Annotated in this window: 45 protein-coding genes and 2 other RNA genes (2 of these 47 cut by a window edge); 33 read left to right on the forward strand and 14 right to left on the reverse strand. The window is 38.9% G+C overall.

Annotated features, from left to right (window positions below; all coding sequences use genetic code 11):
- Nucleotides 1-346, reverse strand: partial view of a helix-turn-helix domain-containing protein gene (locus ACFILO_RS04670; protein WP_375611979.1) — the 5' portion only. It extends 194 nt beyond the left edge of the window; 346 of the gene's 540 nt are visible here — the first part of the coding sequence; the start codon lies at nucleotides 344-346; its stop codon lies off the left edge, out of view.
- A gap of 359 nt (nucleotides 347-705) precedes the next feature.
- Here ACFILO_RS04670 and ACFILO_RS04675 point away from each other — a divergent pair, with 359 nt between their 5' ends.
- On the forward strand, nucleotides 706-1758 hold the full coding sequence (locus tag ACFILO_RS04675; protein ID WP_375613357.1) for a DUF475 domain-containing protein: 1053 nt from the start codon (nucleotides 706-708) through the stop codon (nucleotides 1756-1758).
- 453 nt (nucleotides 1759-2211) lie between these two features.
- On the opposite strand, the gene pncA is transcribed toward ACFILO_RS04675, so the two are convergent.
- Together pncA and ACFILO_RS04685 are read right to left on the reverse strand one after the other, a co-directional pair.
- Nucleotides 2212-2820 (reverse strand): bifunctional nicotinamidase/pyrazinamidase, encoded by a 609-nt coding sequence (pncA, locus tag ACFILO_RS04680; protein WP_273790795.1) that lies wholly within the window; start codon nucleotides 2818-2820, stop codon nucleotides 2212-2214.
- A gap of 46 nt (nucleotides 2821-2866) precedes the next feature.
- Nucleotides 2867-3403 carry a hypothetical protein gene (locus tag ACFILO_RS04685; RefSeq protein ID WP_375613358.1) on the reverse strand — a complete coding sequence of 179 codons (537 nt, stop codon included), beginning with the start codon at nucleotides 3401-3403 and terminating at the stop codon, nucleotides 2867-2869.
- 160 nt (nucleotides 3404-3563) lie between these two features.
- Between ACFILO_RS04685 and ettA the strand changes: the two genes are divergently transcribed.
- The 24 genes from ettA (at nucleotide 3564) to ligA (ending at nucleotide 36568) form a co-directional block, all read left to right on the forward strand.
- Nucleotides 3564-5213: an energy-dependent translational throttle protein EttA gene (gene ettA / locus ACFILO_RS04690; protein ID WP_375613359.1), complete on the forward strand. Its 1650-nt coding sequence runs from the start codon at nucleotides 3564-3566 to the stop codon at nucleotides 5211-5213.
- 666 nt (nucleotides 5214-5879) lie between these two features.
- Complete coding sequence (locus ACFILO_RS04695) at nucleotides 5880-6818, forward strand: ArsR/SmtB family transcription factor (RefSeq protein ID WP_375677919.1); 939 nt, start codon at nucleotides 5880-5882, stop codon at nucleotides 6816-6818.
- 2161 nt (nucleotides 6819-8979) lie between these two features.
- Entirely contained in the window at nucleotides 8980-9357 is a 378-nt protein-coding gene (locus ACFILO_RS04700) for a hypothetical protein (protein WP_375613361.1), read from the forward strand.
- Nucleotides 9358-10719: 1362 nt separating this feature from the next.
- Nucleotides 10720-11229, forward strand: a complete 510-nt coding sequence (locus ACFILO_RS04705) for a lytic transglycosylase domain-containing protein (RefSeq protein WP_375613362.1) — start codon at nucleotides 10720-10722, stop codon at nucleotides 11227-11229.
- Between the two features lie 83 nt (nucleotides 11230-11312).
- An RNA gene (rnpB, locus tag ACFILO_RS04710) (RNase P RNA component class A) lies at nucleotides 11313-11703 on the forward strand.
- 264 nt (nucleotides 11704-11967) lie between these two features.
- Nucleotides 11968-12966 carry a 16S rRNA (cytosine(1402)-N(4))-methyltransferase RsmH gene (rsmH, locus tag ACFILO_RS04715; RefSeq protein WP_375632326.1) on the forward strand — a complete coding sequence of 333 codons (999 nt, stop codon included), beginning with the start codon at nucleotides 11968-11970 and terminating at the stop codon, nucleotides 12964-12966.
- On the forward strand, nucleotides 12963-13367 hold the full coding sequence (locus ACFILO_RS04720) for a hypothetical protein (RefSeq protein ID WP_375611988.1): 405 nt from the start codon (nucleotides 12963-12965) through the stop codon (nucleotides 13365-13367). Before rsmH ends, ACFILO_RS04720 begins: the two co-directional genes overlap by 4 nt.
- Entirely contained in the window at nucleotides 13367-15109 is a 1743-nt protein-coding gene (locus ACFILO_RS04725) for a peptidoglycan D,D-transpeptidase FtsI family protein (protein WP_375652709.1), read from the forward strand. The genes ACFILO_RS04720 and ACFILO_RS04725 overlap by 1 nt, the downstream gene beginning before the upstream one ends.
- Nucleotides 15110-15132: 23 nt before the next feature.
- Nucleotides 15133-16584 (forward strand): UDP-N-acetylmuramoyl-L-alanyl-D-glutamate--2,6-diaminopimelate ligase, encoded by a 1452-nt coding sequence (locus ACFILO_RS04730; RefSeq protein WP_375611990.1) that lies wholly within the window; start codon nucleotides 15133-15135, stop codon nucleotides 16582-16584.
- Nucleotides 16581-18002, forward strand: coding sequence for a UDP-N-acetylmuramoyl-tripeptide--D-alanyl-D-alanine ligase (murF, locus tag ACFILO_RS04735; RefSeq protein WP_375677920.1), 1422 nt, complete (start codon nucleotides 16581-16583; stop codon nucleotides 18000-18002). The genes ACFILO_RS04730 and murF overlap by 4 nt, the downstream gene beginning before the upstream one ends.
- A gap of 22 nt (nucleotides 18003-18024) precedes the next feature.
- Nucleotides 18025-19095, forward strand: a complete 1071-nt coding sequence (gene mraY / locus ACFILO_RS04740) for a phospho-N-acetylmuramoyl-pentapeptide-transferase (RefSeq protein WP_375611992.1) — start codon at nucleotides 18025-18027, stop codon at nucleotides 19093-19095.
- Between the two features lie 4 nt (nucleotides 19096-19099).
- A complete protein-coding gene (gene murD / locus ACFILO_RS04745) occupies nucleotides 19100-20494 on the forward strand; it encodes a UDP-N-acetylmuramoyl-L-alanine--D-glutamate ligase (RefSeq protein ID WP_375652718.1) in 1395 nt (464 codons plus the stop codon).
- 143 nt (nucleotides 20495-20637) lie between these two features.
- Nucleotides 20638-21792 carry an FtsW/RodA/SpoVE family cell cycle protein gene (locus ACFILO_RS04750; protein WP_375621370.1) on the forward strand — a complete coding sequence of 385 codons (1155 nt, stop codon included), beginning with the start codon at nucleotides 20638-20640 and terminating at the stop codon, nucleotides 21790-21792.
- On the forward strand, nucleotides 21785-22921 hold the full coding sequence (gene murG, locus ACFILO_RS04755) for an undecaprenyldiphospho-muramoylpentapeptide beta-N-acetylglucosaminyltransferase (protein ID WP_375632330.1): 1137 nt from the start codon (nucleotides 21785-21787) through the stop codon (nucleotides 22919-22921). The genes ACFILO_RS04750 and murG overlap by 8 nt, the downstream gene beginning before the upstream one ends.
- Nucleotides 22905-24332: a UDP-N-acetylmuramate--L-alanine ligase gene (murC, locus tag ACFILO_RS04760; RefSeq protein ID WP_375632331.1), complete on the forward strand. Its 1428-nt coding sequence runs from the start codon at nucleotides 22905-22907 to the stop codon at nucleotides 24330-24332. The genes murG and murC overlap by 17 nt, the downstream gene beginning before the upstream one ends.
- Nucleotides 24310-25287: a UDP-N-acetylmuramate dehydrogenase gene (gene murB / locus ACFILO_RS04765; RefSeq protein ID WP_375621367.1), complete on the forward strand. Its 978-nt coding sequence runs from the start codon at nucleotides 24310-24312 to the stop codon at nucleotides 25285-25287. Before murC ends, murB begins: the two co-directional genes overlap by 23 nt.
- 237 nt (nucleotides 25288-25524) lie before the next feature.
- Nucleotides 25525-26445 carry a D-alanine--D-alanine ligase gene (locus ACFILO_RS04770; protein ID WP_375611998.1) on the forward strand — a complete coding sequence of 307 codons (921 nt, stop codon included), beginning with the start codon at nucleotides 25525-25527 and terminating at the stop codon, nucleotides 26443-26445.
- Nucleotides 26433-27344, forward strand: coding sequence for a cell division protein FtsQ/DivIB (locus ACFILO_RS04775; RefSeq protein ID WP_375613371.1), 912 nt, complete (start codon nucleotides 26433-26435; stop codon nucleotides 27342-27344). The genes ACFILO_RS04770 and ACFILO_RS04775 overlap by 13 nt, the downstream gene beginning before the upstream one ends.
- Nucleotides 27341-28642 carry a cell division protein FtsA gene (gene ftsA, locus ACFILO_RS04780; RefSeq protein ID WP_375613372.1) on the forward strand — a complete coding sequence of 434 codons (1302 nt, stop codon included), beginning with the start codon at nucleotides 27341-27343 and terminating at the stop codon, nucleotides 28640-28642. The genes ACFILO_RS04775 and ftsA overlap by 4 nt, the downstream gene beginning before the upstream one ends.
- Before the next feature lie 63 nt (nucleotides 28643-28705).
- Nucleotides 28706-30478: a cell division protein FtsZ gene (ftsZ, locus tag ACFILO_RS04785; RefSeq protein WP_375612001.1), complete on the forward strand. Its 1773-nt coding sequence runs from the start codon at nucleotides 28706-28708 to the stop codon at nucleotides 30476-30478.
- 214 nt (nucleotides 30479-30692) lie between these two features.
- Nucleotides 30693-31577, forward strand: coding sequence for a UDP-3-O-acyl-N-acetylglucosamine deacetylase (gene lpxC, locus ACFILO_RS04790; RefSeq protein ID WP_375613373.1), 885 nt, complete (start codon nucleotides 30693-30695; stop codon nucleotides 31575-31577).
- A gap of 158 nt (nucleotides 31578-31735) precedes the next feature.
- Nucleotides 31736-32629 carry an outer membrane protein assembly factor BamD gene (locus ACFILO_RS04795; protein ID WP_375652734.1) on the forward strand — a complete coding sequence of 298 codons (894 nt, stop codon included), beginning with the start codon at nucleotides 31736-31738 and terminating at the stop codon, nucleotides 32627-32629.
- Between the two features lie 6 nt (nucleotides 32630-32635).
- The gene (gene recN, locus ACFILO_RS04800) at nucleotides 32636-34297 is read left to right on the forward strand and encodes a DNA repair protein RecN (RefSeq protein WP_375652737.1); all 1662 of its coding nucleotides are present in this window, start codon (nucleotides 32636-32638) and stop codon (nucleotides 34295-34297) included.
- 111 nt (nucleotides 34298-34408) lie between these two features.
- Complete coding sequence (gene ligA, locus ACFILO_RS04805) at nucleotides 34409-36568, forward strand: NAD-dependent DNA ligase LigA (RefSeq protein ID WP_375652741.1); 2160 nt, start codon at nucleotides 34409-34411, stop codon at nucleotides 36566-36568.
- 603 nt (nucleotides 36569-37171) lie between these two features.
- On the opposite strand, the gene ACFILO_RS04810 is transcribed toward ligA, so the two are convergent.
- From ACFILO_RS04810 to ACFILO_RS04820, 3 genes are read right to left on the reverse strand one after another with little or no spacing between them, the layout of a single operon-like run.
- Nucleotides 37172-38998: an aminopeptidase P family protein gene (locus ACFILO_RS04810; protein WP_375652745.1), complete on the reverse strand. Its 1827-nt coding sequence runs from the start codon at nucleotides 38996-38998 to the stop codon at nucleotides 37172-37174.
- A 22-nt stretch (nucleotides 38999-39020) separates the two neighbouring features.
- Nucleotides 39021-39890, reverse strand: coding sequence for a 50S ribosomal protein L11 methyltransferase (locus ACFILO_RS04815; protein WP_375632340.1), 870 nt, complete (start codon nucleotides 39888-39890; stop codon nucleotides 39021-39023).
- Between the two features lie 27 nt (nucleotides 39891-39917).
- On the reverse strand, nucleotides 39918-40499 hold the full coding sequence (locus ACFILO_RS04820; RefSeq protein ID WP_375628847.1) for an SCO family protein: 582 nt from the start codon (nucleotides 40497-40499) through the stop codon (nucleotides 39918-39920).
- Nucleotides 40500-40635: 136 nt separating this feature from the next.
- Here ACFILO_RS04820 and ACFILO_RS04825 point away from each other — a divergent pair, with 136 nt between their 5' ends.
- Nucleotides 40636-41265: a DapH/DapD/GlmU-related protein gene (locus ACFILO_RS04825; protein WP_375652750.1), complete on the forward strand. Its 630-nt coding sequence runs from the start codon at nucleotides 40636-40638 to the stop codon at nucleotides 41263-41265.
- A gap of 56 nt (nucleotides 41266-41321) precedes the next feature.
- Here the strand turns inward: ACFILO_RS04825 and ACFILO_RS04830 are convergent, their stop codons facing one another.
- The 5 genes from ACFILO_RS04830 to ssrA form a co-directional block, all read right to left on the reverse strand.
- Nucleotides 41322-43661, reverse strand: a complete 2340-nt coding sequence (locus ACFILO_RS04830; protein ID WP_375652753.1) for an ATP-dependent helicase — start codon at nucleotides 43659-43661, stop codon at nucleotides 41322-41324.
- 120 nt (nucleotides 43662-43781) lie between these two features.
- Nucleotides 43782-44033 (reverse strand): ribbon-helix-helix domain-containing protein, encoded by a 252-nt coding sequence (locus ACFILO_RS04835; protein WP_375612010.1) that lies wholly within the window; start codon nucleotides 44031-44033, stop codon nucleotides 43782-43784.
- Nucleotides 44034-44043: 10 nt separating this feature from the next.
- On the reverse strand, nucleotides 44044-44226 hold the full coding sequence (locus ACFILO_RS04840; RefSeq protein ID WP_375612011.1) for a DUF4169 family protein: 183 nt from the start codon (nucleotides 44224-44226) through the stop codon (nucleotides 44044-44046).
- An 8-nt stretch (nucleotides 44227-44234) separates the two neighbouring features.
- On the reverse strand, nucleotides 44235-44786 hold the full coding sequence (locus ACFILO_RS04845) for an SspB family protein (RefSeq protein ID WP_375612012.1): 552 nt from the start codon (nucleotides 44784-44786) through the stop codon (nucleotides 44235-44237).
- 179 nt (nucleotides 44787-44965) lie between these two features.
- Nucleotides 44966-45322, reverse strand: a transfer-messenger RNA (tmRNA) gene (gene ssrA / locus ACFILO_RS04850).
- A gap of 96 nt (nucleotides 45323-45418) precedes the next feature.
- Between ssrA and ACFILO_RS04855 the strand changes: the two genes are divergently transcribed.
- Nucleotides 45419-45724, forward strand: a complete 306-nt coding sequence (locus tag ACFILO_RS04855) for a DUF2853 family protein (RefSeq protein WP_375677921.1) — start codon at nucleotides 45419-45421, stop codon at nucleotides 45722-45724.
- A 68-nt stretch (nucleotides 45725-45792) separates the two neighbouring features.
- Here the strand turns inward: ACFILO_RS04855 and ACFILO_RS04860 are convergent, their stop codons facing one another.
- The 3 genes from ACFILO_RS04860 to ACFILO_RS04870 form a co-directional block, all read right to left on the reverse strand.
- Nucleotides 45793-47100 carry an MFS transporter gene (locus ACFILO_RS04860; protein ID WP_375612014.1) on the reverse strand — a complete coding sequence of 436 codons (1308 nt, stop codon included), beginning with the start codon at nucleotides 47098-47100 and terminating at the stop codon, nucleotides 45793-45795.
- Nucleotides 47101-47751: 651 nt separating this feature from the next.
- Nucleotides 47752-49062 carry an MFS family transporter gene (locus ACFILO_RS04865; RefSeq protein ID WP_375629940.1) on the reverse strand — a complete coding sequence of 437 codons (1311 nt, stop codon included), beginning with the start codon at nucleotides 49060-49062 and terminating at the stop codon, nucleotides 47752-47754.
- A 954-nt stretch (nucleotides 49063-50016) separates the two neighbouring features.
- Complete coding sequence (locus tag ACFILO_RS04870) at nucleotides 50017-51324, reverse strand: MFS family transporter (RefSeq protein ID WP_375612016.1); 1308 nt, start codon at nucleotides 51322-51324, stop codon at nucleotides 50017-50019.
- Nucleotides 51325-51537: 213 nt separating this feature from the next.
- Here ACFILO_RS04870 and ACFILO_RS04875 point away from each other — a divergent pair, with 213 nt between their 5' ends.
- The 6 genes from ACFILO_RS04875 to miaA form a co-directional block, all read left to right on the forward strand.
- A complete protein-coding gene (locus ACFILO_RS04875) occupies nucleotides 51538-52332 on the forward strand; it encodes a thymidylate synthase (RefSeq protein ID WP_273722957.1) in 795 nt (264 codons plus the stop codon).
- Nucleotides 52329-52838 carry a dihydrofolate reductase gene (locus ACFILO_RS04880; protein WP_375629938.1) on the forward strand — a complete coding sequence of 170 codons (510 nt, stop codon included), beginning with the start codon at nucleotides 52329-52331 and terminating at the stop codon, nucleotides 52836-52838. The genes ACFILO_RS04875 and ACFILO_RS04880 overlap by 4 nt, the downstream gene beginning before the upstream one ends.
- A gap of 119 nt (nucleotides 52839-52957) precedes the next feature.
- A complete protein-coding gene (gene hflK, locus ACFILO_RS04885) occupies nucleotides 52958-54097 on the forward strand; it encodes an FtsH protease activity modulator HflK (RefSeq protein ID WP_375612019.1) in 1140 nt (379 codons plus the stop codon).
- Between the two features lie 2 nt (nucleotides 54098-54099).
- Complete coding sequence (gene hflC / locus ACFILO_RS04890) at nucleotides 54100-55038, forward strand: protease modulator HflC (protein WP_375606990.1); 939 nt, start codon at nucleotides 54100-54102, stop codon at nucleotides 55036-55038.
- Between the two features lie 151 nt (nucleotides 55039-55189).
- Complete coding sequence (locus ACFILO_RS04895) at nucleotides 55190-56713, forward strand: Do family serine endopeptidase (RefSeq protein WP_375629936.1); 1524 nt, start codon at nucleotides 55190-55192, stop codon at nucleotides 56711-56713.
- A gap of 705 nt (nucleotides 56714-57418) precedes the next feature.
- Nucleotides 57419-57671, forward strand: partial view of a tRNA (adenosine(37)-N6)-dimethylallyltransferase MiaA gene (miaA, locus tag ACFILO_RS04900; protein WP_375677922.1) — the start only. Its footprint extends 620 nt past the window's final position; the window shows 253 of its 873 coding nt (coding positions 1-253); its start codon is at nucleotides 57419-57421; the stop codon falls past the right edge of the window.

Here is a 57671-nt window from a genome sequence, read left to right on the forward strand (position 1 = left end):
CTTGATTTAGTTTTTCGTTACGATCACTATCGGCAAGTGTTTCTTCCAGTCCCTCGATTTTTTTAATAAAATAATTCCAGTCAAAATCACCTTTTGTATATTCGGTGTCAAACATTTTTCCTTGTCCAGTTAAAAGCCAATTAATATTGACACCATATAACGTGCGGTATGTTTGTAAGACACTAAGATTGGGTTCTCTCTCTCCACGCTCATAAAAAGCAATGGAATTTTTTGTCATGCTAAAACTTTTAGCTAAGGTTTCACGTGATGGATCGCCTAAAGCAAGACGTACATAACGTAAACGTTTTCCAAATATGGTTTTTGATTCAGTTTCAGGACGTGCCACGAATTATCTCCCTCGGTAAATCATCATGGTATAAATCATTAAATAATAAAAGCACACTATGTATTAATATTCTATGATATAATGTCAATATTATAGCTTTAATTTCTTGTTATTTTTTTTATTTATGTAGATAGAAAGCAATCTTGCACTTATTGTATTGACAATTGATATTCACTTCAAAACAAAATTCCTTGTTGCTACATTTGTCTCTTGCTTTTTTTGAGAGAATTTTCATGTAACTTTACCATATATATTCTATACACCTCTGCATTAATAGATGCAACTTTAAAGAGATGCAAACTTTGGATTGGTACTGGGTGTGCTTAGATGAAGTAGAAAATAAACTTTGAGGAATGATCATGGCCCTATTACGCTATTTTGGGTTTGCTTTTTTTTTCACGATTATTGGTGTCTTTTTAGGAGGGGTTATTGGTTGGTTTGAAACGGAAAGTATTACTGGTTTTCTTAAATATTTTTTTATTTGCTTTGTTTTAGGAATTTTGGAAATTTCTTTATCTTTTGATAATTCTATTATCAATGCGCGTGTTCTTAGTAGAATGAGTCCATTGTGGCGTCGTCGTTTTCTTATATGGGGCATTTTGATAGCTGTATTTGGGATGAGAATTGTTTTTCCATTATTGGTGGTTGTCGTTGCTGTTGGGATTAATCCAATTGCGGCAGTCAAATTAGCGATATGGGAACCACATCGATATGCTGAAGTTTTAACCGATGCGCATATGGGGATTGCTGCTTTTGGAGGAACTTTCCTTATGATGGTTGGCTTAAAATATTTTTTTGATTCTGAAAAAGAAGTACATTGGCTTAATGTTATAGAGAGACCTGCTCAAAAGTTTGGGGCACTTGTTGGAATTGATATTGCAATTGTTTTGATTTTGATCTTATTTGTTTCAGCTCAGATTGATGCAGAAAATAAAATAACTTTTTTATTGGCAGCACTTTATGGACTTTTGACCTTTATCGGTGTTGAAGTTGTCGGTCATCTCTTGGATACTCCTCAAAAGACTTTAACAACAGTAGCTCACGGGGGAGTAGGGGCGTTTCTTTATTTAGAAGTTCTTGATGCTAGTTTTTCTTTCGATGGCGTGGTTGGTGCTTTTGCCTTTTCACACAACCTTTTTATTATTGCGATAGGTCTTGGTATCGGAGCATTTTACGTTCGTTCTATGACAATTATGTTGGTTGAATCAGGAACATTATTGCATTATCGTTATTTAGAGCATGGTGCTTTTTATGCAATTCTAGTTCTTGCAGTGATTATGTATCTGCAAACGATTATATCGGTTCCTGAAGTTTTAACAGGACTTGTGGGAGTCTGTATTATTGGAATGGCATTATATTCTTCGATTCGTTTTAAGCATCGTCAATTAGATAAACATGTTGTATCTAAGTAATGGAGATTTCTTCCTTTTTCACACTTTTGTTTATCGCATATCTTTGAATAGAAAGAGGTCTTTTATGCAAAATAAAATACTATTTTATTGCTTATTTGCGTTTTTTTAAAGTTGAGTTCATTGCATGATACTACCCATGAAGCCAATAATGTACAATCTCTAGGATACTTTTTGACCTAAATATAAGATAGAAAGCTGATGTTATACTTTTTACCAGCTTTCAATACTATGACAAACTTTTGCATTAATGGTTCATAAGAGGCCTTTTTGCATGTTTTTTTGAACGATTTCTATTCATACATTGGATTCTCTTTGTAACGTGTAAGAGAATGGTTTTGAAACAGGTTTGAAATGAGAGAATTTACGATATTCTGGACTCTTACTTAAATATGTGCAAAATGATTTATCCTTTATAAATCAGTGTATTATAATGGTAGATTAGAGAAGGATATTTTAAGAGACCATTAAAAGTTCTATACCGGCTTCGTTCATTGTTTTAAGCATAGTGTTTAGTGATCCGTTTACATCAATACCAGCACAGGCATTTAATGAAACACTGACTTTAAAACCGCATTGCATAGCGTGAAGAGCAGAAAATCCGACACAAAAATCAGTTGCTAAGCCACACATAATGAGCTTAGTAAAACCATGTTCTTTGAGATAAACTTGTAAACCTGTTGGTGTTTTTTGATCATTTTCAAGAAAAGCAGAATAGCTATCCATTTTTTGATTATAGCCTTTTCTAAGGATAAGTTGTGCCTTTTCTACTCTAAGAGATGGATGGAATTCTGCTCCTTGTGTTCCTCGTATGCAATGATCAGGCCAAAGTATTTGAGGACCATAGTCAAGAATGACTGTATCATAGGGCTTTTTTTCAGGATAGCAGGAAGCAAAGCTGCAATGGTTTTTGGGATGCCAGTCTTGGGTTAAGATAACGTGGTCAAAATGATTTATGAGATTATTGACGGCGGGTAAAATAGCATCACCTTGAGGTACGGCAAGTGCTCCACCTAGTAAGAAGTCATTTTGAACATCAATGACGATTAAGGCTTTTTTTTCCATAAATATATTCCTATACGAGATGAGCTTTTATCGTATTTTTAAAAAGCTATATGTCGTCTTGAAGTTTTGAAATGATGTGCTGGATATTGATATTATTTTTATAATTATCAAGCCAAAAGAGGGGGATGGATAAGTTTTTACAATTGGCTTTATAGTTTTTTACGAATTGTAACCACGTACCAATGGGAAGGGCACTGTATTCATTTGTTGCTACGTGTTGATGCAAAGCTTTCATGATCATTGGGCTTGGGACGTCAGATCCCATAAGGCGGCGGTCGTTTTGTAAACGTAATTTAAGCCATATCAAGGCAAGGGGTGAAGTCCATTGCTTTCCGTAGCAAAAAATCGATGAAAAAAGAGAAGGATTTTTTACTGCGTAATATAAAGCCCATAAAGCGAGAAAAGAAGGCGCATAGAGAATTGCTTTTCTTTGTGGTACCATATTACATTGATAAGTCGGTTTAATACGATAAAAATACAATGTTATATCTGGTATGGAAAAGAGAGGCAATGTTTGATAACAGGTTTCAGGTACAGCTAAAAAGATTTGCTTTTTGCTCTTTAGGGGGATGTTTTTTTGCATTCAGGACCATACTGGGGCTTGTGAGATTAGAAAAAATGTACCAATATAAAGCGAAAGCTTTTGATACGACGTAAGTGCTATTTACTGTACAGTTTCAAAAAGCAAAAGCAGTTTTTTCAAAATCCTAATCTTTAATATCGCATAATATAAAGAGAAATTTATGGCACGTCAATTTATCTATCATATGGCTGGGCTTAACAAGTCTTACGGCAATAAAAAAGTTCTAGAAAATATTCATTTGTCTTTTTATCCAGATGCGAAGATCGGTATTTTAGGGCCGAATGGTGCAGGGAAGTCAACTATTTTACGTATTATGGCTGGGCTAGATAAGGAATATACGGGAGAAGCATGGATTTCTGAAGGAGCACGCTGTGGTTATCTACCACAAGAACCTTTGCTTGATGCGAGCAAAGATGTGCGTGGTAATGTGATGGAAGGTGTTGCAGATAAACAGGAAATTCTTGAGCGTTATAACGAATTGATGATGAATTATAGCGAGGAAACGGCTGATGAAAGCGCACAGCTTCAGGACATTATTGACAGTCAGAATCTTTGGGATTTAGAAAGTCAAGTGGAAATGGCTATGGCTGCTCTTGGCTGTCCGCCAGCCGATGGGGATGTAACAAAACTTTCGGGTGGTGAGAAGCGGCGTGTTGCACTTTGTAAATTGCTTTTGTCAAAACCTGATTTATTACTTTTGGATGAACCGACAAACCATTTAGATGCTGAAACGACGGCTTGGCTTGAGAGGCATCTACGTGAATATCCTGGGGCTGTGCTTTTGATAACCCATGATCGTTATTTTCTCGACAATGTAACGGGTTGGATTTTAGAATTAGATCGCGGTAGAGGTATTCCTTATGAGGGGAACTATTCTGCTTATTTGGGGGCTAAAGCCAAGCGTTTGGCTCAGGAAGGCCGTGAAGAGGCAGCGCGTCAACGTGCTTTATCACGTGAGCAAGAATGGATCGCTTCTAGTCCAAAAGGGCGACAAGCAAAGTCAAAAGCTCGGATTAAGGCTTATGATGAGTTGGTTCAAGCAGCACGTGAGCGCCGTCCTGGAGAGGCGCAAATCATTATTCCTATTGGAGAAAGGTTAGGACAAGTTGTTATTGAGGTTGATAATCTCTCTAAAGCTTATGGTGAACGTGTATTGATTGATTCTCTTTCTTTTAAACTTCCTGCTGGTGGCATTGTCGGCGTTATTGGGGCCAATGGTATGGGAAAGTCGACCTTGTTTAAAATGTTGACGGGACAGGAAAAGCCCGATTCAGGTCAGATACGTATCGGTGAAACAGTTCACATGAGTTATGTGGATCAGAGTCGCGATTCCTTGGTGGGGGATAAAACTGTTTGGGAGGAAATTTCTGGTGGAAATGACATTATTAAATTAGGCAAATATGAGATGAATAGCCGCGCTTATTGCGGGGCTTTTAATTTCAAGGGGGCAGATCAGCAGCAGAAGGTGGCAAATTTATCAGGAGGGCAGCGCAATCGCGTACATTTGGCGAAACTTCTAAAAGAGGGGGGAAATGTGCTTCTTCTTGATGAACCGACAAATGATCTTGATACTGAAACATTGGGTGCATTGGAAGATGCATTGGAAAATTTCGCTGGTTGTGCAGTTATCATATCGCATGATCGTATGTTTCTTGATCGATTGGCAACACATATTTTAGCCTTTGAAGGTGATGGTCATGTAGAATGGTTTGAAGGTAATTTTGCTGAATATGAGGCTGATAAAGTTCGTCGTCTTGGGGCGGAATCTCTTAATCCTAAGCATGCAAATTATAAACCTCTTACACGCTAGAATTTTTTATCTTATCGCAACTTTGTTAGAATAATAGTGTATTTTATTGCGTTTGTTATTTCATAAATAAAGTGTGTGTGTACTCTGTGGGAGTTTTTATTCATTGAAAAGAGTAAGAGACACTTTATGAAATTATGACCTAAATAGGGTTATTTTACTCATGATATATAACCGGTTATTTTTTGTAAAACTGCAATGAAAAGGAGGGGATGGAGCGTATAGTATTACTTCTACAAATGCCTTGGTCATTGAGCATTATCATCTTTACTTAATAAAAATGCAAGCTGGCATTATCATGTTATTTTTTCTCAATAGTATGCAGTTCTTGTTTTTAGGTGGGCATAAAAGGTATTTTTATCCATCTGTCCCCTCCGTTTATGAGCTGTAAGAGAATGATTTGGATTGATTTATCATGAATAGATTTGAAATGAGAAAAATCTACGGTATTCCGGTTTTTTATTCAAGTTAAAAATGAATTATTATTATAAATCAATGTATTCTCATTATAACGAGAAGCAGGGAGATAAGATCTGTTCGTTTTTTACATTAGCCTATTTTTTTCATAGTATGATAAAATAGAGAGAGCAAAATAGATGAGAATATGCGTTGTATGCTTGACTTTTTTTCCTATAAACAAATGTTTATAGGAATGTTTAGGGGATAATTATGAAAAAAAGTGCAAGTTTAGATGCAATGATTGTGCTGCTGAAAGCGGTCGCAGAAGTAAGCCATTTACGTGTTCTTAGGCTCTTACATCATGAAGATTTAACAATTCCTGATTTTATTTTTATTCTTGATCAGTCGCAAGCGTGTATATCACGATATTTACGTTTATTGTACGAAGCACGATTGATTGAGCGTTATCAGAAGGGGGATAACCTTTATTTTAAGCTTTGTCATGATTTTTGGGGTAAAGACATTGTGATAGGTATTCTTTCGGCTTTGCCAAAGGATGATGTGTTGTTAGCGCATGATTTAGAACGTTTGAAGGATGTTAAAAAGCAGCGTCAAAAAACGAGGAAGAAGCATTTCTTACAAAATGCGTTGCAACGGGATGTATTACGGTCATCCTATATGGCAGATCATGGTGTAGAAAACTCGTTACTTGAAATCATTGGCGATAAACCATTTCAGACGATGTTGAATATTGGAAGAGGTGGAGACTCTATCTTAAAATTGTTTTCTAATCTTTATACGCATGCGGTTCAAGTTGTGCTTGATAGCAATGTTTTTCACTTGTCTGTTGGAGATACAACTTTTGATTTAGTTATTCTTCATTGGGTTTTACATTTTCTTGAAAATCCTGAAATATTCCTTCATGAGATATCAAGTGTTTTGCGTCCTCATGGCCGTTTATTGATTGTGGATTTTGGTTATCATGAAATTGAGTCTTCATATTCTGATCAAGTGCATATGCGTTTTGGATTTTCGGCTTTACAAATAGAACAATGGCTTAAAAATGCGGGACTTGTTCTAGAACAAACGGTTTGTCTTACTCCTATACAAAATGAAAACAGTGAGGAGGGGATTGCTACGCTTTGGCTTGCTCGTGATCCGCGTTTATTGGTTGACGATATCAAAGATAAACAAGTAGATTTTGCATAAATCGCGTTTGTTAACGTGCTTTATACTCTGATTTTTCTCAAGGAATAGCGTAGAGATAAAACTTTATTCAATCATTGATAAGCTATTGTTTTTTACATTTGTATTATGTTTTTATATGGGAGTATTGGTGTTTTATAGCGGCGTGTAGGCTGTATAATGAAGCACCTTCTATAGAGTTAAGCCTATGAGGATCATTATTTAAGGTGTTCTTGATATCATATTTATGTTATTAGCCAATATATTGATTTTAAAAGATCATTGATTTTTTTAGACTCAATAAGAGGTTTAAATACAGGAATGTTGTTTCATTTCAAATTTCCTGTTTCAGAATCCGAAAGAGTCTGTTTGTCTGCTACAAAAGAAGGTATTTATCTTAATGATACCGTTTGTAAAAGAAAATACATCTTCTAAATGTGAGAACGGCTGCAATATGATATAATGCCGCACAATATAATCATAGTGAAGGCTCATACCTTCATAAATGTCAAAGATGGTGGTGCCCAATAGATCTTAAAATATCTCTTTAAAACAGGTTTTTAGATAAGGAGTACGTTGGAACTTTTAGTGAGGGGTGCAAAAAGATGCTCTAAAAAGACGAAAAAGTAAAAGGGTAAGACAATGCATTATATTCATAAAAATAAGATCGGCGATGATCTAGGGATAGTCTGTGGCTGAAAGTAGGAAAGAAAAGTGTGATATTACACTAAAGTTTCGTATCTCTTTATCATGAGAAGTTATGAAGGTTATTAAATAAGTCCATTGTTTTTGCCAAAAGTATTTTCTTTCTTTTTATGTTTGCCGCTCATCTTATGACGCAGTCCGTGGGTATAGCGTAAAATTGATAGGGCATCATCGTCTTTAGTTTAAGTAAAAGTTGTAAGCCGGCATCATCGTTTTATGTTTTTTATCCATATGCTTCTTCTTGTTTGTGATGTGCTATAGTATGGCTATTCATTAATTCAATAGACGAAGATTTAAAATAAGGGAACCTTACGTTCTTGAGATCTCTCATGTAAATTGTAAAATGATGAGTTATGATTGTAAATCAATGAATTGTTTACGTTAGAAGAACAGATTATAAAAATTTTTGAGCATAGAAACTACTGTGTGTATTATTTTACGGGATCATTTAAATGATAGAGATTAAGAGAAAATGTCTGCATTGATTTCGGTTTATTATGTTAAAATGCGTTAGAGACTGTTGGTTATTGTAAAATGGTTTATCGTTATTTGGAATGACGATGGGGCGTGATTCGAAACAAATACCTTCAGAGCTCTCATTTTTTCATAAGATTAAGCTGTTTAAGTTCCTCATTGATTGTTACATGAGGGATGTAACAATATTTTAATGATCATTTACAGAAATTTTTTATAAAGATAGATAAGATTTTATTTTCTCTAATTTATTGTTTTATTTAAATAATTCATAGCTTTCTTGCAAGAAGATGTTTTCCATTTTTTACGGTTATTTGTGTAAGATTTTAAAAATCTACGTTTTTCTTTTTGTGGTGATTGCTGTTGGAAAAGTGATTCTACTTTTACGTAGTTTGATTTTTATAGGGTGGATACGTAGAAATTACTGTTTTTTTATATGATCATCAGAGTTATGAAAGAAACTATTTAAAAGTTATAATGATCGTAGATTCTAATTGATGCTTCTTGAAATAAAATTGCTTCAAATTGGGTCATTTTGAACTTTTTTTGCCTAAATTTAAACATTTTTAAACAATTTATAATTCTTTTATGTTTTTTTGCGTAGAAGATGATAAGAATTTCTTGTTGTTTAAAGAATTTTATTCCATAGCAAGAATATTGCATCGGCTATCTTAGTGGTTGATGTAAGAGGACAATCGGGGAACCTCCTCCCCCCCCCCCCGCGTGGATCCCCTAGATTGTCTGGCCTGACTGAGGATTTCCTCAGTCAGGCTTTTTGTAATTATTTTAGGAAATGTAAGGTGTTATTAGGGGGGGAGTGTAAGATCTGTTATTGTTTCGCCTATAGTACCTAAATACATAGAGGGGCGAGTCTTATTGGGCGGATAGTGTTAGCGTATTCATTTTTAATAATTTGATTTTTCTTTATTGAGGCATTGTTGCATGTTATAAGGAGAATCATAAAAGGAAGCTATGTTTGTATTCTGTGATCTTTAGGTAAGAGATAATGGGATCTTTTTCACATCGTATTATTTTTATTTTATTTGTATTTTTTATTTCTGGCGCTGTCTTTTTTGCTTCTCAAAGTAGTGCTGTTTATCAGTTTTTTTCCGGTCGCTCTTCTTTTTCTTCTCAGCAGCTTGATGTAACAGAGGAGGAGTTATTAGAGAGATTATCCGTATCTTTTCCAGATATTATCAAGCATCTTTCTAAAATGACCCCTCAACAGCAAGAGTTGTTTATTGCGCAGCTGCGTCGTGATGTAATTGCGCTTGCTTCTAAAAGTGGTCAGAGTCGTGAGCAGGCTCAAAAATCTGGTGAAACTGTTGCTATGGCTCTCTCGAAAGCGATTTCTCGTCCTTCCGTTGCTAATGCTTATTTTTAGCTATTTTTTTAATCGCGCTTTTGGGTTTTATTTTAAGGAGAAAGAGCTTTTCGTGAAATTTTGAAAAGTGCGAGGAGATAATCAATTTGTAAGGTATTAACAAAATTTATCTCTCAAAAGGTAAGCAATTGGAGTATAAGGGTAATGTTGCAATCATTACAGGAGTGATAGAAAGTCTATCAAGGGTATTGGTCCAAGTTAATTGCATTATCAATCGCTACAATGACAAAAGCAGTATTGATTATAATAAAACACGTTAACTGCATTTTATATGCCGGTTATTTTTTTATTTGATATGAGAAAATAAAATTTTTTAAAGGATTTAAGCTTTTTTGTTCTACGGATTTTAGGATATTTATCCACTTGTATGATTTCTGAAAATGAGGTGCAAGACTGATAAGATGATAGTCTGTGACAAAGAAAAAATATTTGAATGAAGATGAGAGGTCTATTTTTATTTAAAAAGGCTTTGGGGGTATTGAGTTTTCTAACATTTTTCAAAAAAAATAGACACAAGTAATTGTTAAGCTTTGTTGTAGGGATAAAAACGGATATAACTTTTTTAGTATATTGTTTTATAATGATAATTTATCATTTTATATTGAATGAGAATCTTAAGAATTGTAAAATCCTCTCATTTTAAATTTATCCATGGTGAAAAAATTAAAATCAGTTTCTTGTATACCACAAGTAGAGGCTTGTGTGGATAAAAACTCTTTTAAAAAGGAATTAAAAAGCTTCTTTGAGACATCTTGAGAGCTAAAAGTCTGTTCCAATATTTTGAATTGGTAAAGAGTATGATGGTTTTAGTATATTTATGAATTTTTTATGCGCAATGATGGGGGGATTTGTTTTGTGATTTTTTGAGGTTTTATCGGACATAAAGAGTGCAGTGGGTGTTTATTAATCAGAGAGAAGCGTTGATAACGGTTTATATTTTTTGTGAACCTTTTTTGATATCGAGCATCTTCGGTAAAAAGATGCTCTTGTCTCTCTTTCTTTGAGGGATTGATCTCAATAAAAAAATTAATAATCTTATGTAAAAAATATTACATCTAGTTCAGATGCTATTTTTTTAATATAAAAATTGATTGATACAACAGAGATAGCCGCAAGTTATAGATTATATCATTTTATTTGATACGCTATAAGATTAATTATAGTCTTTTTATTTTTTTATTTTATGATATAGAGAAATCTGAGACTTGTGCATAAAGATATATTCTTTTATTTCATAATTTTAGCTTGAAATTGTCTTACTATTTCCTTTTTAAAGACGTTCTTTTGCTTTCTTTTTTGTATAATACATTTGCAAATTACTTGCGGCTAGAATTTGAGAATGTTTGAGTGAAGAGAAAGAAAATGCAATTTTTGAAAATCTTGTTAAATACAGCATGTGCTGTATTTTTTGTATTTGATATAAGTTGGACTCATAGTGTCTTAAATGTTGCGGAATCAGGAGAAACCTCAGTGATTGTTGCTTCTAAGATTTCTGCTCGTCCTTATGAGTTTCTTATTCAGAAACTTGCGAATAAATATAATGTTCCCGTTAATTTAGCACATGCTGTTGTAAAAGTTGAAAGTAATTATAAGGCAGGTATAAAGGGGGCTGCTGGCGAAATAGGTTTGATGCAAATTAAACCCTCTACGGCACGAGGGTTGGGCTTTAGTGGTTCTGTACAGGATTTGTACGATCCTGCGACCAATCTTGAATATGGTATGCGTTATTTGGCAAGGGCCTATAAACTCAGTGGTGGAAGTACGTGTGGTACAATCCTTAAATATAACGCAGGTCATGCTGCAAAAAAAATGAATTCTATTTCAGCGAAATATTGCGCAAAAGTAAAGACTTATCTGGCTTCATTAAAATAAAAACATCTGTTGAGAGAGGTTTGTCATAAAATATTTTAAGATGCTATTTTCACGGAGCAGAAAATGTTTTATAAATCAGTATGTCAGTCGGCTGGGCAGCCGCGCTTGTCTGATACTGAAATACGGCAGGTGAGGAAAGTCCGGGCTCCATGGAAAGACGGTGCCGGGTAACACCCGGCAGGGGTGACCCTAGGGAAAGTGCCACAGAAAGTAAACCGCCTATTTTTATAGGTAAGGGTGAAAGGGTGGAGTAAGAGCCCACCGCGCATTCAGTAATGAATGTGGCAAGGTAAACCCCACCGGGAGCAAGACCAAATAGAAATGACGTGCAAAATTTAATTTGCAGCCGATTTCCGGGCGAGTCATTCGGGTAGGTTGCACGAGGCGGATGGTAACATCCGTCCCAGATGAATGGTTGCCATGTAAAGTGTAAGCTTTACTCTACAGAACCCGGCTTATAGGCCGACTGATATTTCATGATGATACGCGATATTTTATAAGATCAATTATATATGGTCTTTTATGGAGTCTATGTGTTTGAAATGGACACTTGAGCAAAGAGTGTTTTAAAAAATTATAACATTTCTTTAAGTATAATGCGTTAGGATCTGTTTTGGGATAACTTTAGTTTTTTCGTTCATTGTGATTAATGTGAAAGTTGAAGGCTAGGTTATTCTAAGATCAGTTGCCATGAGAGAGCTGTTGATTTAAGACAGCATAACTTCAAGACGGATTATTTTGATAAAGCAGGATCAAAGAGCTGAACGCCATATTCCAGTGTTGTTACAGCCAGTTTTGGCTGGGCTTATGCCATTGGTTGGAGCAAAAGTGATTGATGGCACCTTTGGTGCTGGTGGTTATACGCGCGCTTTGTTAAAGGCAGGGGCACAGGTGATTGCTCTTGATCGTGATCCTCATGCTATCAGTGCAGGACAATCGCTTGTTGAAGAATTTTTTCCACGCCTTCGTTTGGTCCATATGGCGTTTTCACAGCTCGATCGTGTCGTTGAAGAGAAGGTGGATGCAGTTATTTTGGATATTGGTGTTTCTTCAATGCAGCTTGATGAAGCAGAAAGAGGTTTTTCTTTTCAAAAAGATGGTCCATTGGATATGCGAATGGCTCAGACTGGTTTTACAGCCAGCGATGTTGTCAATCATTTAAAAGCAAGGGATTTGGCACGTATTTTTAAGATATTAGGGGAAGAGCGTTATGCGGGGCGAATTGCACGTATGATTGAAAAGCGTCGTGTTGTGCAGCCTTTTTTGCGTACAGGTGATTTGGCGTATGCTATCGAAACGTTGATAGGACGTAAGCCGGGAGATCGTATTCATCCGGCAACACGTGTATTTCAGGCTCTTCGTATCTATGTTAATGATGAAATTGGTGAATTGGCATGTGGTTTATTTGCTGCTGAACGCGTTTTAAAAGCTGGAGGTCGTTTGGGGGTTGTCAGTTTTCATTCTCTTGAAGATCGTATGGTCAAAAGATTTTTTTCGGCTCGTTCTGGAGAGTGTATGAGATCACGCTATCTGCCTGAAATGAAGGCTGCTCCAGCAACATTTTTTCCTTTGTTTCGAGGTGGGATCACGGCAACTAAAGAGGAGTTACAGAAAAATCCTCGTTCACGTTCTGCGAGGTTGCGTATTGGTGTACGGACTGAAGCAGAGGCTCTTGCAGCAGATATGAAATTATTTGGTTTAGCAGAGATTGCCAGTTTTGAAGGCAGCAAAAAATGACAGTTTTTCGTACATTTGATATGATTTTAGTGTTGATTATGATTTGTATGGCAGGACTTACTTATAAGGTAAAATATGATGTTCAAAAGCGAATGAACGAAGTTCTTCATCTTGAGCATGAAATTGCTGCAGCAAAAAATACGGTAAGTTTGCTTCATGCTGAGTGGGCTGTGATGATAAGGCCTTCACGCATGCAAAAACTTGCGAAACGTTATCAGAAAGAACTTGGGTTAGAGGTTATACAGCCGCGTCAAATCGTGGAGTTTAAAGACATTCCGGTACGGGTACATGATCAAATTGAAGAAGTGATTAAACAAAATATCTTGGAAGATAATCAAGATATTTTGACAAATAATCGGGCTTCTCAGATCAATAGTGTTGTCCAAAAAGGCGCGCAGTAATGAAATCGACTTTTTTATTCTCACAGAAGAAAAAGCGCTTAAAGAATTCGTTGAATAATTATAATGTTTCTGTTCGTCGTCCCTATTCTAGTCGTCCACGTTTGCTTTTTTCGTTGTTCTGCTTTTTAATTTTATATGGCATCATGGGGGCTTGCCTTATTTCTTATGGGTTGGAAGGTGGACAGATTGAAGAAGCAAAAGGGCCTGGAGTTCTTCAATTGATGGCACGGCCTGATATCGTTGATCGTAATGGTCGTTTATTGGCAACAGATATTAAAACTTATTCACTTTTTGCTGAGCCACGACGTATTATTGATGTGGATGAAACAATTGAATTGCTCTCAACAGTTTTGCCTGATCTTAATTGGCAGGAAACCTATAAGCGCTTAAAAAGAAAATCTAGTTTTTCTTGGATACAGCGGGGGTTAACACCAATGCAGAAGACGCAAATTATGGCTCTTGGTATACCAGGAATTGGTTTTCGGACTGAAATTCGTCGTTTTTATCCTGATGGACCTGTAACTTCCCATATTCTCGGTATGGTGAATGTTGATAATCAGGGCATTGCAGGTATGGAAAAATATATTGATGATGCGGGGTTGAGTGCTTTGCGTGCCGCTGGTCTTGCCATGGAAGAATCGTTAAAACAAGTTCAGCTTTCGATTGATGTGCGTGTTCAGGCAATTGTTCATGATGAACTTATTCAGGCTATGAAGCGTTATAAGGCAATTGCTGCAGGAGCTGTTATTTTAAATATACATACGGGGGAAGTTTTGGCTTTGGCATCACTACCAGATTTTGATCCTGGAAATCCTATCGAAGCTTTAAAAAGTGATCGTCTCAATCGGATGACGGCAGGAGCTTTTGAAATGGGATCAATTATTAAAAGTTTTACGACCGCCATGGCACTTGATTCCAATATTTTTCATTTAAACAGTATTATTGATGCTTCAAAGCCAATAAAAGCAAGTAGTGGGTATACTATTCATGATTTTCATGGAAAAAATCGACCCTTAACGTTATGGGAGGTTTTTATTTATTCTTCTAATATTGGTTCTGCTAAAGAGGCATTGGCGATAGGGATTGATAAACATCGTGGTTTTTTACAAAAACTTGGATTACTGGATCGTCTCACAACAGAGTTGCCTGAAGTTGCCCACCCTATTGTGCCACATCATTGGAAGGATATACATTCTATGACGATTTCTTTTGGGCATGGTATGGCAACAACACCCTTGCAAACAGCTGTCGGGGCTGCTGCTTTAATGAATGGTGGTTGGTTAATTGCTCCGACATTTTTAAAACGGACAAAAGAACAAACTCTGCACCATGCAAAACGGGTTTTGCAGGCTAAAACAAGTCAAAATATGCGTTACCTTTATCAATTAAATAGTGATATTGGTTCTGGACGTAATGCAAAAGTAGAAGGCTATCGTGTAGGTGGTAAGACAGGAACAGCTGAAAAAGTTGAAAATGGAAAATATTCTAAAACAAAAAATTTCAATAGTTTTCTTGCTGCTTTTCCTATTGAAGATCCTGCTTATGTTGTTTTAACAATTATCGATGAACCAAAGCCAGAGGAGGGACAGCGTTCAGCAACAGCGGGAATGAATGCTGGACCAATGCTTGCTAATATTGTTCGTCGCACAGCTAGTTTTCTTGGTGTAAAACCCGATTTTAAAAAAGAATATGAGCCTCTTTTAAGTAAAAAGAGCAATTCAAGTTTCGTTAAACAACGGTAAAATGAATATAAAGGTGCGTTATTATGTTGTTGGGAACAGTTTTTACAGAATGTGTTGAAGATGAAAGTCTTTCTTCAATAGAAATAACAGGAATAAGTGTGGATTCTCGGCAAGTTTTGCCAGGCTATGTTTTTGTCGCTGTTCAAGGAAAAAAAAGTGATGGAAGGCACTATATAGATGATGCGATAAAGCGTGGCGCACGAGCAATCGTTACAGATTATCATGCTGTTCTTGAGGATTTATCTGTTCCCATTTTACGTGTTTCTAATGTTCGTCATAGTTTAGCGTTGGCAGCTGCACGTTTTTACGGTTCTCAGCCTGAAACGGTTGTTGCTGTGACTGGTACAAGTGGTAAAACATCTGTTGTCTCTTTTCTTCGGCAAATTTGGACTTATGCTGGATTTTGTGCTGCGAGTATAGGAACGGTTGGTGTTGTTTCTCCTAAACGGAATGTTTATGGTTCTCTCACAACACCTGATCCGGTCGTCTTGCACCGTCTTCTTTATGAAATTTCTCATGAAGGTGTGACTCATGCAGCTCTTGAAGCTTCTTCGCATGGGCTTGACCAAGGACGACTTGATGGAGTCCGTTTAACGGCTGGTGCCTTTACCAATTTAGGGCGAGATCACATGGATTATCACACGGGGGTAGAGGATTATTTGCGGGCTAAAATGAGGTTGTTTGATACACTTTTGCCTGTATCTGCTCCTGCTTTGATTTTTGCTGATGATGTTTATTCACAAAAGGTTATTGATGTTGTTACACAAGCGCGCCGCCGTGTCTTGACAATTGGTCGTAAGGGGCAATTTATCACGATTAATCGTGTCGAACATCAACGCTCAAAACAGTGTATTGAGTGTCGTGTGGAAAACAATATTTATACATTTGATTTGCCTTTAGCTGGAGATTTTCAGGTCGCCAATGCGCTTATGGCAGCGGGGTTAGCAATTGCAACGGGCGTTTCACCTCGTAAGGTTTTTTCTGCGCTTGAAACTTTGCAGGGGGCACCTGGGCGGTTAGAGTTTGTGGGAAAGACAGAAAATAATGCGCTTGTTTACATTGATTATGCCCATAAACCAGAAGCTTTGGAGCAGGTTTTGCTTTCTGTTCGTCCCTTTACGCAAGGGCGCTTGATCGTTGTTTTTGGTTGTGGAGGAGATCGTGATCAAGGGAAAAGACCTTTGATGGGAAAAATTGCGGCGGATAAAGCGGACATTGTTATTGTAACGGATGATAATCCTCGCACAGAAATGCCAGAAAAAATACGCAAGGATATTTTACAGGCGGTGCCAACAGCAATAGAGATAGCAGATCGTGGAGAGGCTATTTCTTACGCGGTGGAGCTTTTGAAAGTTGGTGATACATTAATCATTGCTGGAAAAGGTCATGAGGATGGCCAAATTATAGGGCAGACAACTTATCCTTTTTCAGATCGTCTGAAAGCGATAGAAGCTTTAGAGGACCGAAAGAAATGACAGCTTTATGGGATAAGCAAGCACTTGTTGCTGCAGTTAATGGTGTTGTAATGGGAAGCCTGCCAGAAACTTTTTCTGGGGTTTCCATTGATAGCCGTACTCTTGCGGAAGGGGATGTTTTTTTCTGCATTAAAGGGCATCATCTTGATGGTCATGATTTTGCTGCGCAAGCTTATGAACGAGGTGCAGGCGTTCTTATCGTTGCGGAACACCGTTTGAGGGATATGAAAAAGATATCGTCTCCACTCATTGTCGTTCCTGATGTTTTGAAAGCCTTAGAACAACTTGCACAAGCTGCACGCAAACGTTCAAGAGCTAAGATTATCGCGATAACAGGATCGGTGGGAAAAACAACGACAAAAGAAGCTTTGAAACAAGCACTTGCAACGGCTGGGAATGTTCATGCGAATCTCGCTTCTTTAAACAATTGCTGGGGGGTTCCGCTCACTTTAGCGCGGATGCCTGTGGAGAGTGATTATGGTATCTTTGAAATTGGCATGAATCACAGAGATGAAATTCGCCCTCTGGTCAAACTGGTTTGTCCGCATGTTGCTCTCATTACGCATATTTGTGCAGGACATATGGGTTTTTTCAAGGATCTTGAAGAAATAGCAAAGGCAAAAGCTGAAATTTTTGAAGGATTGGATGAGGAAGGCATTGCCATTTTAAATGCGGATAGTGATTTTTTTTCTTATCTCGTTCAAAAAGCAAAGAAATGCGGTGTAAAAAAGATCTTAAGCTTTGGTGAGACTAAAGATGCTGATTATCAAGCGCATGATATACGTCTTCTAACCGATAGTTCTTCTATGATTGTGCGTATGGGGGGGCGGGATAGGGAGGTCCAAATTGGTGCTCCTGGGCGCCATATTGTGCAAAATAGTTTAGGGGTTATTGCTGCTTGTGATGCTATGGGGGTTGAGCTAGAGCCTGTTTTTCTTTCTTTTCGCCATTTTTCTTCTCAAAAGGGGCGAGGTGTTCGTTATCGACTGTCTTTATCAAATGGGGGTGAATTTTATCTCATTGATGAAAGCTATAATGCAAATCCTGCTTCTATGCGTGCTGCACTTGAGCTTCTTGCTACAGGACCTGTAGGGAAAGGGGGGCGGCGAATTGCTATTTTAGGAGATATGCTAGAGTTAGGGGAGTATAGTGAAAAGCTTCATCGTGATTTAATAAAACCAATACGTCTTTCTGGTGCTAATCCGGTTTTTCTATTTGGTGAGGCGATGAAATCTTTAGTCAGTGATTTGTCTGCTGGTGTTAAGGTTCATTATGCTGAAAATATTGAGAAAATTTTATCGCTTCTTTTAGCAGAAATTTCTTCTGGGGATCTGCTTATGGTTAAATCATCCAATAGCCTTTGTTCATCAAATATTGTGACTGCATTGCTTGATCGCTATAAAGCGGTTTCTTCATAGTTTTAAGAGGTTTTTTTGTTCCATGATGCTATTTTTTTCTTCGTTTAGTGATTGGCTTCCAGGTGTGAATGTATTTCGTTATATTACTTTTCGCACGATAGCGGCTATGCTTACTTCGGGGCTTATCGTCTTTTTGTTTGGACCTAGCATCATTGCTTCTCTTAAATTGCGGCAGGGTAAGGGGCAACCGATTCGTGCTGATGGTCCTCAAACACATTTTAAAAAGGCTGGAACACCTACAATGGGTGGATTGATGATTTTAATCGGCATTGTGGTATCGGCATTTTTATGGGGTAATTTATCGAATATTTACTTTTGGGTATCGCTATTGGTTATGCTTTCTTTTGGGGGAATTGGATTTTATGACGATTATCTTAAGGTCACAAAACAAACAGACAAAGGATTTTCTGGGAAAGCACGATTAAGCTTGGAGTTTTTTGTTGCGGCAATTGCGGCTTTTGCCATCTTGAAAATTGGCTCATCTGGATTAGCTTTGCCTTTTTTAAAAGATTATCTTATCAATTTGGGCTGGTTTTTTATTCCTTTTTCTGCTTTCGTCATTGTTGCGACGGGTAATGCGGTTAATTTAACGGATGGACTCGATGGCCTTGCTATTGTTCCTGTGATGGTTGCAGCTTTATCTTTTGCTCTGATTGCTTATCTTTCTGGTAATATGAATTTTGCTGATTATCTCCAAATCCATTATGTATCGGGAACAGGTGAATTGGCTGTTTTATTGGGAGCTGTTGTTGGGGCAGGGCTTGGTTTTTTATGGTTTAATGCACCACCTGCAGCTATTTTTATGGGAGATACTGGTTCATTGGCTCTTGGAGGACTCTTAGGGACTGTTGCGGTTGCTACGAAACACGAAATTGTTTTGGTTCTTATTGGTGGGCTTTTTGTTGTGGAAGCTTTTTCGGTCGTTATTCAGGTTGGTTATTTCAAATTAACAAGAAAACGCGTGTTTCTTATGGCACCGATACATCATCATTTTGAGAAAAAAGGCTGGACTGAAAGCCAAGTGGTGATACGCTTTTGGATTATTTCGATTGTTCTCGCTCTCATAGGTCTTTCAACACTTAAATTGCGGTGAGATTTTGATTTCTGTTGCGTGTTATAAAGGTCAAAAAGTTGCTCTCTTTGGATTAGGGACGTCGGGATTGGCGGCGGCACAAGCATTGATGTGCGGTGGCGCAGAAGTGGTGGCGTGGGATGATAGTCCTTCAAGCGTGCAAATGGCTTTTCGGCACAATATTCCAACACGAGATCTCCGTTATGAAGATTGGTCAGAATTTGTTGCATTGATTGTAGCTCCTGGAGTTCCTGTAAATTATCCTCAACCCCATTGGGTTGTTGAAAAAGCACGAAAAAAAAATATAGAAATTATCGGTGATATTGAATTATTTGTTCGTGCGCGCCATGATTTTTTACAGCTTTATGGTTTTTGTGACCAAGATGTTCCTTTCATTGCGATTACGGGGACGAATGGGAAGTCAACCACAACGTCTTTACTTGCGCATTTGTTGGAAAAAATGGGCTATGATGTGCAGATGGGGGGAAATATCGGAAAGGCAATATTGACCCTTAAACCGTTTGTAAAAAAACGTATTTATGTGATTGAGTGTTCATCATTTCAAATTGATCTTACTCCCTCTCTTCAGCCGACCATTGGACTTTTATTGAATTTAACACCTGATCATATTGATCGACATGGGAGTTTTGCCTGTTATGTGCAAACCAAAAGGCATCTGATTGCTCAGGCTTCTCAGGCTTTCATTTCAGTTGATGATGCAGCTTGTCGGGTTTTATATCAACAGTTACTTCATGAGGGGAAGCAAATTGAGGCAGTTTCCAAGGATCATTTTGTTGAAAATGGTTTTTATGCAGATGGGACCAAGCTCTTTTCTGTTCGTCAAGGACAGCGCCATATGCTTGCAGATCTTGCTCCTATGGCGGTGTTACGTGGGAGTCATAATGCGCAAAATGCCCTTATGGCATTAGCAACATTGCAGGCTTTAAAAATAACTGATCTTTCTGTGAACAAGCATTTGGCAAGTTATAAAGGGTTGGATCATCGTATGCAGCAGGTGCGTAAAATGGGGGCGGTTTTGTTTATCAATGACAGCAAGGCTACTAATGCAGATGCAACAGCTCCTGCGCTTTCCACCTTTAATGATATTTTTTGGATTGTTGGGGGACAGGCAAAAAAGGGAGGAATAGAGTCTCTTAGAGAATTTTTTCCTAAAATTCGTAAAGCCTATTTGATTGGGAGCGCGGCGGAAGAATTTGCTCGCACTATTGGATCTGCTTTTCCCTTTTCTATGAGCTTAACTTTGAAAAATGCGGTGCGTGAAGCAGCTGTTGACGCAATGGGTTTTCAGGCAAAAGAGGTGACGGTTCTTTTGTCACCTGCTTGTGCAAGTTATGACCAATTTAAAAATTATGAAATGCGAGGCGAAGCATTTGTCTCTTTTGTGATGCAGTTACAATAAAAAAGCATCAGTTATAAAAAAATATTTTTGCGTTAAGACTCCAGAATCTTTTTTTGTGTAATTTAGTTTTTAAAGTGTTTGTTAAACAGGCTGGGGAACCATATCACTTTGAGATAATTTATAAAATGGATAAGGTGGATATCATGGTGACGCGTGCAGATAGAGATCCAATTGCTAATTGGTGGTGGACGATTGATCGCTCTATCTTTGCAGCTTGTTTAATTTTAATGGGAATTGGCATTATGCTGTCTTTTGCTGCCAGCCCTATTATTGCAAAAAAAATCGGAATTGCTGATAGTTTTTATTTTGTTCGGTGGCATATCATTTTTAGCATTTCAGCATTTTTTACGATGGTTACCATTTCCTTTTTTTCGCTTTCTAATATTCGTCGTTTATGTGCTCTTTTGCTCATTGTAACGCTTGCTCTTATGGTTGCAACCTTATTTTGGGGTCCAGAATTAAAGGGAGCACGGAGGTGGATTCTACTATTTGGTTTTTCTGTACAGGCTTCAGAGTTTATGAAGCCAGCTTTTGTGGTTATGTCCGCTTGGCTTTTTTCGGAACAGATACGCAAGAGGGGCATTCTGGGTTATACGTTAGCGATTCTACTTTATGCCATTTGTTGTGTGCTTCTGGTTTTGCAGCCTGATATTGGACAAACAGTTTTAATAAGTGCAACATGGGGGGGGCTGTTTTTTATTGCTGGTGTCCCTCTTACTATTATTTTTCTCTTTCTCATTTTAGGCGTTGTAGGAATTATTTTAGCTTATTTTTTTCTGCATCATGTGCGCGAGCGGATCAATGGTTTTTTGACAGGTGAAGGAGATACTTTTCAAGTGGATGTGGGACGTGAGGCTATTTTGAATGGTGGTTGGTTTGGGCAAGGTCCTGGGGAGGGCACAGTAAAACGTATCATTCCTGATAGCCATACAGATTTTGTATTTTCCGTTGCTGCTGAAGAATATGGTATTATTCTTTGTTTATTAATTATGATGCTGTTTGGCTTTATCGTTATGCGTTCATTGTATATAGCCATGAATACACGTGATTCCTTTATACGTCTTGGTATTACTGGCATAGCAATGATGATTGGCTTTCAATCAGCTATTAATATGGCCGTTAATCTTCACTTAATTCCTCCAAAAGGTATGACATTGCCTTTTATTTCTTATGGTGGTTCTTCGATGGTGGCGATTGCGTTTTCAATGGGCATTTTGCTTAGTTTAACACGTCGTTGGCCAGAAGCGCGCCTTTCAGCTTTTTCTTCCTCTTCTGTCTTGGATACCCCTTATGAATGATAAAAAAGTTATTATTTTGGTGGCTGGTGGTACAGGTGGACATCTTTTTCCTGCTGAAGCCCTTTCTGTTGAATTAAGGCAGCGTGGATATGATGTTCATTTAATAACAGATGAAAGAGCACGCCCTTTTGTTCGGTGTTTTGATGAAGAGCATATTCATATCGTTTCATCGGCAACATTTACACGACGCCATCCTTTTGCTCTGATAAAGACGTTTTGGTCTTTGCTAAGGGGTATGGGGCAATCGTTGGCGTTGTTTTATAAATTACGTCCTGTTCTTGTTGGAGGATTTGGGGGGTATCCGAGCTTTCCTCCTCTTTTTATTGCGGCTTTAACGAGGCGTGTGACATTTATTCATGAACAAAATGCTGTTATGGGGCGTGCCAATCGGATGTTGGCAATTTTTGTGCGTGCAATCGCTGGTGGTTTGTTGTCACCAAATGGCGCTTATGCTCATAAAATACTTTTGACGGGGAATCCTGTCCGTGAGGCTGTGTTGAAGGCGGCCAAAATTCCTTATCATTCTTCAGAGGGAGAAAAGCCATTTAATTTTTTGATTTTTGGAGGTAGCCAAGGGGCTTCTGCTTTTTCACATATTGTTCCAGAAGCTATTGCTTTATTTGATGATAAGAACCGTAAACGTTTACGAATTGTACAGCAAGTCCGCGGTGAAGCAGGAAGGTTGATCAAAATCTATCGTGATATGGGGGTACAAGCAGAAGTTGCTCCTTTCTTTGATGATATGGCTGAACGTATGGCACATGCTCATTTTATTTTGTCGCGTGCTGGGGCTTCGTCCGTTTGTGAGATAGCGGTGATTGGTAGACCTGCTCTGCTTGTTCCCTATCCCCATGCTTTAGATCATGATCAGGCTGCCAATGCAGCTTTGCTTGCTCGTGTGGGGGGAGCGCAAATTATATCAGAAAAAGATTTAAATGCACAAAAGCTTTCTTCTCTTTTAATGCACGCTTGTTGTGCGCCCCATTTATTGGAAAAACAAGCGCTTGCTGCAAAAAAAGTTGGACAACCTCATGCAACCCGTCGCCTTGCTGATATGGCTGATTCCTTAATTGCAGGGCGATTGTTGTCAGATATAAAAGAGGAGCTTTTTAATGAAAATGCCACTTGATATAGGCGTTATCCATTTTATCGGAATCGGGGGGATCGGTATGAGTGGAATTGCGGAGGTTTTTTATAATCTTGGCTATAAAGTTCAAGGGTCAGATCAAGTTGAAAGTGCAAATGTTGAACGTTTGCGGAAAAAAGGAATTAACGTTCATATAGGTCATTGTGCTGAAAACTTAGGGAATGCAGAGGTTGTTGTTTTTTCTACTGCCGTTAAAAAAACAAATCCTGAGTATATTGCTGCAAAGGAAAGACATTTGCCGCTTGTCAGACGTGCAGAAATGCTGGCGGAGCTGATGCGATTTCGGCGTGCAATTGCAGTGGGTGGTACACATGGTAAAACAACAACCACATCAATGGTCGCAGCCCTTCTTGATGCTGGTCATTTTGATCCAGTGGTGATTAATGGCGGTATTATTAATGCTTATGGTACGAATTCTCGTACAGGAGATGGCGATTGGATGATTGTTGAAGCTGATGAAAGTGATGGTACATTTTTAAAGCTGCCTGCTGATATTGCTGTTATTACTAATATTGACGCTGAGCATTTGGATCATTATGGAAGTTTTGATGCTGTGCGTGAGGCTTTTCGGCAATTCGTAGAAAATGTTCCTTTTTATGGTTTTGCTGTTTTGTGCCTTGATCATCCAGAGGTTCAGTCATTGGCGGGCCGTATTGATGATCGTTGGGTGATCACTTATGGTGCAAATCCACAAGCGGATGTTCGTTTTCTTAATCTTTCGATGGATGGTCAAAAAACGCATTTTGATGTTCTTGTTCGCTCACGCAAAACAGGAAGAAAGATTGAGTTGAAAAATTTGCTTTTGCCCATGGCAGGGCAGCATAATGTTGCCAATGCAACGGCGGCGATTGCTATTGCGCATGAACTTGGCATTTCAAATGAAGCTATAAAAAGGGGCTTAGCAGAATTTGGCGGAGTAAAACGGCGTTTTACGCGAACAGGAAGTTGGCGTGGCATTGAAATATTTGATGATTATGGACATCATCCTGTTGAAATAAAGGCTGTTTTGCGTGCTGCACGTGAGAGTGCAAAAGGGCGTGTTATTGCGATTGCACAACCCCATCGGTATTCGCGTTTGTATCATTTATTTGATGATTTTGCTGCTTGTTTTAATGATGCAGATACAGTGTTGATTACGCCCGTTTATGCGGCTGGTGAAGAGCCTATTGTAGGATTTGGTTCTCAAGAATTGGTAGAGCATATTAAAATGGCGGGTCATCGTGATGTGCGCTTGATACATGGTTTGGAAGATGTTGTGTCTCTTGTCTCAAAATTTGCTCAGGCAGAGGATTATGTTGTTTTTCTTGGTGCTGGCAATATCACACAATGGGCTTGTGCTTTGCCTCATCAGTTAGCGGTATTGGATGGTCATGATAAATTTTCAGCACATTGATGGTGAGGCGCTATTGGCGCAATTGCAACCACTGTTGGGTGGCGTGAGAGGAAAGCTTACACCTAATGTTGAGATGCGTAAGGTAACGTGGTTTCGCACGGGCGGGTTGGCAGAGCTTTTTTATCAGCCTGTTGATGAAGAAGATTTGGCTCTCTTTCTTCAAAATTTGCCTGAATTTGTTCCTGTAACAATTGTCGGTATTGGTTCTAATCTTCTGGTGCGTGATGGGGGGGTTCCTGGTGTTGTGATTCGTCTTTCGCCAAAAAAATTTGGGCAAGTGAAACAAGTTTCTCCAAAAGGCTTTTTAGTTGGTGCTGGTACGGCGGATAAACATTTAGCTGCTGCCGCTTTAGAAGCTGAGATTGCAGGTTTTCATTTTTATCATGGTATTCCTGGAGGTCTTGGGGGAGCTCTCAAAATGAATGCGGGTGCGAATGGTGTTGAAACCGCAGCGCGTGTTGTCGAGGTCTATGCGCTGGATCGTAAAGGGCAACGTCATATCTTGAGTGTGAAAGATATGCATTATTCCTATCGCCATTGTGATATTCCTAAAGATTTTATTTTTACGGCTGCTTTATTAGAAGGAAAACTCGGCAATAAAGATGATATTCGTGCTGCTATGGATGAAGTTGCCCTCCACAGAGAAACAGTGCAACCTATTCGCGAAAAAACAGGGGGATCAACTTTCAAAAATCCTGAGAATATATCCGCGTGGCGCGTGATTGATGAAGCAGGGTGTCGTGGTTTACAGATTGGTGGCGCTCAAATGAGTGAAATGCACTGTAATTTTATGATTAATACAGGGCAAGCAACAGGATATGATCTTGAAGCATTGGGAGAAACAGTGCGTGCGCGTGTTTTTGCAAATTCAGCCCACCTTTTACAATGGGAAATAGAGCGTATTGGTCAATTTGAGCGTGGTCGAAGTGTTTCTCCTTTTGATCCATTTCATTGATTTATTGTTCACTAAAAAGTGAAAATAAAAAATTGAGTCATTTCAAAGAGATAATAAAAAATTTCTATTAAGAATCAATAAATTAACAAAGAATCTCTTGCATCAGGCTTTTGAGTCTGATTCATTATGCAAAATGCTAGGTTATTGATTCGCAAGGATAAACTTTGTTTTTCCTGTATGTAGTGCTGATGTATTCTATATAGGCTACATATAGTATGCGAAAGAGGGTGATTTATTATGAAAGATAAACATATAGCTGTGTTAATGGGAGGTTTTTCTTCTGAACGGTCTATAAGTTTATCTTCAGGGGCGGCGTGTGCTGATGTTTTAGAGGTGCAGGGGTATCGCGTGAGCCGCGTGGATGTTGATGCTCATATTGCTTCTGTTCTTGAACAGTTGCAGCCCGATATTGCCTTCAATGCATTGCATGGTCCATTTGGTGAAGATGGTCGGATTCAGGGGATTCTTGAATATTTAAAAATTCCTTATACTCATTCTGGCGTGATGGCATCTGCTTTGGCAATGGATAAGGGACGTGCAAAAATTATCGTTGCAAATGTTGGGGTTTGTGTTGCTCCTTCTCGTATCATGAGCCGCTTTGCTTTGGGCCGAACGCATCCCATGGAGCCTCCTTATGTAATTAAACCTGTGTGTGAAGGATCAAGTTTTGGTGTTGTCATTGTTCAAGGAAATGAAGCTGCACCGCCGCATAATATTGGGGGAGCTGAGTGGGGGTATGCCGATGAGGTGATGATTGAAAAATATATTCCTGGTCGTGAATTGACTTGTGCTGTTTTGGGGAACGAAGTGCTGGATGTGTGTGAAATTCTTCCCGATAAACACTTTCCATTCTACGATTATGACTCAAAATATAAAACGGGTGGTTCTCTTCACATTTGTCCTGCACAACTTTCACTAAATATTTACCAAAGTGTGCAAAGAATGTCTTTAGCAGCCCATCAGGCGATAGGGTGTCGAGGTGTTAGCCGTTCTGATTTTCGTTTTGATGAAAAAACAGGAGAATTGGTTTGGCTTGAAATTAATACGCAACCAGGTATGACCTCGACGTCTCTTCTTCCTGATATTGCAAAAGCGAGCGGCCGTACTTACGGCGATATTGTTCAATGGATGGTGGAGGACGCATCATGTATGCGTTGAATGTTAATAAAACAAATGTTCCGATGGAGGTGCTTTCAGTGCCGGCTTTGCCACGTCTTTATCGTCGTTTTCTTCGGTTTATGTTTGAGTTTGTTTTTGTCAATATTCATATTCCACGCCATTTCGGCTCTTTTGCTGTTGTGTGGTTTTTCTTTGTTACGGCTTTTTATGGACTTTCATCAAGTGGTCAGATGGCTGTGGTCGTAAATACGATCATATTGGATAGTAGTTTTGTGGTCACTCATGTCGATATAAGCGGTAATAAGCGCTTGGCAAAGCAGGATATTTTTAAAATTTTAAAACTTGATGTTGCGCCTTCTATATTCACTTTTGATGTTGAAAGAGCGCGTTCTCTGTTGGAAAAACAGGCTTGGGTGCAATCGGCTAATGTTCAGAAAATTTATCCCAATAGAATGCGCATTTCCATCGTGGAGCGTGAACCCTATGCCATTTGGCAACATGATGGCATAATGGATATTGTTGATAATACAGGTCGTGTCATTGTGCCTTTTAAAGGAGAAATTGTTCGGGATTTACCTCTTGTGGTTGGGCAGGGTGCACAAAATGCTGCTAAAGTGTTTATTCAAGCGCTGTCAGTCTATCCGGAAGTATATGATCGTATTCGTGCTTTTGTGCGGGTAGGTGATCGACGTTGGGATCTTGTTTTGAATAATGGAATGCGCGTTATGTTGCCTGAAAATGGTGCTCTTGAAAGGCTTTCTTCTCTTTTTTCGTCCGGTACAATGCAAGATCTTTTATCTCGCGATATTCTCAGTGTTGATTTACGTCTTGCTGATCGAATTACTGTTTCTTTATCAGATGAAACGTTGGAGCGTTATCATACTACTGTAGCAGAAGAAGAACGTATTTTAAAAGCGCGAAAGGCAGGAAGCCTATGATGCTACTCAGATCACATCATTTGAAGGGGCGTAAAACACGTTTTTTAACGGTACTTGATGTCGGTTCAAGTAAGATTGTTTGTCTTATTGCTTGTTTGCGTCCTTTGAAGCATGCACACTATTTACATGGTCGTACACATTCTACGGAAATTCTAGGCTTTGGAGTGCAGCGTTCACGTGGTATTAAATCCGGTGTTGTCATGGATATGTTTGCAGCAGAACAATCAATAAGATTGGCTGTTGATGCGGCAGAAAAAATGGCGGGTTTGGTGGTGGATTCAGTGATTGTGAATTTTTCCTCAAGTCGATTACAAAGTGCTTTGATTAATGGAAAGGTTCATTTGAATGGTCGTGAAGTCACTAAGCGTGATATGCGTATGGCCTTTTCAGATGTTTCGCGTAAAGCCTTTGATGCTGAACGTCATGTTATGCACTCAGTTCCAGTTTCTTATGTATTGGATGGAGATAAAGGAATTTTTGATCCTATTGGCATGGCAGGGGAAACATTTGGTGTCGACGTGCATGTGGTAACAGCAGAAACAGCCTCTTTGCGTAATTTGGAAACTTGTATTAATCGTGCACATTTGAGTGTTGAAGCAATGGTTGCTACTCCCTTTGCAAGTGGTCTTGCTGTCTTGATGAATGATGAGGCGCGTTTAGGGGCTGCATGTATTGATTTTGGTGGTGGAACAACAACATTTTCAGTGTTTTTTGAGGGGAAATTTATTCATGCAGATGCTCTTGCTGTTGGGGGGCATCATGTCACTCTTGATGTTGCGCGCGGATTTTCTATGTCTTTAACAGAGGCGGAACGTTTAAAAGTTGTTTATGGTTCAGCACTTTTAACAAGTGCTGATGAGCGGCAAATGATTAATGTAGCAGAAATTGGGAGTGAACAGCGTGAAACTCAATATCCTCGCGCGGTTCTTGGGCGTATCATTCGTGCGCGTGTTGAAGAAATTTTAGAAATGGTCCGTGATTGTTTAAATCGTTCTGGTTTTGGTCACATCATTGGTAAACGTGTTATTTTGACTGGGGGAGCAAGCCAGTTAACAGGATTGCCAGAAATGGCACGTACTATATTAGGAAGAAATGTTCGTATCGGGCGGCCTTTAGGTATTTCGAGGCTTCCTTCTCTTGCAAAAGGGGCGGCGTTTACATCTGCTGTTGGGTTGTTAATTTATCCGCAATTGGTGGGTTTTGAAGAAAAAACAATGCAGGCGGCAGGAAATCATTTATCGATGGGCACGCGTGGATATTTTCAGCGTGTTGGTCAGTGGTTGCGTGAGAGTTTTTAGTTAAGTCTAGTTGGATAAATTTCATCGCTTTGGCTTGCGGTGTCTTATGAGAAGGAAAAGAAAATGACGATTAATCTGCATCGGCCAGATATCGCGGAATTGAAGCCACGCATTACCGTTTTTGGTGTTGGAGGTGGTGGCGGGAATGCCGTGAATAATATGATAAATGCTGGTCTTCAGGGAGTTGACTTTGTTGTTGCAAATACGGATGCACAGGCTTTGGCTATGTCAAAGGCTGAACGTGTTATCCAACTTGGGGCAGCTGTGACAGAAGGTTTGGGTGCTGGGGCTTTGCCTGAAGTTGGACAAGCGGCGGCAGAGGAATGTATTGATGAAATTATTGATCATCTTGCAGACTCTCATATGGTTTTCATTACTGCTGGTATGGGGGGAGGAACTGGAACAGGGGCTGCTCCCGTTGTTGCTCGCGCAGCGCGTGAAAAAGGTATTTTGACTGTTGGTGTTGTGACAAAGCCGTTTCAGTTTGAAGGCGCACGTCGTATGAAAACGGCAGAGGCTGGTATTGAAGAATTACAAAAGTCTGTCGATACATTGATTGTTATTCCCAATCAAAATCTTTTCCGTATTGCAAATGATAAGACAACGTTTGCTGATGCTTTTGCTATGGCTGACCAAGTGCTTTATTCTGGTGTTGCTTCCATTACGGATTTGATGATTAAAGAGGGTTTGATTAACCTTGATTTTGCTGATGTTCGTTCTGTTATGCACGAAATGGGTCGAGCCATGATGGGAACGGGTGAGGCATCTGGTGATGGGCGTGCTTTGGCTGCGGCTGAAGCTGCTATTGCAAATCCATTGTTGGATGATACCTCTATGCGTGGGGCGCGTGGTTTATTGATTTCTATTACGGGTGGTCGTGATATGACTCTCTTTGAGGTTGATGAAGCTGCTAATCGTATTCGTGAAGAAGTAGATGCTGATGCGAATGTGATCTTTGGCGCTATTGATGATGAGTCATTGGAAGGTGTTATTCGTGTTTCTGTGGTTGCCACCGGTATTGATCGTGAAGTTAGTGATGTGGTTCAGTCCTCTCATCCTCAGATTCAAAGGCCTGCTTCTTCAATACGCAAGAGCGATCCTGGAACGTCACATAGTTCTTTTCATGTTCAATCATCGCCTCTGCGTTCTGAGTCAATGGTAGAAGTGATCGAATCACTTGAAATAGAGAAGGGTAAATCAACCGGAGAACAGTTCCGTCCCAAAAGTCAAATTTTTGCACAACCTGCAGAAGCAATGACGACACGAAGTGCCACGAATGCTGTTGCGTATGGTTCAAATGCTGTTCAGGAACAGAGATCAAATGTGCCTCGTATGCAAGTAAGCCGTGGTTCTCAACAGGCGATGACGGCTCCTGTGAGTATGGAGGCAACAGCGCATGTTCTTGATGAGATGACAGGGCTTGTGAAGCAAAAAGAAAAGCCAGTGCAACCAAAACAAATGCAACAAATGCAAGCGCGCGCTCCAATGCGTATGCCTGAGTTAAAGGATTTTCCTCCTGTTGCTCATGGACAAAGCCAAAGAACATTTGTGACGGATCAGGGTCCTCGTAATCTTTGGCAGCGTTTGAAACAGAGCTTGACACATCGTGAAGAAGCTGAGCCAGAAGCGAGGCTGGAGCCTGCTGTTAGATCGTCTCAGCAGAAAGATTCTCATGTTTACAATAAAAACTCTCAGGCGCTTTCTCAAGATGCTTCTGTTTATGTTCCACGTCGTTCTGGTGAGCTGCATCCTCAGGTACCACAAGATCAGCGTACTTTTATAAGTGAAGAAGATCAGTTGGAAATACCAGCATTTTTACGTCGTCAGGCAAATTAATTGATGAAAAATGAGGTAAAGTAAGAAATTTTATTATTTCTTTAATGATCAGACAAAAATTATACAGTAAAATATATTACTGTTTTTTGGATAAAATACTTTGTTTTAAAAAAACCGCTTACAATAAGCGGTTTTTTTGTATTATTTACTATGAATATTTTTTATAGTTTTATAAATTTTGTTAAAAGATGTACAAGCAATTTAATAAAATGATATGATGAATTTAGTACCAAAATATCAGTCTACTCTTAAAAAAGCAGTAACATTTAAGGGGATTGGCGTTCATAGTGGCTGTTTGTCAGTGGTAAAGGTTTGTCCAGCGGATGTTGGGTGTGGTATTGTTTTTAAGCGTTGTGGATTAGACGGAACAGAGAAAATATTTCAAGCCCATGCATCGCAAACAGGAAAAACTGAATTATCAACAGTACTTGGAGATGGAGATGTAAGGGTTGAAACAATTGAACATTTGATGGCGGCAATTGCTGCTTATAATTTGGATAATCTTGTTATTGAAGTGTCACATAATGAGATTCCTATTTTGGATGGTTCAGCGTGGCTATATTGCCAAGCTTTTGAAGATGTTGGTATTGTACAGCAAAATGCGTTGCGTTCTTATTTCATTATAAAAAAGCCGGTGCGGGTTGAAGGAGCTCATGGTGTTGCAGAGTTTTTGCCATTCGATGGACGTCGTTTTGATATAACGATCTCTTTTCCTTCTTCTGCTATTGGTAAGCAACATTTCAGTTTTGATCTTACCACACGAGGGTTTAGGGATGATTTGTCACGTGCGCGCACTTTTGGTTTTATCAAAGACGTGGAAGAATTAAGGCTTTCTGGAAAGGCGAGAGGCGCTTCTTTGGAAAATTCTCTTGTTATCGACCTTAATGATAAAATTTTAAATCCCGATGGTCCTTATTGGGAGAATGAATGTGTTCGGCACAAGATGCTTGATGCGATTGGTGATACTGCTTTGCTTGGGGCACCTTTTATTGGATTATTTCGTTCTTATTGTAGTGGGCATAGAATTAATGCGCAATTGGTGAAGGCTGTTTTGGCAGACGAATCATATTATGAAAAAAGCTTTTTAGAGAAAAAGTAAAAAAATTGGCAAGATTTTTTTATCGTTTATTTGATTTTTAAGGGGATGATTGACCTAAACTGTTAAATTGGTTATGTGGATTTTAAAGTGATATGGTATAAAACCTTTGATAAATTGTTTTTGCTACAAGGTGATATTCTCTGGAGGCCGGAAAAACTATGAAAAAATCTCATGTGTGCATTGGAAATATGACATATAGAAAATCTAACATTGTACGCAAGATATTGGGGGGGGTACTTTTAGGAAGCACCTGTATGTTAGCGGGATGTCTCTTTAAAGAGAAAAATACCCTTGATCCATCTGCTTATGTTTTGAAAATAGAGCCACCAGATGTTCTCTATAATCAGGCGCTTGCTAGCCTTGAAAGTGGGCGGCTTGGGGATGCATCGAAGAAGTTTTTGAAGATTGAAAAACAGTACGCTTATACAGACTGGGGGCGTAAATCTTTGGTCATGGGTGCTTTTACTAATTATCGACTCGGAAAGTATGATGATTCAATTAGTATGGCTCAACGCTATATTACGCTTTATCCAGGGTCAACTGACTCGGCTTATGCGTACTATATTATTGGTCTTTCTTCTTTCCGTCGGATTCCCGATGTTACGCGTGATCAACGTGATACGAAACGCGCTATTGCTGCTATGCAGCTTCTTATAGAGCGCTATCCAAATTCTGAATATGTCAAGGATGCTAAGGATAAAATCCGTTTTGGGCGCGAACAGCTGGCTGGTAAAGAAATGCAGATCGGCCGTTATTATGAAGAGGGGCGGCGCTATCTTGCGGCAAGTAGACGGTTTCGTACCGTGGTTGAAGAGTATTCTGATACAAATCAAATTGAAGAAGCACTTTTCCGCTTGACTGAGGTTAATCTTGCTCTCGGCTTAACGGCGGAAGCACAGACGGCAGCAGCTATTTTAGGACGTAATTATCCCAAAAGTGAGTGGTATAAATTTTCTTATAATCTCTTGCAGAAGAATAAAATATCACCACGTGAGCATAAATCTTCTTGGATCTCAAATGCTTTAGGTGGTGACAAGAAGAGGGTACGTTGATTCTCTATGTTGGTACAGCTTTCGATTCATAATATTGTTTTGATCGAAACGCTCGATATTCATTTTACAGCGGGGTTGACGGTTTTAACTGGAGAAACGGGTGCGGGGAAGTCTATTCTCCTTGATGCTTTATCACTTGCTCTAGGGGGGCGGGGTGATGCTTCGCTTGTGCGTCATGGGGCTGACCGCGGGCAGGTCACAGCTGTTTTTGATGTGTCTGTTTCACATCCTGCACGTCAACTTATTCGTGAGAATGGTCTTGATGATGAGGGTGATATTATTTTACGACGTGTGCAATCAAGTGATGGACGTAGCCGTGTTTTTATCAATGATCAGGTGTCTAGTGTTGCATTGATGCGGAGTGTTGGCCGTTTGCTGGTTGAAATCCATGGACAACATGATGATCGTGCGCTTGTTGATGTTGCTACACATCGCCAATTATTAGATGCCTTTGGTGGTCTTGAAGATGAAGTGGAAAATTTGCGTCAGTGTTATCACACATGGCGTGAATTTGAGGAGCGTTTGCAACGGCAGCGTCTTAAAGTAGAGAGTGCTGTACGGGAGGTTGATTATCTTCGTGCGTGTGTAGAAGAGCTTGAAAAGCTTGATTTTAAAGTTGGTGAAGAGGAAGCTCTTTCTCTTCGTCGTGCTGATATGCTTAAATTAGAAAAAATAGCGACAGATATTAAAGAAGCGGATGATCTTTTAACGGGTCAAAAATCACCAATCCCAGTGCTTTCTAATTTGGTGAGGCGTTTGGAGCGGAAAATTCCTGAGGCGCAAGAACTTATTGCACCAGTGGTGAAATCTATTGATGAGGCATTGCATGCACTTGCAACAGCACAAGAAGGTATTGAGACGGCAATACGAGCATTAGATTTTGAACCTGATGAATTGGAACGGATAGAAGAGCGTCTTTTTTCTCTTCGGGGTTTTGCTCGTAAATATCAAGTTTCTGCGGATGAATTGATTCAGTTACGCGATAAAATGGACGCAGAACTCGCTGATTTTGAAGAGGCTCAGACTATATTGACATGTTTTGAAGATGAGGCAGAGCAGGCAAAGAAAAATTATGATACATTGGCGCAAGCCTTAACAATAAAGCGTCGGGAGACAGCAAAGCATTTATCTGAAAGTGTTATGGCTGAGTTGCCGGCATTGAAGTTAGAGAGGGCTGAATTTATTGTTGAAATGCAAAGTGATATGGAAAAGCGGAGTGCAGAGGGATGTGATCGTATTGAATATTGGGTGCGGACAAATCCTGGAACACGTGCTGGGCCGATGCTTAGTGTGGCTTCTGGCGGTGAATTATCCCGTTTTTTGCTGGCATTAAAAGTTGTTTTATCTGATCGAGGATCAGCACCGACGCTGATTTTTGATGAAATTGATACAGGCGTTGGGGGGGCTGTTGCAGCGGCTATTGGGCAACGGTTGCAACGCTTATCAGAACATGTCCAAGTTTTCGCTATTACGCATGCTCCACAGGTTGCATCGAAAGCGCATGGTCATTTTCTTATTTCAAAAATTGAGAGTCATGATAAAGGACGCTTTGTTACTGCGATTCATAAAATGAAAGAACATGAGCGTGCAGAAGAAATTGCCCGTATGTTGGCTGGAGAACAGATTACTGAAGAAGCGCGTGCAGCGGCTCAAAAGCTTCTCGCATAAAGGTAATTAGTCAGCGATAAAAATACTAGAAAGCTTATATTTATTGAGATTCACTTGATGAGGAGGCGTGGGAGGCCCTTGTGGCAGCGCTTGTAATTTGGAATAGATTTTATGAACAAAGATGCAGATAAAAATCTCACAGCTGTTGAAGCAGAACGTGAATTAGAGTGGTTGGCAAAAGAGATTGCACGTCATGATGTGCTTTATAATCGTGATGATCAGCCTGAAATTTCTGATGCAGAATATGATGCTTTACGTCGTCGTAATGCAGAAATTGAAGCTCTTTTTCCAGAACTTATACGTATTGATTCTCCTTCACATAAAATTGGAGCACCAATTTCTGAAAAATTTGAAAAATCTGTTCATGCACAGCCTATGCTTTCACTTGATAATGCGTTTAGCTCTGAAGATGTTACTGAATTTGTTGAGCGTATTCGTCGTTTTTTACGGCTTCCAGAAACACAAGTGTTGGAAATAACAGCGGAGCCAAAAATTGATGGTTTATCTTTGTCTTTGCGCTACGAAAAGGGGCAGCTTGTGCGTGCGGCAACGCGTGGGGATGGAACTGTCGGTGAAAATGTGACGGCAAATGCCCGAACAATTGCTGATATTCCACAAGTTTTGCAAGGTGATTTTCCTGATATCATTGAGGTGCGTGGTGAAGTTTATATGGGGCGGGAAGATTTCCAAGCACTAAATATCAGCCAACAAGAGAAGGGCAAGTTAACCTTTGCCAATCCTCGAAATGCGGCGGCTGGTTCTCTCCGTCAGCTTGATTCACGGATAACTGCTAGCAGAAAACTTCAATTTTTTGCTTATGCTTGTGGTGAGGTGAGTGAAATATTGGCAGAAAGTCAAATGGAGATGATGAAAAAGCTAAAAGAGTATGGCTTTGTTATCAATCCATTAACAAAAGTTTTTAAGACAGTAGAAGATATTATTTGCTATTATCACGATATCGAAGAATGCCGTCATTCTTTAAGCTATGATATTGATGGTATTGTTTATAAGGTTAATGATTTGATGCTCCAAAAGCGCTTGGGGTTTGTTTCTCGTTCGCCGCGTTGGGCTATCGCCCATAAATTTCCAGCAGAAAAAGCGATAGCGCTTTTGGAAGATATTGACATTCAAGTTGGTCGCACGGGAGCTTTGACACCTGTTGCACGTCTTACGCCTATTACTGTTGGTGGAGTGGTGGTGACCAATGCTAGTTTGCATAATGAGGATTATATTAAGGGAATTGGTCATAAAGGAGAGCCCATTCGTGAAGGACGTGATATCCGTGTAGGCGATAGCGTGATTGTACAACGTGCTGGTGATGTGATCCCTCAAGTTATTGATGTTATCATTGAAAAACGCCCGAAAGATGCTGCTGTTTTTATTTTTCCTCATTTGTGCCCAGCTTGTGGGAGTCATGCTGTTCGTGAAGTGGGAGAAGCCGTGCGTCGCTGTACAGGGGGGCTTATTTGTCCGGCACAAGCAATTGAACGTATTCGTCATTTTGTTTCACGCAATGCTTTTGATATTGAGGGCTTGGGTAAAAAACAGGTAGAGTTTTTTTTCTATGCTCAAGATGAGGCGCTTTGTATTCATACACCAGCCGATATTTTTACTTTACAACGGCGCCAAGAAAAGTCTTTGATACGTTTGGAAAATATGGAAGGTTTTGGTACTGTTTCAGTGCGAAAATTGTATGATGCCATTAATGCGCGCCGAGAAATTCCTTTGAGCCGTTTTTTGTTTGCATTGGGGATTCGTCATGTTGGCGAAGTGAATGCACGCCGCCTTGCACGTGCTTATAAAAATTATACAGCTTTTGAGACTGCGGCTATGGAAGCATTTATGCCATGTGATAAGGAAAATGAAGAAGGAAATGAGGCTTGGATAGAGCTTACCAATATCGAAGGAATTGGACCACAGGTAGGGAGCGCAATTGTTGATTTTTATCAAGAAGAGCATAACCGTGAGATTTTATCTGTTTTGCTTGAAGAAGTAACTCCTCTTGATGAGGAGCCTATCATAGCAGATTCTTCACCAATAGCGGAGAAGATCATTGTTTTTACAGGAACTTTGGCGCATATGTCACGCGATGAAGCAAAAGCATTGGCAGAGCGATTAGGGGCTAAAACATCTGGTTCACTTTCTAAAAAAACAGATCTTCTTGTTGCAGGACCTGGAGCGGGCTCCAAATTGGCTAAAGCTGAAGAATTAGGTGTTGAGGTTATCGATGAAGAGGCTTGGCTACAGCTGATTGAGAAACATAATGTTTAGAGGATGTTTTCTAGAAGATGCATATGCTGTTTGTGTGGTTATCTCTCTTACATTTGGGGGAGCTGGAATCAAAAAGGAGATAAAGGGGCTATTTTTTGCAAACATAGAATGCCAATATATTTTGATATTTATTACGTTATTTAAAATAATTAACGTTGAACTTAAATATTAAACTTAAACTATTATGATGAAGAATATACAAGGTTATTATTAGTAAAATTTATAAATTATCATTGTGAAGCAAGGTAAAAATTGTAAATAAATATGCAGAATTTTTGAATCTAAACGACGTAATAAGTTGGTTATAATGGGCGTTTTAGAAATGCGACGCGGAGGGTTACAAAATATAATGAAAATTTCTATATAGCAGAATAAGGCTATAACTCATGTGGAGATGGTGGAGGATAATTGATAAGCATTATCTTTTGCGAGTGTATCCCGTTCTGTTTCAATTTTGGAAGGCTTTTGCCGTATCGGCAAAAAAACTTGAAGTATTTCATAGAAGCATTTTTTGTGTTTGCTGATGGTAAATTCGCACTTCTCTCTTTAAAAGAGAAGGGTGTAGTGTTTTGTAGAAAGGGTAAAAGTTATAGGTTGCTTCATTTAAAGGGGCATTGTTGCTTCTTTTGCCCATTTTTTATCTTCTTCATTTAAGTAAGGTGCATTCATCTGATAAACGCGCGCATGGTAATCATTGAGCCATTGCCGTTCTTCTTGTGTCAAAAGCTCTGGAAGGATTAACCGTCGATCAATGGGGCAATGTGTGAGTGTTTCGAACGAGAGCATTTCTATATCTCCACCATCAATTTTTTGTGCTGGTTTCACAATCATCAAATTTTCAAGACGGATACCAAAAGCGCCTTCGCGGTAATAGCCTGGCTCGTTTGAAAGAATCATACCGGAGATGAGTTCTTGGCACCCTTTGCGAGAAATATTTTGCGGTCCTTCATGGACAGAAAGATAAGATCCAACACCATGACCGGTGCCATGGGCATAATCAAAACCAGCTTTCCACAATGCGATGCGTGCAAGAGCATCAAGGTCTTGTCCACGGGTTCTTTTGGGAAAGCAAGCAGTTGAAAGAGTAATCATGCCCTTGAGAACAAGAGTGAAACAGCGTTTTTCTTCTTCTCCAATATTCCCAATTGCTACTGTACGTGTGACATCAGTCGTGCCATCACGATATTGTCCACCTGAATCAACGAGGTAAAGTTCACCGGCTTTGAGTTGTTTATTTGTTTGCGTTGTTACACGATAATGAATAATGGCACCATTTTCTCCTGTTGCGGAGATTGTATCAAAAGAAAGATCTTCAAGTTTTTCTCCCATTTCTTTTGCTGTATTTATGCGAAATTCTTCTAATTTTTGAGCAGCAGAAATTTCACTTATTGACCCTGGTATTTGTTTATCTAACCAAGAAAAAAAACGGGTTAGGGCAACACCATCGCGTAGATGCGCTTTGCGTGCGCCATTGAGTTCTGTGTCATTTTTAATGGCACGTGGTAGAGCAGCAGGATCGGTAAGTGTGATAAAAGAGCTATTTTTTTCTTCAATAACAGTTCGTAATTTTTCGCATGTTAGCTGTGGATCTAAGGCAAACACTGTCCCTTTTTGAACATACTCTTTGATCTTGGGAATAAGCTGTTCTGGTTCATATAATTTTGCATAACGTTCCAGATATTGTTTCTGTTCTACACCAAGTTTTTTGTTGTCAATGAATAAGGCTGGTGTTTTGTTAAGTGGAATGAGAGCAAAACAAAGGGAAAAAGGCGTGTTGGAAACATCATTGCCCCGTATATTGAATGTCCATGCAATGGAAGAGGGGTCTGTAAAAATAAAAGCATTTGCATGAGTTTGCTGTATATCTTTGTAAATCAAAGCGAGTTTTTCATCTGTATCGCACCCAGCATATTTGAGAGGGTGAATTGATAAGGCAGATTGTGGTAATTTTGGTTGATCATGCCAGAGCAGATCAATGGGATTATGTTGAACTTCTACAAGTTTTCCACCTGCTTTCATTTCTAATGCGTTTTTTAATGCATCGGTGGCAGCAATCGTGTGGAGCCATGGATCAAAGCCAATAGAAAGTTTTTGACCATTTTTTTCAAGCCATTGTGAGGGAGGACAAGTTATGAGATCTTCATAATTAAAAATATCAGGATCAGTTTGTTGGCGAACTTGGAGCTTATATCGCCCATCTGTAAATATGATGGCTTTGTTTTTTAAAATCAGTGCAATCCCAGCTGATCCAGTAAAGCCGGTTAACCAGCTAAGGCGTTGAGCATGAGGAGGGACATACTCTCCTTGGTGTTCATCGCACCGCGGAACAAGAAAACCATCGAGTCCAAGGTGATCGAGTTCTTTACGAAGGCAAGAAATGCGTTCTGCTGCATAAGCAGGATTTGTTGTCGCCTCAAAAGATTGATACATAACGACGTCCTTTTCTTTTATTTTATTTCAGGTGTATCGTAACCCATCCTTGCCGGTGGTATGTTTCGATATGCTTCAGTCCTTGTTTTATATAAGTCTCCAAAACATGGGCATGTTGTTCTTCAAGAATTCCAGAGAGTATAAGTGATCCCCCTTTTTGAAGTGCCGTTACCACTTCTTGCGCAAGTTCAATAAGCGGATTAGCAAGGATATTGGCAACGATGAGATCAAAAGGGGTTCGTGATGCAATTGCATCATGGGAAAAATCTGTTGCTGTAATAGCTGTAATATATTCCTTGACACCATTGAATTCGATATTGTGTTGTGCAACTTGAACAGCAATTGGGTCAATATCGGACGCAAGCACAGTAATGGGTTTGAGCATTGCTATGCCAATGGCTAGTACACCGCTCCCAGTACCAAGATCAAGGGCATTTTTTGGATTTTCGTGTTTCATGACTTTGGCAATCATTTCTAAACAACCGGCTGTTGTTCCATGATGTCCGGTGCCAAAAGCTTGATTAGCTTCAATTTCAATAGGGAGAACATTTGCTGGAATGGCGTTTCGGTTGTGACTTCCATGAAGGAAAAAAGGACCAGCTTGCACAGGTTTTAGTCCTTCTAGGCTTTTTTGTACCCAATCAATGTTGGGTAAAACTTCCATATTAATTTTATCAAAATCTATAGAGAGAACGCTTGCAAAATGTTTTAATGCGTTCTCTTGATTGTCTTGATCGACATATAGAGAAAGCTCATATACAGCATTTTGTTCATCTATCTCTGTAAGAGCAAGAGGATAACCTTCTTCGTCAAAGGCTGTTTCTATAAGGGTATAGAACCGTTCTGCTTCATTTTTAGAAGCAGTATAATAGAGGCGAATTTGTTGCGACATGCTGTTCTTTCTTTTGATCGGCTTTTTTTAGTTTAAGATGAGTTTTTTTAACCGTTCAATGGCGATTTCATCTTTTAATTCGCTATCGCTTTCTTTCGTGTCATAACGAATAACGCCAGCTAATTTTCCACCTTTTTTGAGTAAAAAAATTGCTGCTGTATGGTTATATGTATAGTTTCCATCTGTTTCAGGGACTTTTTCAGCAACGATGTTGAAAGAATTGACCATTTTATGAACTTTATCAGGATCTCCACTAATGCCAACAATTTTATTGTTAAAATTACTGAGATAATCATGGAGTACTTTTGGTGTGTCACGTTCAGGATCAACAGTCACAAACCATATACCTAATTTATCAGCTTCAGGCCCAAGGGCTGTAAGCCATCGATCAAGATTCATCAGTGTGGTAGGGCAGCTTTCAGGACACATAGTGAAGCCGAAAAAAATTATTGAAGGCTTGCTTCGAACATCAGCCTCAGTAATATTTTTTCCATTAGAATCAGTGAGAGTAAAGTTATCACCTAAAGGCTTATTTGTCAGCGTATCATAAATAAAAACACCTGCAAGAAATATGATTGTCAGCCCCAAGATGCGTATTACATTTTTCATAGTTTGACTCTCTTAGATAGATCGAGAAATTGTAACATCGGCAGGTTTGTTTTGCAATGTTTGTTTCATGGTTGATTTTATTGGCTTGATTGGTATGTCTTTCCATATCTATTGATAAAACATTGGTGAAAGATGTATGAATATTGAGAAAGATCTTCGATTTCATGAAAGTGAACCTCGTATCCATACGACAGCGCGGCTGTATGGTTGTAAATTAGGGCGCTATGTGGAAATTAATGAGCGGGTGATTTTACGGGATGTAACCGTTGGAGATTTTTCTTATTTAGAGCGTAATAGTGAGGCTATTTATAGCGATATTGGGCGTTTTTGTTCTATTGCATCTCATGTACGGATGAATGCGTTGGAGCATCCTATGGAGCGCGTTTCAACGCATAAAATAACCTATCGTCCAAACGAATATTTTCGTTATATGGCATTAGATAGTGGTTTTCGTGAAAGGCGTTGTGCAAAACGTGTTATTATTGGGCATGATGTGTGGATTGGACATGGTGCGGTTATTATGCCTGGAGTGACAATTGGTCATGGCGCTATCATTGGCGCGAACGCTGTTATAACGAAAGATGTTATGCCTTATACGATTGTCGTTGGGGTGCCTGCTAAGCGATTGCGGATGCGTTTTCCCAATCATGTGATAGAATGCCTTTTAGATATGGCTTGGTGGGATTGGCCACTTGATAAAATTCACGACGCATTGCCTGATATGCAAAATCTGCCCATTGAAGCCTTTGTTCGTAAATGGAAATGATAGTCAGAATAAAACAAAATGATCTCTTGGAAAAACGGATCATGGTTTGCTTGTAATTAAGCTTTGTTTACAAAATTGTCTAGTACACGCTTTTCTCCGGCTTTTTCGAACATTATTGTCAATTTATGATCGTCTATTGCTGTAATATGACCATAACCAAATTTTATGTGAAAAATCCGATCATTGACAGAAAAATCTGATGGTACATGAGAGATTGATTGAGAGATAACTTTCCCTTCAATATTCTTGTTTTTTTGTGCACGCTTTTGTCTTGGTGTTGCATAGTCATTATAAAAAGAATCGTGATATTGAAAGGAAGATTTTCCATAACCACCATAGGATGTTTCCATTTCTACAACTTCTATATGTTCTGCTGGTAATTCATCTAGAAAACGGGAGGGAAGAGCAGGTTGCCAAAGTCCATGAATTCTTCGATTCGATACAAACCATATATGCAAATGTTTTTTTGCTCTTGTTAGACCTACGTAAGCAAGACGCCGTTCTTCTTCTAATCCTGAACGTCCACCTTCATCTAATGAGCGCTGGTGGGGAAAGAGTCCTTCTTCCCAACCTGGAAGAAAAACTGTTTCAAATTCAAGTCCTTTGGCTGAATGAAGTGTCATGATGTTGACTGCATCCATATTTTCATTATTTTCCGTTTCCATAACGAGTGCAACATGTTCCAAAAAACTTTGAAGATTTTCAAATTGTTCCATGGAACGAATCATTTCTTTAAGATTTTCTAGTCTTGTAGGAGCCTCTGGTGAGCGATCTTCTAACCACATGGTTGTATAACCAGAATCATCAAGGACGATCTCGGCAAGTTCTCTATGAGGAGTGTCTTGAAGCATATTTTGCCAGCGGCGGAAGTTTTCAATGAGGCTTCGTAACGCACTGCGTGCCTTAGGCTTTAATTCATCTGTTTCAATGATGTCTGCGGCAGCAGAAAAGAGAGGAACAGCACGTGCACGTGCACTCTCATAAAGAATGCGCAGGGTTGCATCTCCTATGCCGCGTTTCGGTGTATTAATAACACGCTCAAAAGCTAAATCATCAGTGGGTTGGACAACAACGCGTAAATAAGCCATGGCATCACGTATTTCCATTCGCTCATAAAAACGAGGACCACCAATAACGCGATAATTAAGGCCAAGCGTTACAAAGCGATCTTCAAATTCACGCATTTGAAATGATGCGCGTACCAATATCGCCATATGATTTAATGCATGACCGGTTTGTTGTGCGCGTTCGATTTCTTCTCCAATTGCTCGTGCTTCTTCTGCCGAATCCCATGCTGAATGAATTTTTACCTTTTCTTCCTCGCTCTTTATTTGAGCAGAAAAAAGGACTTTTCCCAGTCTTTCTTCATTATGCGCAATGAGATGGGAGGCGGTTTTGAGAATATGAGATGTTGAGCGATAATTGCGTTCTAGACGAATAATTTTAGCAGAAGGAAAATCTTTTTCAAAACGTAATATGTTTTCGACTTTTGCACCACGCCATCCATAAATGGATTGATCATCATCGCCAACACAACAAAGATTAACATGTTGACCTTGAGGATGTTGGGCCAAAAGGCGAAGCCAAAGATATTGTGCTGTATTTGTATCTTGATATTCATCGACAAGAATATAACGAAATTGAGAATGATATTCGCGAAGGATATCTGGATTATGTTGGAAGATAGAGATAGAATGAAGTAGAAGGTCACCAAAATCACAAGCATTAAGATCTTTTAATCGATTTTGATAACTGTGATAAAGTTCACGTCCCATGCCGTTACCAAAGGAATGAGCATCACTTTTTGAGATATGTGTTGGTGAAAGTCCTTGATTTTTCCAAGAATCAATCATCATGGCAAGGTTTCGTGCGGGCCAACGCTTATCGTCTAATCCTTCAGCTTGAATAAGTTGTTTTAAAAGTCGAAGAACATCATCGCTATCGAGAATTGTAAAGTTTCTTTTTAAATCAACAAGCTCTGCGTGACGGCGTAAAATTTTAGCTCCAGTGGAATGAAAGGTTCCAAGCCAAGGCATACCTTCAACAACTTCTCCAATAAGTTCACCAATACGTATTTTCATTTCACGGGCTGCTTTGTTGGTGAAAGTGACAGCAAGTATTTGCTGAGGAGAGGCAAGTCCAGAGCGTAAAATGTGAGAAATACGGGTTGTTAAAACGCGTGTTTTTCCTGTACCAGCACCTGCAAGAACTAAAAGAGGTCCATCAGTATTCATAACAGCTTGTTGCTGTTCTGGATTGAGTTGTTCTAAATAGTCTGTGTTATATGATTTTTGTTCTTTTAGAGTATGGGAGAAAAAACCAGAGCTCTTCTTATCATGGTCTGGAGGGGAATCTTCTTCAAAGAAAGGTATGGTATGATCAGAAAAATTACTCATTATCTCTCTTTTGTAGTCTTTTTTTTATTGAAGTTCTAGATTAAAAAAACTTCTCTTAAAAAGTCACAACAGTTTCAGTTGAACAGACAGAAAGAGAACGTAAAAAAATAAGCACAACCATTAAAGGCTTTGGGTGAGAACGCTTTGAAGGGCATAAACGCGTAACGAAGCCGAAAGATTTACTTGTTGTGGTCTTTTGCTATCAATATCGGTAATAATAAAGGCTAAAGATTGTCCTTTTTTGCGGGCTATATCTTTTAGAATATCTAAAAATGGTGGTTCTAAAGAGACGCTTGTTGCGTGTCCATCAACGCGAACAGATATCTTTCGTGGAATGACTTTTGACCAATCGATAGAATTATTTTCGTGCATTTTTCCACCTTTATTCGTCGTTTCGCAAACGATTTTGATCAAGAAATTTTTGCATTTTTAAAGATTTTTGCTGCTCAAAATTTTTTTCAGTTTTTGTTCGTCCAAAACGATAACGATTTTGCTCAGCACAAAGAGATTTTTCTGTACGTTTTTTTTGTTTTCGAAATTGGCGAAGATTAATCAATTCAGTCATGAGAAAAATTATTTTTTCCGAAAGGAATCTAAAGAGACAACATCAGCACTTTGATTTTGTTTTGCATCGTTATTTGAAGGTTCTTTATTTGTACTGAGATTTTGTTCTTTTGTAAGCGTATTTTCTTTTTTTTGTTTGTTTGATAAGGTAATAGGCGTAGTTGAGGTATTTTCTGAATTTTCACTTTCTCCAGAGGTCAGATTTGAGGGCAGATCAAATGCTGCTTCAAATGCTGCTACAGGATCATAAAAGACCTGAATGGAAGTAAAAGGAATCACGAGCTTTTCGGTTATTTCCCTGAAAGAGAGGGTTACTTCGAAAGCTGTTTCTGAAACACTGAGATCTCTAAATTGATGTTGTAAGACGATTGTCATTTGCTCAGGATAGCGATTTTTTAGCCGAGGAGAAATTTTAACGCCTGGGGCATTTGTCAAAAAAGTTATAAAAAAATGATGATTTCCCGGAAGACCTGCTTTGGCAACTTCCGATAAAACTTTACGGATAACTCCACGAAGCGCATCCTGAACGAGAATATCGTAACGGATTTGATCTTTAACCATCGAAGTTTATTCCTTTTATTTCACGTAGCAGAATGGGGCGTATTGATATTGTGTGACAGAATATATTTTAAATTAGCAGATTTTTTCTACGATGCACCTCAATAAATCGAATAAATACGAAACTCTATGGTAAATAATGTCTGATAATGTCTGAAAGATCAATCAACAACATTTAAAAAAGTGAAGGCTTCTGTTGCCAGGTGCCTCCGAACCCCGCTTAAACCTGCGACGGTTTAAGGCTCAAATTGAAACATTCACACCACCTTAAGCGGCGAGACGTGCTTCCGCATAGTTGTCATTTGCAACTACTCATTTAGCCCGATAACGGTGGTACAATGCCGAGTAAAAGAGCGATCTTTACACCCTTGTCGATCCTATTTCGCCCCCACCAAAATATAATTTTGGTTTCTTATATTTTGGTGGAGGCGCCGGGTACCGCCCCCGGGTCCAATAGGTTTATTTCACCGTCCATTTATTACCATAGCTGGTGAACCAGCCCTCTAAATATAGATGAAGAACAGTCTTAGGAAAAGGGGGGTTGTTAATATTTTTAATCCTCTAATTATTTATGGAGCTATATGATGCGGCTGTAAAGTATAGTCCGCTCATTTTTGGAGAGGAGATGATGCAAAATGACAAATAATCTAGCAGATATTAAACTATATGATTCAAATCCCGATGAAGCAGCAGTAGAACGACTTAGCCGTCGTTTAGCTTTAGTGATGAAAAAGCAGGATGCAGCGCTTGTTGCTACATCGGATCTAAAAGAGTTAGAACGTGTTGAAAAATGGGTTCAAGATGTTTTAGAAGCCGATGAGAAGAGTGCTAAAATGGCTGTTTCAAAAGTGGCTGAGATGATGTCTGGAGAGCGTAGAAAAAGTCGTATGACTTTTTATTATCTAGTTGCTAAGCAACTTAATGCACTTCATAAAATTTAAACAATATTAAATTTGTGATAATGATAAAAAAAGCCCAATTTCTTGGGCTTTTTCGTTGATAAAAAGGGTTAATGTTTTTCATCCTCTTGGAGGTAGCCTCCTTTACGCATACTCGGGACAAAGAGAAGAGCAATGAATGCCATGATCATCACGACGGTTATATAAAAATAAAAGAGAGATTCATGACCGTACTTTTTTAATCCAAGCGCAACGTATTCAGCAGAACCACCAAATAAGGCGTTGCCAATGGCATGAGAGATGCTAACGCCTAATGCGCGTATTGAAGAGGGAAACATTGCTGATTTGACGACACCAGAGATGGATGTATACATGCTCATAATGAAGAGCAAGCCAATAATGACGGAAAAGGCAACCCATATACTATGCGTATTACCGATTATCCAGAGTCCAGGAAATGTAAAGATGACAGAGAGTATACTCCAAATGATAAGTAAAGTTTTTGTTCCAATTTTATCGGCTATGATACCAGCTATGGGTTGGAATAGGATGAAAATAAATAGTACAGCTGTCATAATCGTTGTTGCGGTATGTTTATCAAAGCCGGTGGTTGTGATCAGATATTTTTGCATATAAGTCGTAAAGGTGTAAAATGTGAGTGATCCTCCTGATGCAAAGCATGCAATTACGACAACGGCTTTTGTATGCTTGGTGAGAAGTTCCTTAAGACTGCCAGAGTGTTTGTGAGAGCGGCTTTCTTTCGTGGTTGTTTCGTGGAGAGAACGACGCAGATAAATCGCAATCACTGCCCCGAAACCACCAATCACAAAAGGAATGCGCCATCCCCATGCTTTTAACTGATCTTCAGAGAGATAAGATGCTAGAATAAATATAATGAAGCTGGCAAGAAGTTGACCTGTAATAAGGGTGGCTGATTGGAAAGAAGCAAAAAGCCCACGATGTTTTTTGAGGGCAACTTCGCTCATATAAGTGGCTGCTGTACCATATTCACCACCTGCTGAAAGTCCTTGCATCATCCGAGCTAAAAGTAAAAGGATTGCTGATGTTACTCCTAAGGTTTCATAGGTGGGAAGTATGGCGATGAAAAAAGAGCCACCACACATCATAAAAATGGATATAAGCATCGAGCGTTTACGTCCATAACGATCGGCGACAAACCCTAAAAACCAAGCTCCAATAGGGCGCATAAGAAAGCCAATAAAAAACACACCTGCGGTTTTTAACAGTGGCGTAATCGTATCACCATCGGAGGGAAAGAATTGTGATGCAAAATAAATTGATGCAAATGAGTAAACGTAAAAATCATACCATTCTACGAGATTTCCTGATGCGCTTGCTATAATAGCAAAAACACGTTTTCTTGCATCCTGTGATGCTGAAGTTGTTTCATTTTTCATGAATTGTTCCCCTTTTGGATTTATAGTTCATATTTTCTAAACATAATTGTTTATGATTTCCAGAAAAATTCAATGGTATTATAACAATTTCTTAGGGAAACTCTTTAAGATGATTTATTAGAGTTATGTTGTCATTCGTTTTAAGATTTTTACTTGTGTTATAGAATAAAAAGTTATCACGTTGCATTTAAAGGGAGAGGACATTGAAAAGTAGATCAAGATACCTTTAAACTTTATGAGAAGAATGCAATTATTGGCATACCGGAAGATTATAGAAGAGATGGTCTTTATGAGCAGAAAGCCCCAAAACTGAAAATATTTCAAAAAGCTTAAGTAATGTAAAAGGGGATTTTGTGTCCTTAATTATCTTATTGTATCATAACACATCATCATTTAGGAGGGTGAGGTAAGCCTCAGATAAGGTTTTCCGTATGAGGTGTTTTTTAGATATCGTGATAAATATTTAGGGTAGGGCTGCCCATAGAATCTTATCAAGTAAATTACATAAAGAGGGCAGTAACTATAGACAATTTAAAAGAAACTGAGTTGTTTGTAAGACGAATGCGGGGCGGGCTTTTCGTTCTTTACTAGGGTGGAGAGGAGATCAAAAAAAGCCCAATTTCTTGGGCTTTTTTTATCCAGAAAATAAGTTTAATGAAGTCTATCGTCTTTATCGAGATATCCTCCTTTATCTATATCGGGCATAAGAAGAATAGAGATGAGTGCAATGACCATCATACCAACGATGTAAAAAAAGAAAACAGATTCGTATCCCATATTTTTTAATCCAAGCGCTACATATTCAGCAGAACCGCCAAAGAGTGCGTTGCCAATGGCAAAAGCAAATCCAACACCAATTGCTCGGATTGAAGCAGGGAACAATTCTGCTTTTATGATACCAGCAATGGACGTATAAAAACTCATAACACAGAGTATTCCAATAATGATTAAGAGTGCTGTCCATGGATTATGGGCATTACCGATCATTTTAAGTACAGGAATGGTGCAGATAATGGATAATGCCCCCCAACTAATGAGTGAAGCTCTTGCTCCAATTTTATCGGCTAGGGAACCAAAAAGGGGTTGGAGTAGCACAAAAACAAAGAGGGCGGCAGTCATTATCGTTGTTGCGGTTTGTTTATCAAAGCCCGTGGTTGTGATCAGATATTTTTGCATATAAGTGGTGTATGTATAAAATGTGAGAGATCCACCAGCTGTAAAGCCAACAACCAAAAAGAAAGCTTTTTTATGATTGCGAAAAAGTTCTCGAAGACTACCAGCGTGTTGTTCAGAGCGGCTTTTGTGGGTTGTTGTTTCATGAAGCAAACTACGCAGATAAATTGCAACGATTGCTCCAAAGCCACCAATGACAAAGGGAATACGCCATCCCCATGCTTTTAACTGATCCTCGTTAAGGTAAATGGCTAAAATAAATATTATAAAACTTGCGAGAAGTTGACCTGAGATCGTTGTTGCATATTGAAAAGAAGCAAAGAGACCACGACGATTTTTGGGCGCAACTTCGCTCATATAAGTTGCTGCTGTACCATATTCACCGCCAACGGAAAGTCCTTGAAACATACGGACTAAAAGGAGAAGAAATGCTGCTGTTATTCCCAAGGTTTTATAAGTGGGAAGTATGGCAATGAGAAAAGAGCCACCACACATCATAAAAACAGAAATAAGCATTGAGCGTTTACGTCCATAACGATCCGCAATGTATCCAAAGAGCCATGCTCCAATTGGACGCATAAGAAAGCCAATAAAAAAGATTCCTGCCGTTTTTAACAGTTGTGTAACAATATCTTCATCTTCAGGAAAAAATTGTGATGCAAAATAAACCGATGCAAAGGAGTAAGCATAAAAGTCGTACCATTCTACCAGATTTCCTGATGCGCTGGATATGATAGCAAAAATACGTTTCCTTGTATCATGTGGATCTAAAGTTGTTTGATTATTCATGAAGTATTCCCCTTTTAGATTTATAACTTTTCTTCTTTTTAAAGCTATTTACGATGTGCATTATAAAAACGCCATTGTATCATGATAATTTTTTAGGGAAACATAAAGATTTTTTCTAGAGCTATCAGTGGTGTTTTGGGCTCATGGTGTTGTTACATTGCGTAAATCATACGCTTTTTACTATCCTTAAGGAAATATTATTTTTTGTTTGATTGTGAATTATTTGCATATGCAGAGTGTTTATGAAGATATGATACTCTTTAGTTTATATGCTTGATGTTGTTTCGTAAAATGATGTTATTGACTATTTCATGCGAGGTTGGTGTATCTGTTAAAATACTTTTTATGAATGAGCTTAAGTGTTAAGGGGGAGTACAATATTAAGAGTTCGTCAAAAGTATAATGATAGCGGCTTGCACTTTTATTAAGTGTAAAGAGAGTAATGTTCATGTTTATATTTTACGGGGCTTTTACGTTATGTCATTCACGGGTGTCGTTGTGAAATGGAGTTGGGTGCATTGAGAAATGTTTCTCAAAAAAGTGTGCGAATTCATAATATAATGGTATTTTCTATTTTCATGAAAGAATTTGTTTTGCATGAGGGGGTACTATTAAGAACGTATTAAACAAAATCATGAGTGTAATCTTTATTATTGATAAAATTATCTTGAAAGATAATCACTTTTCTTCGATTTTGAGTGGGCATGGGAATATTAAAATAAATCAAACGTTTTTTATCTTCAGTGAATTAAATTCAGCTAAAGAAGTATTTATTACATAATAATATGAAGCCATTTATTTTTATAAGCGGCGTGTGCAGGAGGGAACATTGCTTCTTTAGAGTGTTTGAAGGGATAAAAAATTGTGAGCTTTAAACTTCTATCGGAAAGGATATAAAAAAAGCCCAGTACTCTGGGCTTTTTTGTTAAAATCCTTGTTTGTTAACATTAAAGGTTAATGAATATCGTCTCCTTGTAAATACCCTTTTTTGCGAGCATCTGGCATTAAGAGAACAGCAATGAATGCAATAATCATCATGCCGGTTATATAAAAATAGAAGACAGATTCATATCCAAGATCTTTTAATCCAAGTGCGACATATTCAGCAGAACCGCCAAACAGTGCGTTGGCAATAGCATAAGAGAGCCCAACTCCTATTGCTCGTACTGAAGCAGGAAACATTTCTGATTTTACAATGCCAGAGATAGATGTATAAAAGCTCATAATGCAGAGCATTCCAGTAATGACTGATAAAGCAATCCATGTACTATCAGTACTACCAATCATATTAAGTCCAGGAATGGTAAAGATAATAGATAAGACACTCCAAATAAGGAGTGAAGTTCTTGTTCCAATTTTATCTGCAAGAGCACCAAAGAGGGGTTGGAGTAACATGAAAACAAAGAGTGCAGCCGTCATGATTGTTGTGGCTGTATGTTTATCAAAGCCAGTGGTTGTGATCAGATATTTCTGCATGTAAGTCGTATAGGTGTAGAATGTGAGCGATCCTCCAGCTGTAAAGCCAATAACCAGAAAGAAAGCTTTTCGGTGGTTGCTCAGAAGTCCCCTAATACTACCAGCTTGTGCACTAGAACGACTTTCTTTGGTCGTTGTCTCATGGAGTGTGCGGCGTAGATAAATCGCAACAATTGCGCCGCATCCACCAATGGCAAATGGAATACGCCAGCCCCACGCTTTTAGCTGATCTTCGGTGAGATAAAGCGCTAAAATGAATATAACGAGACTGGCTAGAAGTTGACCACCAATCAGTGTGGTATATTGGAAAGAGCTAAAAAATCCGCGGCGATTTTTGAGGGCGATTTCGCTCATATAAGTTGCTGTTGTACCGTATTCACCACCGACAGAAAGCCCCTGAAGCATTCTGAGTAAAAGTAAAAGAATTCCTGCTGCCATTCCAATGGTTTCATAGGTAGGAAGTAGGGCGATTAAGAACGAACCACCACACATCATAAAAACAGAGATAAGCATTGAGCGTTTGCGTCCGTAACGATCGGCAATGAAGCCAAAAAGCCATCCGCCGATTGGGCGCATAAGAAAACCAATAGCAAAAACACCCGCCGCTTTTAAAAGTTGCGTAACGTCATTGCCATCTGAGGGAAAGAATTGTGATGCAAAATAAATAGATGTAAAGGAATAAACATAAAAGTCATACCATTCTACTAGATTACCTGATGCACTGGACACGATAGCCCAGATACGTTTTCTTGTATCATGTGGTTTTAAAGCTTCTTGTTTTTCCATAGTCGATCCCTTTATTTGATGTTCATCCATCTTTGTTCATTTATGTCATTTTTTTAGAAGCTGTCTATAGTATTTTATCTTTTGCATCAAAAATTTAGTTAGATCATGATAATTTCTTGTGTAAGATGTTTTTGGAAAAAGATTTGAATTATGTTTGTACGGATTTTACAGTTTTTATTTTCTATAATAAGAAGAATCGGACATAATACCCTCATGAAATCATATCTTGCTCTTTTATCTCATGTTTTAAATCAGGGTATTGATCGGACAGATCGAACGGGTGTTGGAACGCGATCTATCTTTGGGTATCAGATGCGTTTTGATTTACAAGCAGGATTTCCGTTGTTGACAACAAAGAAACTACACTTACGTTCAATTATTTATGAACTTTTGTGGTTTCTTAAAGGCGATACAAATATCGCTTGGTTGAAAGAGCATGGTGTGTCAATTTGGGACGAGTGGGCTGATGAAAAGGGAAATCTTGGTCCTGTTTATGGTTATCAGTGGCGTTCTTGGCCCGCTCCTGATGGACGCCATATTGATCAAATTAACAATCTTTTAACGATGATTAAGGAAACGCCAGATTCTCGTCGCTTGATTGTATCAGCTTGGAATCCTGCATTAATAGAGGAAATGGCGTTGCCTCCGTGTCATTGTCTTTTTCAATTTTACATTGCGGAGGGGAAATTATCTTGTCAACTTTATCAGCGTTCGGCGGATATTTTCTTAGGTGTTCCATTCAATATTGCATCCTACGCATTGCTAACGATGATGATTGCGCAAGTAAGCGGTCTTAAAGTAGGCGATTTTATTCATACTCTGGGAGATGCTCATCTTTATTCTAATCATTTTGAACAGGCAAAATATCAATTGTCTCGTATACCAAATGCTTTGCCATGTATGCGCATAAATCCAGCGGTAACAGATCTTTTTTCTTTTCAATTTGAGGATTTTGAGTTGCTTAATTATGAAGCACAACCCCATATTAAAGCGCCGGTAGCAATATGACGATTTCCATTTGTTTAATTGCTGCTGTTGCAGAAAATGGTGTTATCGGTCGTGAAGGTGCCATGCCGTGGCATTTATCGACGGATTTGCAACGCTTTAAAGCTTTGACGTTGCGTAAGCCCATTATTATGGGAAGAAAAACTTGGGATTCTATTAGGAGACCTTTACCAGGGCGTACAAATATCGTCATTACGCGTGATTGTACCTTTTGTGCTGAGGGGGCTGTTGTTGCTCACTCTTTATCGCAAGCTTGTTCTCTTGCAACAAGCGTTGCTTCTCAAAATGATGTAGAGGAAATTTTTATTATTGGTGGTGGTGCAATTTTTCAACAAGGGTTGCATATGGCTGATAAAATATTTCTTACAGAAGTTTTAGCTTCTATAGAAGGTGATAGTTTTTTTCCTGTTTTTGATAAAGAAAAGTGGACTATTGTGCAAACACAAGATATTCCAAAAGGGGATAAAGATAGTCATCCGACACGTTTTGTTGTTTATGAGCGGAAATAATTTTTTGTAATATGAAGTGGAAGGGTTTATCAGTTGTATTGTAATGAGGTAAGAGACACCCTATAAGATCAAGCAAATGGTTGGTGTTCGAGTAGTGGTAATCAGTTAAAGAGGTGATAATGCCCTGGACAAATCAAAATGGTGGTGGCCCGTGGAGTGGCGATAAAAACAGTGGTGACAAAAAAACACCAGCTAAGAATCTCTTTGGTTCTGGTGGCGGTAATGGTGGCGAAAATGGTCCTAATCTTAATGAAATTTTGCGCAAAGGGCAGGATCAGTTTAAACAATTCGGGAGAAGCAGTTTTTCTGTTTTATTCCTTCTGCTTATTGTGTTTTTTTGGCTATACCAGTCAATTTATATTGTTCAGCAAAATGAACAAGCGGTAGAGTTGCGCTTTGGCATCCCTAAAGAAGGCATTATTGGTGATGGGTTGCATTTTCATTTTTGGCCAATTGAGACCTATATGAAAGTCCCTTTAACGGAAAAAACAATCGCGATTGGTGGGAAGCCCGGTCAGGCGCAACAAAGTGATGGTTTAATGCTTTCGAGTGATCAAAATATCGTTAATGTTAATTTTTCCGTTTATTATCGGATTTCATACCCTAGTCAGTTTTTATTCAATGTGAATGATCAAGAGGGAACTGTCCGCCAAGTTGCTGAGAGTGCAATGCGTGAGGTCATTGGTTCGCGGCCGGTTGATGATGTTTTACGTGACAAGAAAGAAGAAGTTGCTAATGACGTTAGAAAGATTATCCAGTTGACTGTGGATAAATATCAACTTGGTGTCGAAATAAGCCGTGTTTCTATCAGTGAAGCTGCTCCTCCGACAAAGGTTGCTGCTGCGTTTAATTCTGTTCAGCAGGCGGAGCAGGAACGTGGAAGAATGATTGAAGAGGGGAATCGTGTGCGTTTTACGAAAATTGGTTTAGCAAATGGTGAAGCTTCACGCACACGGGAAATCGCAAAAGGTGAAAAGGCACAAATGGTTGAAGAGGCAACAGGGCGTGCTGAACGTTTTCAGGCGATAGCTCGAGAGGCTGCGATTTCACCAGAAGCTGCTCGCTACCGTCTCTATATGGAGACGATGGGGCGGATTCTTTCTTCACCAAATAAGCTGGTTCTTGATCAGGCAAATTCTCCAGCGGTGCCTTATTTACCTTTGAATGAATTGTTGCGTAGCAAGTCATCGGAAAAAGTAAAGGCAACAGCAGCGCGTCCTGCGTTACTCTTAGATTCTCGTATTTCTGGAGGAGATTAATTATGCAGCAATCTCGCTTTTTGTTTGTTTTTAGTGCTATAGTGTTTGTTTTGATGATTTTGTGGATGTCCGTATTTATCGTCTATCCTCGTCAACAAGTAGCAATTAAGCGTTTTGGACAAATTGTTCAGGTAGAATCTAATCCTGGAATCTATTTCAAGGCGCCCTTTATCGATAAGATGATCATTGTTGATAATCGGTTATTGCGTTACGATGTTCCTACACAATCTGTACAGGTTCGTGGTGGTGCGTATTATGAGGTGGATGCGTTCTTTATTTACCGTATTACAGATCCTAAGTTGTTTTTACAGCGCATTGCTTCTGGGCGTCCACAAATTGCGGCACGTGAAAACCTTGCACCACGGTTTATTGACGCTTTGCGTGCTGTTTATGGTAAGCGAGAATTTAAAGCAGCCTTATCGGATGAACGAGGCGCGATGATGGCTGAAGTACAGAAGCAATTTTCTGTAGATGCAGGCTCGTTGGGTATTACCATTGTTGATGTGCGTATTCGTAAAACCGATTTGACTGATGCTGTTTCAGAAGATGTCTATCGGCAAATGGCAGCTGAACGTGAAGCTGCTGCGGAAAATATCCGGGCTCGTGGTCAGCAGGAGCGAGATCGTATTGTGGCAGAAGCTAATCGTGAATATGAAGAAATTGTAGCAGCTGCAAAGCGTGATGCTGAAATTACCCGTGGTGAAGGTCAAGCTGAAAGTATTCGTCTTTTATTGAATGCGAGGGAGGCTAATCCGTCTTTTTACGATTTTTGGTTGGCGATGGAACAATACAAGAATTTAGAGAAAACACCGATGGTAATTTCTCCAAATGAGGATTTCTTTTTCTATTTTCGTAATCCGCCGCAGGCAAATAAAGCATTCTTACCGACAATGAATACTGGCCTCAGTAAAACTGATCCAAAATCGGGAGAGAATAGATAAAATAATGGATTGCAGATACGAGATTTTGCATGAAAAGAATGATCTGTGACCATTTTCTTTTATGGTAAAAGTGGTAGAGAGTATCGAGCCGTGCTGGTTTTACGTAGATAAATTTAGTGGGGCTCTTTGCATCTTTGATTAAAGGCATGTCATGGATAGAAGTATCGTGAGTAAAAATACGTTTTTAAAGTTTTTTATCACAAGAGTTGTTTTTTGTGTGACTTTGTTTCTATCAGGATCAGTGAGTTTGTCTTGGGGAGCCGAGACAAGCAAGGCATTGCTTTCTATTCCTGATTTAGCTTCTGAGCTTTTGGAAACAGTTGTGAATATTTCCACGGCGCAGACTGTTGAAGGAACAGAACAGGATGCAAACACCTCGGTACCCGTTATCCCAAAAGATTCATTGCTGGAGGAATATTTCAGTGATTTTTTTACACCCAAGGATGGTCAAAAAGATAGTCAATTTCAAAAGGTGCGTTCTTTAGGCTCTGGTTTTGTGATTGATGCGCAAAAAGGGATTATTGTTACAAATTATCATGTTATTGTAGATGCTGATGATATTGAAGTTAATTTTACGGATGGTACAAAACTAAAGGCAAAGCTTCTTGGAAAGGATAGCAAAACTGATTTGGCGTTGCTTCAAGTCGATGCAGGAAGTAAAAAATTAAAAGCTGTGCGTTTTGGTGACTCAGAAAAAGCACGTATTGGTGACTGGGTTATGGCTATTGGTAATCCTTATGGTTTTGGTGGAAGTGTGACGGTTGGTATTATTTCTGCACGTAACCGTGATCTTAATGCTGGTCCCTATGATAATTTTATTCAAACAGATGCAGCAATTAATCGGGGAAATTCTGGTGGGCCGTTATTTGATAGAAATGGTGAAGTCATTGGCATTAATACAGCAATTGTTTCACCTTCGGGAGGATCTATCGGTATTGGATTTGCTATTCCATCGGATATGGCTCTTTCTGTTATTAATCAATTGCGTGATTTTGGAGAAATAAGGCGTGGTTGGTTGGCTATTCGTATTCAGCCGGTAACAGAGGATATTGCAAAAAGTTTAAAATTGGACAATGCTGTGGGAGCATTGGTAGCTGGTAAAATAGAACAGACGGAAGAAAATAATGTAGATAATAGCCAGTTACAAACTGGAGATGTTATTCTTTCCTTTGGTAATTCCAAAATTAAGCATGCACGTGATTTGCCGCGTTTAGTTGCAGAAAGTTCAGAAGGAAAAGTGGTGGACGTTACTATTTTACGCAATGGGCAAGAAGCAACAGTAAAAGTTAAGCTTGGACGTTTGATTGAAACAGATCCAAATGAAGATACAGAAGAAGTTGATGATAAAAAAAATCAAGATCTGTCGAAAAACGCGACAATGCAATTTATGGGAATGACGTTATCTGAACTGACAGAGGATTTGCGTCATCGTTATTCAATTTCAGATAAACTTCGAGGACTAGTGGTGACATCTGTTGCACAAAATAGTGCAGCGGATAAAAAGCGTATTCGCGTTGGTGAAGTGATTGTTGATATCAATCAGAGTTCTATCACAACAATTGATGAGGCTAAAAAACGTATTCATAAATTACGTGAAGCTGGACGCAAAAATGCTCTATTTATTGTAGCGCGTCCAGATGGAGAGTTACGGTTCGTAACGCTCCTAATGGATTGATCCTTAAAAAATTATTTTTTGTTTTTTATCAGCCTTAGTGTGTGGGATATTTTGCAAGTCAGCCATGTGATGTCCAATATTTCTCAAGCTCATTTCACGATAGAGAGCATGGGGTGTGCAATATAAAATCCATTGGAAATCATTATATCTTTATGCTGAATATCAAAGTATAAATTGGTGTCATCATAGTATTTTTCAGTTCTCAATATTGTAACAGCCTAGACTTTGAAATGCTGCATAAGAGATATTGGTACACCTTTCTTAAGTCCATTTTTATCTCTGCTTGTGATGCGCACGTAAATGGTATTGATATGATACTTTATGAGGCTCTTATTATAAACCGGCGTAGCATGCTATTTTTATAGGAAAAAATAAAGCTATTTGATTGTATAGATTAAACTTAGTATTATTTTCATAAATGATGACAAAGAGTATATTTTTAATGGCCTTAACGGACAGAATTATTATAGCTGTGGTTTGTTATTGAATTATGATAGCAAAAAATGCTTGGAAATTCCTTTGGTGTTGTTATTAAGTCCATTTTTTCTTTTTTATAAGTTTCATAAGGGGCTTTGTCTTAAGGGGAATTTGTGTTCGTATTTTTGTTTGAAGTATTTACTCTATGATAATGGAGAGAAAATACAGGAAGGCTTTGGGGGTGTCTGCATGTTGCAATAAGTTATTGATTGGGAGAAATTGCTATTCATGACACAGAGAACAGTTACATTAATAGCAGGGCCAACGGCAAGTGGGAAGTCAGAACTTGCCTTGCAAATGGCTCAAGAAAAAAATGCTCTCATTATTAATACTGATTCAATGCAGGTTTATAATGTTTTAAATATTTTAACGGCACGGCCGGGGGAGGCTTATACCGCGATTGTTCCCCATTATCTTTATGGTCATGTGAGTCCTATTTTGAATTATTCAGTAGGGCAATGGTTGTGTGATGTCGAGAAGC

Origin of the sequence: Bartonella sp. AP72JLCBS (genome assembly GCF_042195705.1) — a bacterium.
Lineage (GTDB): Bacteria > Pseudomonadota > Alphaproteobacteria > Rhizobiales > Rhizobiaceae > Bartonella.

Coding starts and splice junctions, on each gene's coding strand:
- ACFILO_RS04675 (WP_375613357.1), top strand. CDS start 706: ATGGCCCTATTACGCTATTTTGGGTTTGCTTTTTTTTTCACGATTATT.
- pncA (WP_273790795.1), bottom strand. CDS start 2,820: ATGGAAAAAAAAGCCTTAATCGTCATTGATGTTCAAAATGACTTCTTA.
- ACFILO_RS04685 (WP_375613358.1), bottom strand. CDS start 3,403: ATGCAAAAAAACATCCCCCTAAAGAGCAAAAAGCAAATCTTTTTAGCT.
- ettA (WP_375613359.1), top strand. CDS start 3,564: ATGGCACGTCAATTTATCTATCATATGGCTGGGCTTAACAAGTCTTAC.
- ACFILO_RS04695 (WP_375677919.1), top strand. CDS start 5,880: ATGAAAAAAAGTGCAAGTTTAGATGCAATGATTGTGCTGCTGAAAGCG.
- ACFILO_RS04700 (WP_375613361.1), top strand. CDS start 8,980: ATGGGATCTTTTTCACATCGTATTATTTTTATTTTATTTGTATTTTTT.
- ACFILO_RS04705 (WP_375613362.1), top strand. CDS start 10,720: ATGCAATTTTTGAAAATCTTGTTAAATACAGCATGTGCTGTATTTTTT.
- ACFILO_RS04720 (WP_375611988.1), top strand. CDS start 12,963: ATGACAGTTTTTCGTACATTTGATATGATTTTAGTGTTGATTATGATT.
- ACFILO_RS04725 (WP_375652709.1), top strand. CDS start 13,367: ATGAAATCGACTTTTTTATTCTCACAGAAGAAAAAGCGCTTAAAGAAT.
- ACFILO_RS04730 (WP_375611990.1), top strand. CDS start 15,133: ATGTTGTTGGGAACAGTTTTTACAGAATGTGTTGAAGATGAAAGTCTT.
- murF (WP_375677920.1), top strand. CDS start 16,581: ATGACAGCTTTATGGGATAAGCAAGCACTTGTTGCTGCAGTTAATGGT.
- mraY (WP_375611992.1), top strand. CDS start 18,025: ATGATGCTATTTTTTTCTTCGTTTAGTGATTGGCTTCCAGGTGTGAAT.
- ACFILO_RS04750 (WP_375621370.1), top strand. CDS start 20,638: ATGGTGACGCGTGCAGATAGAGATCCAATTGCTAATTGGTGGTGGACG.
- murG (WP_375632330.1), top strand. CDS start 21,785: ATGAATGATAAAAAAGTTATTATTTTGGTGGCTGGTGGTACAGGTGGA.
- murC (WP_375632331.1), top strand. CDS start 22,905: ATGAAAATGCCACTTGATATAGGCGTTATCCATTTTATCGGAATCGGG.
- murB (WP_375621367.1), top strand. CDS start 24,310: ATGATAAATTTTCAGCACATTGATGGTGAGGCGCTATTGGCGCAATTG.
- ACFILO_RS04770 (WP_375611998.1), top strand. CDS start 25,525: ATGAAAGATAAACATATAGCTGTGTTAATGGGAGGTTTTTCTTCTGAA.
- ACFILO_RS04775 (WP_375613371.1), top strand. CDS start 26,433: ATGTATGCGTTGAATGTTAATAAAACAAATGTTCCGATGGAGGTGCTT.
- ftsA (WP_375613372.1), top strand. CDS start 27,341: ATGATGCTACTCAGATCACATCATTTGAAGGGGCGTAAAACACGTTTT.
- ftsZ (WP_375612001.1), top strand. CDS start 28,706: ATGACGATTAATCTGCATCGGCCAGATATCGCGGAATTGAAGCCACGC.
- lpxC (WP_375613373.1), top strand. CDS start 30,693: ATGATGAATTTAGTACCAAAATATCAGTCTACTCTTAAAAAAGCAGTA.
- ACFILO_RS04795 (WP_375652734.1), top strand. CDS start 31,736: ATGAAAAAATCTCATGTGTGCATTGGAAATATGACATATAGAAAATCT.
- recN (WP_375652737.1), top strand. CDS start 32,636: ATGTTGGTACAGCTTTCGATTCATAATATTGTTTTGATCGAAACGCTC.
- ligA (WP_375652741.1), top strand. CDS start 34,409: ATGAACAAAGATGCAGATAAAAATCTCACAGCTGTTGAAGCAGAACGT.
- ACFILO_RS04810 (WP_375652745.1), bottom strand. CDS start 38,998: ATGTATCAATCTTTTGAGGCGACAACAAATCCTGCTTATGCAGCAGAA.
- ACFILO_RS04815 (WP_375632340.1), bottom strand. CDS start 39,890: ATGTCGCAACAAATTCGCCTCTATTATACTGCTTCTAAAAATGAAGCA.
- ACFILO_RS04820 (WP_375628847.1), bottom strand. CDS start 40,499: ATGAAAAATGTAATACGCATCTTGGGGCTGACAATCATATTTCTTGCA.
- ACFILO_RS04825 (WP_375652750.1), top strand. CDS start 40,636: ATGAATATTGAGAAAGATCTTCGATTTCATGAAAGTGAACCTCGTATC.
- ACFILO_RS04830 (WP_375652753.1), bottom strand. CDS start 43,661: ATGAGTAATTTTTCTGATCATACCATACCTTTCTTTGAAGAAGATTCC.
- ACFILO_RS04835 (WP_375612010.1), bottom strand. CDS start 44,033: ATGCACGAAAATAATTCTATCGATTGGTCAAAAGTCATTCCACGAAAG.
- ACFILO_RS04840 (WP_375612011.1), bottom strand. CDS start 44,226: ATGACTGAATTGATTAATCTTCGCCAATTTCGAAAACAAAAAAAACGT.
- ACFILO_RS04845 (WP_375612012.1), bottom strand. CDS start 44,786: ATGGTTAAAGATCAAATCCGTTACGATATTCTCGTTCAGGATGCGCTT.
- ACFILO_RS04855 (WP_375677921.1), top strand. CDS start 45,419: ATGACAAATAATCTAGCAGATATTAAACTATATGATTCAAATCCCGAT.
- ACFILO_RS04860 (WP_375612014.1), bottom strand. CDS start 47,100: ATGAAAAATGAAACAACTTCAGCATCACAGGATGCAAGAAAACGTGTT.
- ACFILO_RS04865 (WP_375629940.1), bottom strand. CDS start 49,062: ATGAATAATCAAACAACTTTAGATCCACATGATACAAGGAAACGTATT.
- ACFILO_RS04870 (WP_375612016.1), bottom strand. CDS start 51,324: ATGGAAAAACAAGAAGCTTTAAAACCACATGATACAAGAAAACGTATC.
- ACFILO_RS04875 (WP_273722957.1), top strand. CDS start 51,538: ATGAAATCATATCTTGCTCTTTTATCTCATGTTTTAAATCAGGGTATT.
- ACFILO_RS04880 (WP_375629938.1), top strand. CDS start 52,329: ATGACGATTTCCATTTGTTTAATTGCTGCTGTTGCAGAAAATGGTGTT.
- hflK (WP_375612019.1), top strand. CDS start 52,958: ATGCCCTGGACAAATCAAAATGGTGGTGGCCCGTGGAGTGGCGATAAA.
- hflC (WP_375606990.1), top strand. CDS start 54,100: ATGCAGCAATCTCGCTTTTTGTTTGTTTTTAGTGCTATAGTGTTTGTT.
- ACFILO_RS04895 (WP_375629936.1), top strand. CDS start 55,190: ATGGATAGAAGTATCGTGAGTAAAAATACGTTTTTAAAGTTTTTTATC.